Annotated in this window: 44 protein-coding genes (1 of these 44 running past the window's edge); 31 read left to right on the forward strand and 13 right to left on the reverse strand. The window is 60.5% G+C overall.

The annotated features are described in order from the left end of the window. Positions 1 to 267: 267 nt before the first annotated feature. The gene (locus ACILSR_RS06710; RefSeq protein WP_395748968.1) at positions 268 to 1,518 is read right to left on the reverse strand and encodes an MFS transporter; all 1,251 of its coding nucleotides are present in this window, start codon (positions 1,516 to 1,518) and stop codon (positions 268 to 270) included. A gap of 106 nt (positions 1,519 to 1,624) precedes the next feature. Between ACILSR_RS06710 and ACILSR_RS06715 the strand changes: the two genes are divergently transcribed. The 20 genes from ACILSR_RS06715 to ACILSR_RS06810 all read left to right on the forward strand — a co-directional run bounded on the left by ACILSR_RS06715 (position 1,625) and on the right by ACILSR_RS06810 (position 26,449). Next, positions 1,625 to 3,163, forward strand: coding sequence for a hypothetical protein (locus ACILSR_RS06715; protein ID WP_395748969.1), 1,539 nt, complete (start codon positions 1,625 to 1,627; stop codon positions 3,161 to 3,163). A gap of 7 nt (positions 3,164 to 3,170) precedes the next feature. Then, positions 3,171 to 3,833, forward strand: coding sequence for an acyltransferase (locus tag ACILSR_RS06720; RefSeq protein WP_395748970.1), 663 nt, complete (start codon positions 3,171 to 3,173; stop codon positions 3,831 to 3,833). 292 nt (positions 3,834 to 4,125) lie between these two features. Further along, positions 4,126 to 5,679, forward strand: a complete 1,554-nt coding sequence (locus ACILSR_RS06725; protein ID WP_395748971.1) for a hypothetical protein — start codon at positions 4,126 to 4,128, stop codon at positions 5,677 to 5,679. A gap of 7 nt (positions 5,680 to 5,686) precedes the next feature. After that, complete coding sequence (locus tag ACILSR_RS06730) at positions 5,687 to 6,727, forward strand: amidohydrolase family protein (protein WP_395748972.1); 1,041 nt, start codon at positions 5,687 to 5,689, stop codon at positions 6,725 to 6,727. A 78-nt stretch (positions 6,728 to 6,805) separates the two neighbouring features. Continuing rightward, positions 6,806 to 7,660: a sialate O-acetylesterase gene (locus tag ACILSR_RS06735; RefSeq protein ID WP_395748973.1), complete on the forward strand. Its 855-nt coding sequence runs from the start codon at positions 6,806 to 6,808 to the stop codon at positions 7,658 to 7,660. Continuing rightward, positions 7,657 to 8,481 carry an NAD(P)-dependent oxidoreductase gene (locus tag ACILSR_RS06740; protein ID WP_395748974.1) on the forward strand — a complete coding sequence of 275 codons (825 nt, stop codon included), beginning with the start codon at positions 7,657 to 7,659 and terminating at the stop codon, positions 8,479 to 8,481. The genes ACILSR_RS06735 and ACILSR_RS06740 overlap by 4 nt, the downstream gene beginning before the upstream one ends. A gap of 1,005 nt (positions 8,482 to 9,486) precedes the next feature. Beyond that, complete coding sequence (locus ACILSR_RS06745) at positions 9,487 to 10,713, forward strand: MFS transporter (protein ID WP_395748975.1); 1,227 nt, start codon at positions 9,487 to 9,489, stop codon at positions 10,711 to 10,713. A gap of 451 nt (positions 10,714 to 11,164) precedes the next feature. Next, the gene (locus ACILSR_RS06750) at positions 11,165 to 12,532 is read left to right on the forward strand and encodes a DUF1501 domain-containing protein (protein ID WP_395748976.1); all 1,368 of its coding nucleotides are present in this window, start codon (positions 11,165 to 11,167) and stop codon (positions 12,530 to 12,532) included. Between the two features lie 33 nt (positions 12,533 to 12,565). Continuing rightward, positions 12,566 to 13,966, forward strand: a complete 1,401-nt coding sequence (locus tag ACILSR_RS06755; RefSeq protein ID WP_395748977.1) for a hypothetical protein — start codon at positions 12,566 to 12,568, stop codon at positions 13,964 to 13,966. Positions 13,967 to 13,976: 10 nt separating this feature from the next. Next, entirely contained in the window at positions 13,977 to 15,164 is a 1,188-nt protein-coding gene (locus ACILSR_RS06760) for an N-acetylglucosamine-6-phosphate deacetylase (protein WP_395748978.1), read from the forward strand. 38 nt (positions 15,165 to 15,202) lie between these two features. After that, on the forward strand, positions 15,203 to 15,967 hold the full coding sequence (locus ACILSR_RS06765; protein ID WP_395748979.1) for a ThuA domain-containing protein: 765 nt from the start codon (positions 15,203 to 15,205) through the stop codon (positions 15,965 to 15,967). 6 nt (positions 15,968 to 15,973) lie between these two features. After that, positions 15,974 to 17,452, forward strand: coding sequence for a hypothetical protein (locus ACILSR_RS06770; protein ID WP_395748980.1), 1,479 nt, complete (start codon positions 15,974 to 15,976; stop codon positions 17,450 to 17,452). A gap of 8 nt (positions 17,453 to 17,460) precedes the next feature. After that, on the forward strand, positions 17,461 to 18,219 hold the full coding sequence (locus ACILSR_RS06775) for a hypothetical protein (protein WP_395748981.1): 759 nt from the start codon (positions 17,461 to 17,463) through the stop codon (positions 18,217 to 18,219). A gap of 17 nt (positions 18,220 to 18,236) precedes the next feature. Beyond that, complete coding sequence (locus tag ACILSR_RS06780) at positions 18,237 to 19,007, forward strand: ThuA domain-containing protein (protein ID WP_395748982.1); 771 nt, start codon at positions 18,237 to 18,239, stop codon at positions 19,005 to 19,007. Between the two features lies 1 nt (position 19,008). After that, positions 19,009 to 21,885, forward strand: coding sequence for a DUF1553 domain-containing protein (locus ACILSR_RS06785; RefSeq protein ID WP_395748983.1), 2,877 nt, complete (start codon positions 19,009 to 19,011; stop codon positions 21,883 to 21,885). Further along, positions 21,882 to 23,285, forward strand: coding sequence for a DUF1501 domain-containing protein (locus tag ACILSR_RS06790; protein ID WP_395748984.1), 1,404 nt, complete (start codon positions 21,882 to 21,884; stop codon positions 23,283 to 23,285). Before ACILSR_RS06785 ends, ACILSR_RS06790 begins: the two co-directional genes overlap by 4 nt. Further along, positions 23,285 to 24,349, forward strand: coding sequence for a hypothetical protein (locus ACILSR_RS06795; RefSeq protein WP_395748985.1), 1,065 nt, complete (start codon positions 23,285 to 23,287; stop codon positions 24,347 to 24,349). The genes ACILSR_RS06790 and ACILSR_RS06795 overlap by 1 nt, the downstream gene beginning before the upstream one ends. Continuing rightward, positions 24,237 to 25,046, forward strand: coding sequence for an SDR family NAD(P)-dependent oxidoreductase (locus tag ACILSR_RS06800; protein WP_395748986.1), 810 nt, complete (start codon positions 24,237 to 24,239; stop codon positions 25,044 to 25,046). The genes ACILSR_RS06795 and ACILSR_RS06800 overlap by 113 nt, the downstream gene beginning before the upstream one ends. 44 nt (positions 25,047 to 25,090) lie before the next feature. Next, on the forward strand, positions 25,091 to 25,951 hold the full coding sequence (locus ACILSR_RS06805; protein ID WP_395748987.1) for a fumarylacetoacetate hydrolase family protein: 861 nt from the start codon (positions 25,091 to 25,093) through the stop codon (positions 25,949 to 25,951). A 45-nt stretch (positions 25,952 to 25,996) separates the two neighbouring features. Further along, positions 25,997 to 26,449, forward strand: a complete 453-nt coding sequence (locus ACILSR_RS06810) for a hypothetical protein (protein WP_395748988.1) — start codon at positions 25,997 to 25,999, stop codon at positions 26,447 to 26,449. Here ACILSR_RS06810 and ACILSR_RS06815 read toward each other — a convergent pair. Both ACILSR_RS06815 and ACILSR_RS06820 read right to left on the reverse strand, forming a co-directional pair. Continuing rightward, entirely contained in the window at positions 26,446 to 27,678 is a 1,233-nt protein-coding gene (locus ACILSR_RS06815) for an SGNH/GDSL hydrolase family protein (protein ID WP_395748989.1), read from the reverse strand. The genes ACILSR_RS06810 and ACILSR_RS06815 overlap by 4 nt on opposite strands. Before the next feature lie 152 nt (positions 27,679 to 27,830). Next, positions 27,831 to 31,781: a LamG-like jellyroll fold domain-containing protein gene (locus ACILSR_RS06820; RefSeq protein WP_395748990.1), complete on the reverse strand. Its 3,951-nt coding sequence runs from the start codon at positions 31,779 to 31,781 to the stop codon at positions 27,831 to 27,833. Between the two features lie 46 nt (positions 31,782 to 31,827). Between ACILSR_RS06820 and ACILSR_RS06825 the strand changes: the two genes are divergently transcribed. Further along, positions 31,828 to 32,142 carry a hypothetical protein gene (locus tag ACILSR_RS06825; protein WP_395748991.1) on the forward strand — a complete coding sequence of 105 codons (315 nt, stop codon included), beginning with the start codon at positions 31,828 to 31,830 and terminating at the stop codon, positions 32,140 to 32,142. Beyond that, positions 32,142 to 32,546, forward strand: coding sequence for a type II toxin-antitoxin system VapC family toxin (locus ACILSR_RS06830; RefSeq protein WP_395748992.1), 405 nt, complete (start codon positions 32,142 to 32,144; stop codon positions 32,544 to 32,546). The genes ACILSR_RS06825 and ACILSR_RS06830 overlap by 1 nt, the downstream gene beginning before the upstream one ends. 20 nt (positions 32,547 to 32,566) lie before the next feature. Here ACILSR_RS06830 and ACILSR_RS06835 read toward each other — a convergent pair whose 3' ends face one another. From ACILSR_RS06835 to ACILSR_RS06855, 5 genes are all read right to left on the reverse strand, one after another. Then, complete coding sequence (locus tag ACILSR_RS06835) at positions 32,567 to 35,914, reverse strand: PVC-type heme-binding CxxCH protein (protein WP_395748993.1); 3,348 nt, start codon at positions 35,912 to 35,914, stop codon at positions 32,567 to 32,569. A gap of 6 nt (positions 35,915 to 35,920) precedes the next feature. Then, the gene (locus ACILSR_RS06840) at positions 35,921 to 36,883 is read right to left on the reverse strand and encodes a PmoA family protein (protein ID WP_395748994.1); all 963 of its coding nucleotides are present in this window, start codon (positions 36,881 to 36,883) and stop codon (positions 35,921 to 35,923) included. A 22-nt stretch (positions 36,884 to 36,905) separates the two neighbouring features. After that, on the reverse strand, positions 36,906 to 38,180 hold the full coding sequence (locus tag ACILSR_RS06845) for an amidohydrolase family protein (RefSeq protein WP_395748995.1): 1,275 nt from the start codon (positions 38,178 to 38,180) through the stop codon (positions 36,906 to 36,908). 115 nt (positions 38,181 to 38,295) lie between these two features. After that, the gene (locus ACILSR_RS06850; RefSeq protein WP_395748996.1) at positions 38,296 to 39,018 is read right to left on the reverse strand and encodes a helix-turn-helix domain-containing protein; all 723 of its coding nucleotides are present in this window, start codon (positions 39,016 to 39,018) and stop codon (positions 38,296 to 38,298) included. Positions 39,019 to 39,109: 91 nt separating this feature from the next. Beyond that, positions 39,110 to 39,472 carry a hypothetical protein gene (locus tag ACILSR_RS06855; RefSeq protein ID WP_395748997.1) on the reverse strand — a complete coding sequence of 121 codons (363 nt, stop codon included), beginning with the start codon at positions 39,470 to 39,472 and terminating at the stop codon, positions 39,110 to 39,112. 245 nt (positions 39,473 to 39,717) lie between these two features. Here ACILSR_RS06855 and ACILSR_RS06860 point away from each other — a divergent pair, with 245 nt between their 5' ends. Beyond that, positions 39,718 to 40,104: an RNA recognition motif domain-containing protein gene (locus ACILSR_RS06860; protein WP_395748998.1), complete on the forward strand. Its 387-nt coding sequence runs from the start codon at positions 39,718 to 39,720 to the stop codon at positions 40,102 to 40,104. Between the two features lie 328 nt (positions 40,105 to 40,432). On the opposite strand, the gene ACILSR_RS06865 is transcribed toward ACILSR_RS06860, so the two are convergent. The 4 genes from ACILSR_RS06865 to ACILSR_RS06880 form a co-directional block, all read right to left on the reverse strand. Then, positions 40,433 to 42,931 (reverse strand): tetratricopeptide repeat protein, encoded by a 2,499-nt coding sequence (locus ACILSR_RS06865; RefSeq protein ID WP_395748999.1) that lies wholly within the window; start codon positions 42,929 to 42,931, stop codon positions 40,433 to 40,435. A gap of 13 nt (positions 42,932 to 42,944) precedes the next feature. After that, positions 42,945 to 43,391 (reverse strand): ExbD/TolR family protein, encoded by a 447-nt coding sequence (locus ACILSR_RS06870; RefSeq protein WP_395749000.1) that lies wholly within the window; start codon positions 43,389 to 43,391, stop codon positions 42,945 to 42,947. Between the two features lie 20 nt (positions 43,392 to 43,411). Beyond that, on the reverse strand, positions 43,412 to 44,230 hold the full coding sequence (locus ACILSR_RS06875) for a MotA/TolQ/ExbB proton channel family protein (RefSeq protein ID WP_395749001.1): 819 nt from the start codon (positions 44,228 to 44,230) through the stop codon (positions 43,412 to 43,414). 66 nt (positions 44,231 to 44,296) lie between these two features. Next, the gene (locus ACILSR_RS06880) at positions 44,297 to 45,742 is read right to left on the reverse strand and encodes a DUF1501 domain-containing protein (protein WP_395749002.1); all 1,446 of its coding nucleotides are present in this window, start codon (positions 45,740 to 45,742) and stop codon (positions 44,297 to 44,299) included. 140 nt (positions 45,743 to 45,882) lie between these two features. Here ACILSR_RS06880 and ACILSR_RS06885 point away from each other — a divergent pair, with 140 nt between their 5' ends. From ACILSR_RS06885 to ACILSR_RS06920, 8 genes are all read left to right on the forward strand, one after another. Next, on the forward strand, positions 45,883 to 48,930 hold the full coding sequence (locus tag ACILSR_RS06885; protein WP_395749003.1) for a DUF1592 domain-containing protein: 3,048 nt from the start codon (positions 45,883 to 45,885) through the stop codon (positions 48,928 to 48,930). Positions 48,931 to 48,944: 14 nt separating this feature from the next. After that, complete coding sequence (locus ACILSR_RS06890; protein ID WP_395749004.1) at positions 48,945 to 50,264, forward strand: DUF1552 domain-containing protein; 1,320 nt, start codon at positions 48,945 to 48,947, stop codon at positions 50,262 to 50,264. Positions 50,265 to 50,327: 63 nt separating this feature from the next. Further along, positions 50,328 to 51,398, forward strand: a complete 1,071-nt coding sequence (locus tag ACILSR_RS06895) for an exo-alpha-sialidase (RefSeq protein WP_395749005.1) — start codon at positions 50,328 to 50,330, stop codon at positions 51,396 to 51,398. Between the two features lie 40 nt (positions 51,399 to 51,438). Next, positions 51,439 to 51,942: an RNA polymerase sigma factor gene (locus ACILSR_RS06900; protein ID WP_395749006.1), complete on the forward strand. Its 504-nt coding sequence runs from the start codon at positions 51,439 to 51,441 to the stop codon at positions 51,940 to 51,942. After that, positions 51,939 to 52,331 carry a hypothetical protein gene (locus ACILSR_RS06905; RefSeq protein WP_395749007.1) on the forward strand — a complete coding sequence of 131 codons (393 nt, stop codon included), beginning with the start codon at positions 51,939 to 51,941 and terminating at the stop codon, positions 52,329 to 52,331. Before ACILSR_RS06900 ends, ACILSR_RS06905 begins: the two co-directional genes overlap by 4 nt. Then, positions 52,285 to 53,844 carry a hypothetical protein gene (locus tag ACILSR_RS06910; protein ID WP_395749008.1) on the forward strand — a complete coding sequence of 520 codons (1,560 nt, stop codon included), beginning with the start codon at positions 52,285 to 52,287 and terminating at the stop codon, positions 53,842 to 53,844. Before ACILSR_RS06905 ends, ACILSR_RS06910 begins: the two co-directional genes overlap by 47 nt. After that, positions 53,841 to 55,358: a hypothetical protein gene (locus tag ACILSR_RS06915; RefSeq protein WP_395749009.1), complete on the forward strand. Its 1,518-nt coding sequence runs from the start codon at positions 53,841 to 53,843 to the stop codon at positions 55,356 to 55,358. The genes ACILSR_RS06910 and ACILSR_RS06915 overlap by 4 nt, the downstream gene beginning before the upstream one ends. Positions 55,359 to 55,660: 302 nt before the next feature. Next, a complete protein-coding gene (locus ACILSR_RS06920; RefSeq protein ID WP_395749010.1) occupies positions 55,661 to 56,902 on the forward strand; it encodes a hypothetical protein in 1,242 nt (413 codons plus the stop codon). A gap of 6 nt (positions 56,903 to 56,908) precedes the next feature. Here ACILSR_RS06920 and ACILSR_RS06925 read toward each other — a convergent pair whose 3' ends face one another. Then, a protein-coding gene (locus ACILSR_RS06925) for a PSD1 and planctomycete cytochrome C domain-containing protein (protein WP_395749011.1) crosses the window boundary here: on the reverse strand, positions 56,909 to 57,671 show its end. The gene runs 2,225 nt beyond the window's last position; 763 of the gene's 2,988 nt are visible here — the last part of the coding sequence; its start codon lies beyond the right edge, outside the window — the gene reads right to left on this strand; it ends in the stop codon at positions 56,909 to 56,911.

The following is a 57,671-nucleotide window of genomic DNA, read 5'->3' on the forward strand; positions in this document are numbered from 1 at the left end:
GAGGCAGCGAGAAGCACAAACCCTTGATGGATAAAATATTGGAGTGGCAAAAACGAACTTCGCCGAAGCAGCCTCCCGACCAATTGCCCTCTCCAGACACAGATCTCAAAAACGCTGCTTAACTTCGGTATCCGGGTTCATTCTTCACTTCGCGACCGCAGTCCAAATGGGGCTGGGTTTTTGCGAGGGTTCGTGGGGCAATCGAGGCGGGTGGGCTTCGGAGGAAGGTTTCCGGAGCGGCATCGGAGTGCCGCGGTCCTGGCGGGATCAGTCGCGGCGGGCGGGTTTGACGATGATGAGGAGGACGCCGCAGAGGAGGACGCCGAGGGCGGAGGACATGAGGATGTAGCTGAGATCGACGTGACGCTCTTTGAGCCAGCCGCCGAGATAGGCGGCGATGCCGCCGACGATGCAGGAGCAGAGATTGAGAAAACCGTAAGCGGTGGCGCGATGGCGGGCCTCAATGACCTGACAGAGGATGGGCATCATGTTTGAGTCTGAGCAGCCGCGGGCGAAGCCGAAGGCGATCAAACAAACGGAGACGATCGAGAGGGTGTCTGTGTTGGCACTGAGGAAGACGAAAGGCGAGCAGAGGGTGAGGGCGATCATGGGGACGAAGACGCGTCCGCGAAGATTGACACGGCTCCAGCGGTCCGCCCAGGCGCCGCCGACGACAACGCCGGCCAGGCATGCGGTCTGCATGTAAACCGAGAAGGTGAAGCCGGCCTTGGTCTGGGTGAGGTCAAAATGCTCGCGGAGGTAGCTGGGCATCCAGGAGACGAAAGCCCAGCCAGCGAAGCCGAGCAGGCTCCAGTGAAGGGCGAGGAGCCAGAGACGGGCATTGCCCGCGAGAGTGGCGACGATTTGGAGCGGAGGCTCGGTGGTGAGGCCGTCGGCGGATTTTTCGGTGCGCTGACGCGGGGCGTCCCGCAGCAAGGCGAAGAGGAGGAGCGCGTAGGCGACGCCGAAGGAGCCGAAGACTTTAAAGCCGGAAGACCAGCCGTGATGGTCAGCCATCCAGCCGCCCATGCCCCCGAGCGCCATGCCTGCGTAAATGCCGGTCATGTGAAGGCCGGTGGCGAGCGAGCGTGTGCTGCCGCGATGGTAGTCCATGATGAGGGCAAGGGCGGCGGGGATGTAGCAGGCTTCGCTGATGCCCATGAGCACACGTGTGGCTGCAAGCTGCCAATAGGTCTGCACATAGGCCGTGGCCCAGGTAACGGCCGACCAGACGATGAGACTGATGAGAATGACGCGGCTGCGGCTGAAACGGTCCGCGCACCACCCGCCCACAGGGCTGAGCAAACCATACACGAAGAGGAAGACCATGGTGAGGGCACCAAAATGATCATCGCCCATGGGGATGGCGGCCTTGATGGAGTCGCGCATGGTGGTGAGCATGACGCGGTCGAGGTAGTTCAGGCAGCCGACGACCCAGAGCAGGGCGACCACGAGCCAGGCCCCCTGATACGGACGCGAATCTTCGGGAATGGAAGGGGGGCTTGCGTCGGAGGGCATGGGCTGTGACAACGGCTGAGGGGCCTGCGCTCTTCCCGCTTTTGTGCTGGTATGGTGAGATGACCAAGAAAGCGCGGGCCGCTGCTGACGTTCACAGCAGGAACCTATGAGGCGCTTATTTCGCAACTTCGTTTTTCTGGCAGCGTTCAGCGGGCTGACGGGCGTGCGCGCTGCTGAAGCGAGGCTGCAGGCGGCGGCGCTGGAGTTTGCTATTACACCGACGACGGGAGGCGGCACATCGAGCAAGGTGGGGGCGCTGGTGCAGAAGGTGGAGGGGCCGCTGAAGACGACGGTGACTCTGTTTCAGGCAGGGGAGGCGCGGGTGTGCCTCATAGCGACGCACATGAACTCGCCGAAGGGGGCAAATGTGAGCCCGCTGATACGGCGCACGGCGGCGGAAGCGCTAAAGCTGCCGATGGAGCGTGTGCTGCTGATGGTCTCGCACAATCACACGGATCTCAATTTGGTGAGCAATCACATCGAGGCGTATGCGACGATAACGATGCATCCGCACGATGTGCCTCCGGCGAAGCTGGTGCCTGCGGGTGAAGATTTTATCCGGCAGCTGGAGGCGACGGCGAAGCAACTGCCTGCGCTGCTGCAGCCTGTGACGGTTTCGTGGGCGGAGGGGACGGAAGGGCGCATCAGCTACAACCGCAAGGGGCGACGTGCGGATGGGAGCAGCTATTTGATACGAGAGGAGGATCGCGATCTGCTGGGCGTGGATTTCAACGGGGACATGGACCGGCAGGCGCCCATCGTGGTGCTGAAGAATGAGAAAGGCGAGGTGGTGACTGCGATCACGCATTTCACCGCGCATCCGTGCACGTGCTTTCATCCGGAGAAGCCGATCATCTTTGGCGACTGGCCGCAGGTGGCGTGTGAGCATGTGGCCACGCATCTTTCTCCGACGAAGCCGATTGCGGTGAGCTTTTTGCAAGGCTGCGCTGGGGATGTGAACTCGAAGGGGATGTTTCGCGGAGATGTGGAGCTTTCAAAAAAATACGGGCGCATGCTGGCGGACAGCTACATTGCGGCGCTGGAGGGGCTGAAGGTGTCGAAGCGGGGCGGGATGGACTTTGCGGTGGAGAAGGTGGGCATTCCGCTGGCACCGCTGCCGTCTGAGGAGGTGCTGAAGGGGGAGATCGCGGAGATGGAGGATTTTATCCGACGTGCGAATGCGGGAGATGAGAATACGCTGGCATGCATCGGGCATAATTTTCCGCGGGAACTGACGCCGGCGTATCGCGGCAAATTGATCGAGATGATTTTGCCCTGGAGTCAGTGGGCGCTGGAGATGCGGCGGCAGGGCAAGGCGGAGAGTGTGGCGAAGTTTCTCGAAGTGGAGATCCAGGTGCTGAGGCTGGGGGATGTGGGATTTGTGTGCATGCCGTTTGAGCCGTTTCAGGGGATTGGACGGCAGATCCGTGCGGGATCGCCGCTGCCGATTTCGATTCCCTGCGGCTACACGAATCTTTCATATGGCTACCTGACAGATGGGGCGAACACGAATGCGGGGGATGGGGAGTATATGAGCGCGCATTATCGGTACAGCAAATTTCGTGCGCCGTATGCGAAGCCAGCGGGAGATGTGATCGCGGTGCAGGGACTGAAAACATTGGGACGATTTGCTAAGCCGGACTGACACACTTATGAGCATTCCCACGGAACCTTTTCATGAAGTCGGAGAGCAAGCGCAGATCGATGCGGATGTGATTCTGGGGTATCGCTATCCGGGGGATTCGCAGCCGACGCGGATTGGTGACTATGCGATTATTCGCAGCGGGAGCATTATTTATGCGAACACGACCATCGGGCATCGGTTTCAATGCGGGCATCAGGTGCTGATCCGTGGGGAGATTACCATTGGGAATCGCTGCGTGGTGCATCACAAATGCACGCTGGAGGGACGGCTGAAAATTGGCAACGGGGTGAAGATCATGGCGCATGTGTATGTGCCGAGCCGGACGACGATTGGTGACATGGTTTTCATCGGGCCGGGGACGACGTTTCTAAATGCGAAGTATCCGATGCGGCAGGATGGGGTGCAGGGGGCGACGATTGAGGATGGTGTGACGATCGGTGGCGGGGTGACGATTTGTCCGGGCGTGAGGATTGGGCGAGGGGCTTTTATTGGTGCGGGGACGCTGGTGAACAAGGACGTGCCGCCGGATACGCTGGCGTATGGCGTGCCGGTGAAGTTTCAGCCGATGCCGGAGGTGCTCGCGGGTGGGAATCTGCCGGAGCAACTGCTGCCGCAGACGGATTTGTTTGGGGCGCAGAGGGATGATAGCTGGAGGGATGAGGTGTGCTGAGGGGGGCACTGATTTATGAAGACCAGATTTAACAACGCAGAGATTAGAAGACCGCAGAGATGAATGGAACGAACCCATTTGATGGCTGTAGAGAGGGCTGCCGGAGCCGGATTCCGGCTTCCTCCTTTGCTATCCGTCCTTCGCTAAAGCTACGGAGGACAGGAGAAGCTACGGAGGACGCGAAAGCCGGTACTACAATACGGCGCTGGGTGGAAGGGAGCCTTTGGTCCGTGAGAGAGGTATGCAATCCAAACTTGGTGCGAGTGTGAGTCTTGATTTAACCTTTATGAAAATGAAACGCTTTCTTTCTATCTCCTGCCTCGTTGCGTGTGCAGCGGCTTCCCATGCGGCGGAATTTTTTGATGAGACGAAGGCGGTGAGTGTGTTTGCTTTTGACACGGTTTCGATTCCGTATTCGCAGAATCTGCGGCTGGAGATGCGGACGCCGGAGAAGCCTGCGGGGAATCCGGTGTTGCCAAGAGGCGCGGCGGGGACGCCGGATGCGCAGGGGGTGCAGTTTTATGGATCGATCATCAAGGAGAACGGGAAGTATCGGCTGTGGTATGTGGCGTTTGATGATGACAAGGACAACAAGGTGGCTTCATCGCGCTGGCGTGCGGCGTATGCGGAGAGCATGGATGGGGTGAACTGGACGAAGCCGAACCTGGGGCTGGTGGAATACAAGGGGAACAAGAACAACAACCTGCTGGCGATGGGCGGCGGGCCGTGGGGATTTGTGAATGTGAAGGTGCTGAAGGATGAGGCGGACCCGGATCCGGCGCGGCGGTACAAGATGACCACCCATGTGTATTTCCGAGGGCAGCGAAGGCTGGGGACGCTGCTGCCGTTTGTGAGCGCGGATGGGCTGACGTGGAAACCTGTGTTGGACGTGAAGTCGGTGAAGGCGGAGCTGAAGAAGGAAGATGTGCTGCTGCCTGCGATTCATTTTGAGCCAAGCGGCGGGCTGTACCAGTGGGACGGAATGTTTTATGCCTGCGGACAGAATGCGCTGAATGCGACGCGGCCGTATCAGGGACGGGTGACGCGGATGTATCGCTCAGCGGACTTTGTGCACTGGATGCCGACGCAGAATGTGGGCTTTGTGCGCGAGCCGCAGCATGAGGTGCTGGGGGCGGGGCGCAGCCTGGAAGGGGAGCAGACGCACGAGGGGATCAGCGTGTGGAACCGGCGCAATGTGCTGCTGGGCGTGGTGGGCCTGTGGCATGGCGCGAAGGAGTGGCCGGACATCACGATCGATCTCGGCTTTGTGGTGAGCAATGACGGGCTGAATTTTCGTGAACCGGCACATGAGTGGACTTTCATCAAGCGCGGCGAGGATGGCGCGTGGGATCAGGGTGGTGTGCTTCAAGGACAGGGTTTTGAGAACATCGGCGAGGAGACGTTTGTTTATTACGGTGCGTGGGATCCGCGGCACTGGAAGGAAGCGCCGCCGCGCGGGGGCGTGGGGATCGCGAAGCTGCCGAGGGATCGGTTTGGAGAGCTGGTGGTGGAGACGGCAGGGAAGGGGCCGGGGGACTACCAACTGCCGGAGATCACGAGCGAGTTTGTGACGGCGGCGATTCCGGTGAAGGGAGGGGAGCACTTCTTTGTGAATGCGGCGGGGCTGGGGCCGGAGGCGGCGCTCAAGCTTGAACTGCTGAGCGCGACCGAGACGGCGCTGGCAGGATATACCAGCACGGTGAGGCAGAGCGGGTTTCAGACGCCGGTGGTGTGGGACGCGGGGGGCGCGGATTTGCCTGAACGGATCCGGGTGCGGGTGACGTTTGAGGGGAAGCGCAACACGGACATCCGATTTAGCGCGCTGTATTTGAAACCTGCCACGTGATGATTTTATGAACCGCCGTCATTTTCTTACTGCGACTGTTGCTAGCGGTGCGGTGGCTGCTGTGGCAGCGCCGCCGAGCGGCATCATCGACTGCCAGAGTCATCTGTTTTTTCCGGAGGTGATCGAGATGATGCGGAAGCGGAAGGCGGAGCCGCTGGTGTATGACGAGAAGGGCATGGCGATTCTGAAGATGGGGGACTGGCTGCGGAAGGTGCCGCCGTTTTACCTGGATGTGGATGCGAAGCTGGCGACGATGGACAAGAACGGGATCGAGATCACGATGCTGAGCACGAATGATCCGGGGCCGGAGTGGTTTGGCGCGGACGGGCCGGCGGTGGCGCAGCTGATTCATGATTCGCTGGCGGGGGTGATCGCGAAGCATCCGACGAGGTTTCGCGGGCTGTGTGTGCTGCCATTGCAGAATGAGAAGGCGGCGAGCGAGGAGCTGGACCGGTGTGTAAAGAAGCTGGGATTTAAAGGTGTGCTGTTGTACACGAATCTGGCGGGGGCGTGGTGTGATGAGGCTCAGTTTCACTGGCTGTATGCGCGAGCGGAGGAGCTGGGGATGCCGATTCTGTTGCACCCGGCGAAGCCGATGACGACGGAGGTGGTGAAGGGGTATGAGCTGACGAGCACGCTGGGAAACATGTTTGAAAATACCATCGCGATGGCGCGGATCATCGCGAGCGGGCTGCTGGACAAACATCCGAAGCTGAAGCTGGTGTGTCCGCATCTTGGCGGCACGCTGCCATATATCAGCGGGCGGATGGACCATCAGCTCACGGTGCTGAAGCGCGGGCCGCAGAATTTGCAGAGGAAGCCGAGCGAGTACCTGAAAAGCATCTACATGGACATTGTCTCGCCGCTGCCGGAGGCGATGCGGTTTGCGCTGGATTTCAGCGGCGCGGACAAGCTGCTCTTTTCGAGTGATCATCCGTGGGTGGAGCCGAGCGCCATTCTGGACCCGCTGCGGTCGCTGAAACTGCCGGCGGCGGATGAGCAGAAGATTTTATCCGGGAATGCGCGTGAGTTTTTTGGGCTGGCCTGAGGCCGATGACCGACGGCAGGCATGGATGAATTTACCGATCGAGACGCTTCTTTTTACCCCACCCCTATCCATTTTATCATGAGACTTATCCCCTTTTTCATGCTGGCCCTCTGTCCCGTGGCCTTTGCCCAGAAGGTCACCACGCCGCCGCCGACGAAGCCGCCGCTGGAGATGGTGGATGTGACAAAGCTGCCGGAGGGAACGACGGAGCTGGATCTGTTTCTGCTCATGGGGCAGTCGAACATGAAGGGGCGGGGCGTGATGCCGGAGGAGCCGAAGCGAGATCCCCGCATCTTGATGATGCATCTTGGTGATGATCAGTGGTATCTGGCGCGGCATCCCCTGCATCTCACGGGGGACGCGAAGACCTTCAAAGGATATGACAACGCGGGAGTGGGACCCGGGCTGGATTTTGCGGAGACTCTCGCTGGCGCGAACCCCAAGGCCGCCATCGGGCTCATTCCCTGTGCGGTTGGAGGATCGTCGATTCAACGATGGCTGAAGGGCGCGAAGCTGTACGAAGAGAGTGTGCGCCGGGCCAAGGTGGCGCTGCAAAGCACTGCGGCTGTCAAAGGGCGCATCCGCGGGGTGATCTGGCTGCAAGGGGAGGCGAACGCGAGGCCGGACGGACTCCCAGTGCATGCGGAGAGGCTGCGTGCGATGATCGAGTCCCTGCGTAGCGATCTCGCTCTGCCGGATCTGCCGTTCATCGCCTGTACCATTGGGGAGATGGCTGATGAAGAGCGGCTGGCGGACATCCGGGCGATGAATGCGATCCTGCTGGATCTGCCGAAACAGGTGCCGCATACGGCGTGTGTGGATGCGCGTGATTTGAAGACGCACATCGGCGACAAGGTCCACTTTGACAGCGCCGCGCAAAATGAGATCGGCAGGCGCTTTGCTGCGAAATTCATTGAACTGAGCAAACCATGAAGCCTGACATGATCGAGAGCGTGACTGGCATCGTCGGCATGGGGCTGATGGGTTCGGCCGTGATGAAGATGACGGGTGCTGCGCGTGGGTGGGATGTGGATGCGACGCGCTGTGTGAATGCGGTGACAGCGGGTGATGTGTTTGAGAAGTGTGATGTGGTTTTTCTTTGCCTGCCGAATTCGGATATTGTGCGTGAGGTGTTGCGGGGCGCGGATTTGAAGGCGGGGCAGATTGTCATTGATACGACAACGGGTGATCCGAGTGAGATGGCGGCGCTGGGGGCGGAGCTGAAGGAGCGAGGTGTGGAGTATCTGGATGCGACGGTGTCTGGGAGCAGTGAGCAGCTGTTGCAGAAGGATGTGCTGGTGATGGTGGGCGGGGATGCGGAGGTGTTTGAGCGATGCCGCGGGTGGCTGGAGAAGTTTGCGCGAGAGGTGGTGCATGTGGGGCCGTGCGGGAGCGGGGCGAAGATGAAGCTGGTGACGAATCTCGTGCTTGGGCTGAACCGTGCGGCGCTGGCTGAGGGGATTGTGTTTGCGCAGCAGATGGAGCTGGATCTGGCGCAGACGCTGGAAGTGATGCGGAGAAGCATGGCGTACTCGCGGATCATGGACACGAAGGGGGAGAAGATGATCATGCAGGACTTCACGCCGCAGGCGAAGCTGTCGCAGCATTTGAAGGATGTGAGGCTGATGCTGGCGGCGAGCGGGATTCCGCTGCCGCTGAGTGAGACGCACCGGGCGCTGCTGGAGAAGGCGGAGGCGCTGGGATATGGAGAGGCGGACAACAGCGCGGTGATTCAAGCGATTTTAAAACCATGAGTGCCGCGCAATAGGCTGACACAGCCGGAGTTCGTGTGCGGGGTAAGGCATGCGAGGACGCAACGACGGCGTGGCGTAGCGGCGAGGCAGACGCTGCTGGAGAAAGCGACGTGTGAAGAATGCGCTGGGTTTGCTTTCCTGATGGATGCTGCCTGTACCAGGGTAGCCTCGCTAAAGCTCGGCAACCCTTCGCTATGATGCGGAAGGCCGTTGGCCTTCAAGGCGGGAGAATCATTCCATTAGCAAAGCTCAATAGGATCAATGAAGTTAAGTTAGCCAACTGTCGAAAATCTTGTCGCAGCGACGGTATAGCGGAGCAGGGAGGCAGACGCTGCTGGAGGGCGCGGTGTGTGAAGAGGGCGCTGGGTTTGCTTTCCTGATGGATGCTGCCTGTACCAGGGTAGCCTCGCTAAAGCTCGGCAACCCTTCGCTATGATGCGGAAGGCCGTTGGCCTTCAAGGCAGGAGAATCATTCCACCATGCAAAGCTGAATAGAATCAATGGCGTTAGGTTCAGTGTTGGATGGATTTTGAACTCAAAATGTAACTATTCAGGTCCGTAGGGAATCAAGCAGCGACAGCTCAGGGGATTTGGTCCGCCCCCTCACCCTAACCTTTGACTCACTACGTTCGCCCTTCGGGCTGCCTGCGGCAGTCTATCTTCGCTCCGCTCCGATTCCCCGAAGGATGCATTCAGCTATCGAGTTTGGGGCGGGGAGAGGGGATTGGCTTTCGGGACGCTTCAAAACTCAGTCGGAGTTACAACGCGAACCTCCTCTCCCCGCCCCAGACCTCGCAGCTCTGAGCGTCCTTCGGGGAGAGGTTAGGGTGATGGGCCTTCCAAAGCCTGCTTGCGCCGCCATCTTTCGTCCCATGACCACGGACCTGAATAGTTACCTCAAAATTTACAACGCAAATGGCCGCGAATATCCGCGAATTTTTAGGAATGACGAACTCACGCAATTGTGTTGGGATGGCGTAGCTTAATGACATTGAATGTAAATCCATGAGTACTGCGCAACGCTATCTTGTTTTGGTGACGGTGTTTCTGGGGCTCGTCTTTGATGGCGTGGAGCTGGGGCTGATGCCGGTGGCGTCGCTTTCGGTGTCAAAGAGTTTGCTGGGGGCGAGTTTTACAGCGGAGCTGGGAGGCGAGTGGTTTGCGCGGTTTACGGCGGCGCTGATGCTGGGCGCGGCGATCGGTGGTGTGGCGCTGGGAGCGCTGGGGGATCGGGTGGGAAGGACGCGAGCGATGGGTGTGTGCGTTTTGTTTTACTCGGTCTTTGCGGCGATGGGTGCGTATGCGCAGACGCAGGAGCAGATGCTGGTGCTGCGATTTATGGTGGGGCTGGGAGTGGGCGGCCTGTGGCCGAATGGGATCGCGCTGGTGTCGGAGTGCTGGAGCAGTGCATCGCGGCCGCTGGTGTCTGGGGCGATGATGGCGGGGCTGAATGTGGGGATTTTGATGCTCTCGCAGGTGGCGCGGCAGTGGTACATCACGCCGGAGTCGTGGCGGTGGGTGTTTCAGTTTGCGGGTGTGCCTGCGGTGCTGGGAGTTTTTGTGCTGATCGCTTTGCCGGAGTCGCCGAAGTGGCTGGCTTCGCGTGGGGCGGTGAAGGGGCCGGTGACGCCGTTGCGGGAACTGTTTCAACCGGGGCTGATTCGATTCACGGTGGTGGGGATTTTGTTGAGCTCGATCCCGATGATCGGTGCGTGGTCGGCGAGCAAGTGGATGATTCCGTGGGCGGACAAGATCGCTGGTGCGGCGCATGGGGACTACAAGGCGGCGACGCAGGGGTGGTGGGCGCTGGGTGCGACGCTGGGAAGTTTGCTGGGAGGGCAGTGTGCGATCTGGCTGGGGCGGCGGCTGAGCTACTGTGTGATCAGCGCGGCGACGGTGAGCATCACGTATGCGATGTTTCAACTGACGGCACCGCTGCAGGCGGGGTTTCATGCGATCGTGTGTGCGCAGGGGTTTGTGGCGACGCTTTTTTTTGGATGGCTGGCGCTGTATCTGCCGGAGCTGTTTCCGACGCGGGTGCGGGCGACGGGGAGCGGGCTGGCGTACAATTCGGGGCGATTTGGTACTGCGGCGGGGGTGCTGGCGGCGGGGTATCTGTTTACAGCGCTGGGGGGAGATTATGCGAGAGTGGGGGCGATCTGTGCGTCGATCTATGCGCTGGGGATGGTGGTGATCTGGTGGGCGCCGGATACGAAGAGGGAGGATCTTTGAGGAGGCACTGATTTAACAACGCAGAGATTAGAAGACCGCAGAGAAAACATCCTATTGAGACTTGTGCGGCAGGCTGGCGTGAATGGAACGCTTTGGAAAGCTGATGCAAGGAGTTGGGTGCTGCGGGGCACAGACTCAAAGCTGCGGCATGGCCGGGGGACGCATCTGGAAGGCGGGGTGCGCGAAGAGGATGATGGGTTCGCTTTCCTGACTGGCTGCCAGAACCCAAGGGAGCACTCGCAAACGCTCGGCACCCCTGGACTGAATGACGGAAGACCGTTGGCCTTCAAAACAAAGGGGCTGGTCTAAGACAAGGAGGTCTGTCTATTATGCAAACCGCAATGAGCAAGAGACTGGCGAGAAGGAGGGCGGCGATTGCTGTGGTGCGCGAAAGAAACTGGTCTGAGCGCGATTACTTGAGAGCGGTCTGTCAAATCAACGCTGATCCAACATGCTCAAGATCCTTGCCCCGGCTGAATCGCGCAGCGCCTTCTGCGATGGTGTTTCGCGTCGTAATTTCATCAAGATCGGAGGATTGGGGTCGGTGGGACTGTCGCTGCCCAAGCTGCTGGCGCTGGAAGATCAGGCGGGCATCCGCAACTCGCACAAGGCGGTGATTTTGATCTATCTGGTGGGCGGGCCGCCGCATCAGGACATGTTTGATTTGAAGCCGGATGCGCCGCGCGAGATCGCCGGGCCGCACAAGCCGATTGGGACGAATGTGGATGGCATTCAAATCTGCGAGCTCTTTCCGCGGATGGCGAAGATGATGGACAAGTTTACCGTGATCCGCTCGCTGGTGGGTGCGCAGGCGGGGCATGATGCCATCCAATGTTACACAGGATTTCCTAATCGGACCGGGACTGTGCCGCCCGGAGGATGGCCGCAATTTGGCAGTGTGGTGGGAAAGCTGCAGGGGGCGCATGATCTGGCGGTGCCACCGTTTGTGAGCATGTGCTACGAATGCACGCACGGCCCCTACAACGAACCGGGGCCAGGATTGCTCGGCTCTGCGAGCGCAGCCTTCCAGCACACGGGGCCGAGTCGTGGCGACCTGACGCTGCAAGGCATCACGTATGACCGGCTTTCGGATCGCACGAAGCTGCTGCGGAGTTTTGACAACTTCCGGCGCGATGTGGACTCCAGCGGAAAGATGGAAGCCATGGACACCTTTACGCAGCAGGCCATGGGAGTGTTGACATCATCAAAGCTGGCGGACGCGCTCGATCTTTCCAAAGAGGACCCGCGCATCTGTGAACGCTATGGCTCGGGTGACACGGTGAAGCGCATTGACGAAAACGGCGCGCCGCGGGTGCCGCAGAGCTTTCTCGCCGCACGGCGGCTTGTGGAGGCCGGGGCGCGAGTGGTGACCGTGAACTACAGCAAGTGGGACTGGCACGGTGGCGCAAACAACGACATTTTTTCCCGCGAGCGCGAGGATTTCCCCATCTTTGACAAGGGCATCACGGCGCTGGTGGAGGATCTGCACCAACGTGGTCTGGACAAGGACGTCACGGTGCTGGTGTGGGGTGAGTTTGGACGCACGCCGATCATCAGCAAACAGACGGGGCGTGATCACTGGCCGCGTGTGGCGATGGCGCTGCTGGCAGGCGGTGGGATGCCGAACGGCCAGGTCATCGGGTCAACGGACCGCCTGGGTGGCGAGGCAGACAGCCGGCCCGTGACATTTCCGGAGGTCTTTGCCACGCTCTACCGGAACCTGGGCATCGACGTGAACACGACGACGATCACCGATACGAAGGGGCGGCCGCATTACCTCGTGGAAAACGGCGCACAGCCGATTCGCGAACTGATTTGATGAAGTTCGGGCGTTTGTAGCCGTACGATTGGGATGAGATTTTTGACCATCTGCTGTGTCGTATCCGCAGTTTCCGCGCTGCATGCCGCCGAGTTCCGAGCGGGGGCGGCGACGAGCAACATCACGCCGGAGCTGGGAAGCTCGATCAACGGGGGCTTTCAGGATGGGAAGGCGGTGTTCATCCATGATGAGCTGAATGCGCGGTGCCTGGCACTGGATGATGGGAAGACGAAGCTGGTGCTGGTGGTGGCAGACAGCTGTGTGATCGGGCGCGGGATTTTTGATGAGGCGAAGAAGATGGTGAACGAGGCCACCGGGGTGCCGATGGAGAACATGATGATGTCCGCCACGCACTCGCACTCGTGTGGGACGGCGCAGGCGGTGGGGCAGAGCGAGCCGAGCCCGATGTATCAGCGGTTTCTAGCGCGGCGAATGGCCGATGGCATGCGCTGTGCGCTGGACAATCTGGCGCCGGCAAAGATCGCGTGGGGGACGGTGGATGTGCCGCAGCATGTGTACAACCGGCGGTGGAAGATGAAGCCGGGGAGCATCCCACCCACACCGCATGGCGTGACGACGGACCAGGTAAAGACGAATCCGGGAGTGAACAATCCGAACCTGGTGGAGCCCGCGGGGCCGACGGATCCGCAGGTGAGCTTTATCAGCGTGCAGTCGGTGGAGGGGAAACCCATCGCGCTTTATGCGAACTACTCGCTGCACTATGTGGGCGGTGTGGGACCTGGGCATATCTCGGCGGATTACTATGGTGTGTTTGCAAACCGTCTTGGAGAACTGCTGGGTGCGGACAGGCAGGATCCGCCGTTTGTGGGGATCATGTCGAACGGGACGAGCGGGGACATCAACAACATCGACTTCCGCGGAGGGCAGGCGAAGGAGGGGCCGTATGGGAGGATCAAGATCGTGGCAAATGATGTGGCGCAGGCGGTGGCGGGCGCGTGCAAGACGCTGACGTATCGTGACTGGGTGGAGCTGGGTGTGGCGCAGAAAGAGGTGAAGCTGGGGCTGCGGATTCCGACGGTGGAGGAAGTGGAGAAGGCACGGGCGGTGACGAAGCAGTCAAAGCTGTTTCCAAGGATGGAGACGATGGAGCAGGTGTATGCCCGGGAGACGGTGCTGCTGGCGGATTTTCCGAAGGAGGTGTCTGCGCCGCTGCAGGTGATGAAGATCGGGGAGCTGCGAGTTTCGGCGATTCCGGCGGAGGTGTTTGTGGAGATCGGCCTTGATTTGAAGGCGAGGCATCCCAAGACTTTTACCGTGTCGCTGGCGAATGCGTATCATGGGTATCTGCCGACGCCAGAGCAGCATGCGCTGGGCGGGTATGAGACGTGGCGTGCGAGATCGGCGTGTCTGGAAGTGGATGCGTCGACGAAGATCGTCGCTGGGCTGGAGGAACTGTTTGAGAAACTCAAGTAACACCTGCGCCATGAAATCACTCGTCATTCACAACGTCACCGCCATTCTGGAGGACAAACTGCTGCCGAACGCATGTGTGACAGTGCGTGAAGGGCGCATCGCGGAGATCAGCGCCTCCGCAAAGCGGATGCCGAAGGACACGATGGTGGTGGATGGGCAGGGCGGCTACCTTTCGCCGGGGTTTGTGGATGTGCATGTGCATGGCGGCGGCGGTGGTGATTTCATGGATGGCACGGCGGATGCGGCGCGCGTGGCCTGCCAGACGCATTTTCGGCATGGCACGACGACGATTTTTCCCACCACCACCACGGGACAGCCGGAGGAAATTCACGCGATGATCCAGGCGTGCCAGACGGTTGGGAAAGAAACAGAGGGAGGTGGGCTGCCACGCATTCCAGGCATTCATCTGTATGGGCCGTTCTTTGCGGCGGACAAGGTGGGTGCGCATCCTGCGGCGGGGCGCAGGAATCCCACGCCGGAGGAGTTTCGCACGTATTTCAAAACGGGCTTCATTCGAATCGCCACGTGTGCGGCAGAACTGCCGGGGGCGGCGGCATTTTATCAGATGGCGAAGCGGAACGGCTGCTTCATCACCTGCGGGCACTCGAATGCATCGTGGTCGGAGATGGACCGTGCCTTTCGTAGTGGCATGCGGCATGTGGACCATTTTTGGTGTGCCATGAGCGATGTGAGCTCCGTGCGCGGGAGGCTGGGAACGCCGATGCAGGGCAGCATGGAGCAGTATGTGTTGTTCAATCCCGGCATGAGCACGGAGGTGATCGCGGACGGTCAGCATCTTTCGCCGGAGCTGCTGCTGTTTGCGCATCGCATGATCGGGCCGAAGCGGCTGCTGCTGGTGACGGATTCGAGCCGTGCGGTGGACATGCCGGTGGGCAAATACAAGATCGGCAACATTCACACCGGCAACGACATCACGCACGATGGCAAAGTGAGCCGCACGGCCACCGGGCTGGGCAGCAGCTCGGTGGGCATGGACCACATGGTGCGCACGATGAAGACCTGCAGCGGAGCGCCGCTGTGGGAGGTCATTCGAATGGCCAGCCTCACTCCGGCGGAGCGTCTCGGCATCGACGATGAAGTCGGCAGCCTCAAGAAGGGCAAGCGCGCCGATCTCGTGCTGTTCAGCAAAACGCTGCGCGTGAAGAAGGTGTGGTTGGGGGATAACTCACCGCTTTGAATGAGCATGTGCACTCCCCGCTTTAAATTCCATTTTTTATGAAAGCCATTCTTCTCAGTCTTGCCTTTTTCGCCGTGTTCATCGGTGCCGCGTCCGCGGCGAACATCGTCATCATGACGGTGGAAGATCCGAACAACTATGAGTCGCCGAGGACGATGCGGGAGTTTGCGGAGAAGGAGCTGAAGCCGCTGGGGCATAAGGTGACGATTGTGGAGGGGGACAAGCCGCAGATGCATCACTTTGCGGGGCTCATTGAAGCGCTGAAGGATGCGGATCTGCTGGTGCTGTTTTCACGCAGGCGCTTTCCACCGAAGGAGGAGATGGCGGCCATCAAGGCGCATCTGGCGGCGGGCAAGCCGCTGCTGGGGATTCGCACGGCGAATCATGCGTTTTTGCCGAAGCCGAACGAGGTGGTGGATGCGAGCCTGGCACCGTGGCCGGAGTTTACGCATGAGGTGCTGGGTGGAGAGAACACCGGGTATGAAACGAAGGGGCTGCCTTACAGCGTGAGTGTGCCGGCTGGGATCAAGACGCCGCTGCTGGAGGGCGTGAATGTGGCGGAGATCCGGGGGTATCAGTCGATGTACAAGGTGCTGCCGCTGGCGGCGGATGCGACGCCGATTTTGATCGGTACGGCGCAGGAAGGTGCGAGTACGCCGCCGCAGCCGGTGGCGTGGACGCGCACGTATGGGCCGAGCAAGGCACGGGTGTTTTATACGAGTCTGGGTGCGCCGGAAGACATGCGCAGTGCGGATGTGCGGAGGCTGCTGCTGAATGCGGTAGTGTGGACTTTGCAGAAATAAACTGTCATGAAATGGATCTGCTTTTTCTTGCTGACATGGGTTGCCACGGCGCGGGCTGAAATGCTGGCGGGGGTGGCGAGGGTGGACATCACGGACCGCACGGGGCCGGTGAATGATCCGTGCTTTGCGAAGGCGCTGGTGATTCAGCAGGGGGAGACGAAGGCGGTCATTATAACGCTGGATGCGGTGGCAGTGGGAGGCATCGGGCGCATTGGGAATGGCTTTATGGCGACAGTGCGGCGCGGGCTGGAAGAGATGGGCATCGCGCCGGGGAATGTGGTGGTGAATGCGAGCCACTGTCATGGGATCGTTCGCGGGGATCTGGAGCCGCTCATTATTGAAGCGGTGAAGGAGGCGTTGAAAAATATGGTGCCGGTGAAAGCTGGGAGTGGTGTGGGATTGGAGACGCGCATCAGTGAAAACCGGCGGCTGAACATGAAGGACGGAAGCATGGTGGACATGCGGCGGGCGTACTCGATGCCACTGGATGATGCGGTGGCGAGTGTGGGGCCGATTGATCCGCAGGTGGGTGTGCTGAGGCTGGATCGCGCGGATGGGACGCCGCTGGCGGTGCTGTATCAGTTTGCGTGTCATCCAATCATGAACCCGCCGAGCAAGGGGTGCTCCGCGGATTATCCGGGATTTGCTTCGAAGGTGATCGAGGATGCGACGGGAGCGATGGCGTTCTTTGTGCAGGGCTGCGGAGGTGACATCAATCCGGTGCGGTATAAGGAGGTGACGCGTGCGGCGGATGCGGAGCCGCTGGGCACGATGCTGGGGGCGACGGTGCTGGCGGCGGCAAAGAAGATTGAGACGAAGGCCGATGGGGAGCTGCGAGTGAGCAACGAGACGGTCAGCGTGCCGCGAGCGGCAGATTATGAGGCGCGGATTGCACGCATCGAGGCGGAGCAGAAGAAGCTAACTGCGGCACTGAAGCCGACGAACATCAATTTTAAAACGTTCCTACCGCTGCTGATGCAGCACAAGATCTGGCCGGAGACGCCTTCGCATTATTCGCAGAGCTATCTGCACGATGAGGCGCAGGGGCGGAAGGGGATAGCGCAACTGGATGCGGACAACCGGGTGCTGGTGGAGAGTTATCTGTCGAACATCGAGATCATGGAACGGCTGACGAGGCTGAATGCCAATCTGGCGCTGCTGAAAATGCACCTGAAGCAGACGCAGGAGGCGGGCAAGACGACGCTGGATGCCGAGGTGTGCGGCTTGCGCGTGGGGGATTTCAAGCTGGTGACGTTTCCCGGAGAGGTGACGGTGCAGGTGGGGCTGAACATCAAGAAGGCGGCGAAGGATGCGGGTACTTTTGTCTCGGGATATACCAATGGATATATTTGGTACACGCCGACGGTGGAGCAGCGGCTGAACAGCGGTTATGCGCAGGAGGACTGCGACACGCTGGTGGCGCCGGAGTGGCAGAAGATTTTTGAAACGAAGGCGCTGGAAGTTTTGGGCAGCCTCAGCCGATAGATATTTTCATGAAAGCATCTCTCACTTTTTTATTGATCGCGTGGACCTGTGGTGTGCTGGCTGCTGAGGAGCTGCCGAAGACAGTCATGACGACGCGCGGCAAGCTGCTGGTGAACGAAGACTTCACGCCGCCGCTGGCACCCGTGACGGGCAAGCCGGTGGGATTTGCGAGCGGGTTCACGGGCTGGCGGTTCAATGCGGGGCCGGTGGGTGGGAAGTCGGGAAGCTGGAAACTGGAGGATGGGTGCTTTACCGGCGTGGAGAGTCCGACGGCGAATCATCCTGCGACGGCGTCGTTTGGGTTTCAGTTTACGGACGCCATCATTCAGTGCGAGGTGAGGCTGAATGATGTCCCGGATGAGGGGCGCAAGTATCGGTCGCTGTTTGTGAAAGCGACGGATGTGAAGGACTATGTGATTGCGATGAGCATCGGGCCGGGCGGGTTGTTTTTGATTCCGTATGATGCGGAGCGCATCAACCCGGCGACGAAGCAGCGGGAGAAGGGGACGACGAGTCGTGTGGCAGCACAGGTGAAGCTGAACGAATGGCACACGGTGGTGCTGGAGATCAAAGGGGATGAGGTGGTGGGAACGCTGGATGGGAAGAGCACGACTTTGAGCAATCCACTAATCGGTGTGGCGAAACACAGCATCATGCTGGGGGCGAGTACGGAGGCGAGCTTCCGACATCTGCGGGTGTGGGAGGCGCTGCCAAATCCTGAGTGGGCTGCGGCGAAGGCGACACTGCAAACAGCTCCGAAACCCTGAACTGACTTTGAATTTTTATGACACGATTCTTCTTTATTCGCGCTTTGATTTTCGTGGCCGTTATTTGCGGCTGGCAGCTTCAAGCGGCGGAGCCTGCGCATATCGTCATCATGATTGGCGAAGATGAATATCATACCTGGGAGACGCTGCCGGAGTTTGCGGCCAAGGATTTGAAGGAGGTGCCTTATCGCGTGACGGTGGTGCAGGCGGACGCGACGGATAAGAATCAGTTTCCGGGATTTGTGGAGACGATGAAGGATGCGGATCTGCTGCTCATCAGCGTGAGAAGGCGCACGCCGACGACGGAGGTGGTGAATGCGGTGAGGGCGCATCTGGCGGCGGGGAAGCCGCTGGTGGGGATTCGCACGGCGAGCCATTGCTTTGCGCTACGACCGAAAGAGCCGGCGCCGAAGGCGGGGCTGGCCATCTGGCAGGAGTTTGACCATGAGGTGCTGGGCGGCAACTACACGGGGCATTATGGGAAAGATCCGGCGAAGATCACGCTGGTGCCGAGTGCGGAGGGGCATGCGATCTTGAAGGGAGTGACGGTGAGTGAATTGATCGGGCATGGGGGACTGTATAAAAACACGCCGCTGCAAGAAGGGACGACACCGCTGCTGATGGGATCGCTGCCGGGGGCTGAGACAGAGCCTGTGGCGTGGACACATTTCTATGGAGAGAAGAAGGCGCGGGTGTTTTACACCTCGATGGGGCATTGGGATGATTTTAAGCTGCCTGCATTCAGGAGGTTTTTGCTGAATGGAATCGCGTGGGCCTTGGAAAAATGAAATGAGACTGCTGTGTTTCATCGCTGCCATGGGGATGATCCAGTCTTTGCTGGTGGCGGGGGAGTTGCAGTTCAATCGGGATATCCGGCCGATCCTTTCGGATCACTGTTTCACGTGCCATGGGCCGGATGTGAAGGCGAGAAAGGCGAAGCTGAGGCTGGATCTCCCCGGAGGTGAACTGAGGGAGGTGGTGGGGCGGATCACTTCGCATGACGCGGATGAGGTGATGCCGCCGCCGGAGACGAACAAACCGCTGACGGCGGTGCAGATCGAGAAGCTGAAGCGGTGGATGACGGAGGGTGCGAAGTATCAGAAGCACTGGGCGTTTGAGCCGCTGAGCGTGGATGGTGGAGTAGGGTCGATTGATGGGATTGTGGAGAAGGGGCTGAAGGAGCGGGGGATGAATTATGCGCCGGAGGCGGATGCGGAGGTGCTGCTGCGACGTGTGGCGCTGGATCTCACGGGGCTGCCGCCGGAGAAAAACTTTGGGAGCTATGAGGAGGCGGTAGATGAGTTTCTTGCATCACCGCATTTTGGCGAGCACCTGGCGGTGGGCTGGATGGATGCGGCGCGGTATGCGGACACGAACGGCTACTTTGGAGACAAGCCGCGGCAGATGTGGCTGTGGCGTGACTGGGTGATCAACGCCTTCAATGCGAACATGCCGTTTGATCAGTTTACGGTGGAGCAACTGGCGGGTGATCTGCTGCCGAATGCGACGGTGGCGCAGCGAATTGCCACCGGGTTTAACCGCAACCACATGGCGAACAATGAGAGCGGGAGCATTGAGGAGGAGTTTCGCACGGAGTATGTGGTGGACCGGGTGGATACGACGATGACGACGTGGCTGGGGCTGACGGCAGGCTGTGCGCAGTGCCATGATCACAAGTTTGATCCCATCTCACAGCGGGAGTTTTATCAGCTGTTTGCGTTTTTTAACAATGTGCCGGAGCAGGGTGTGATAAGGCAGGAGAATCCGCCGCCGGTGATGGAGGTGCCGACGGAGGAGCAGAAGAGGGAGCTTGTGAAACTGGCAGGTGAAGCGAAGGAGGCGGCGAAGGCGTTTGAGCCGGTGCAGGCGATGCTGAAGCCGAAGATCGCGGAGTGGGAGAAGAGTGCGGGGGAGACATTGCCCGTGCCGCCATCGTCTGTGGTGCTGCATGTGGATTTCAATGGGCAGATGAGTGCCGGGATGAAGGCGGAAGGAACCACGGTGGTGTTTGAGCGTGGCATCCGAGGTGAGGCGGCGAAGTTTGATGCGACGCAGCATGTGGAGGGGCGTGTGAATGGGTTTGATGCGGATCGGGCGTGGAGCATCGGGCTGTGGGTGAATGCAGATGGATCGCTGAGCTGTCCGCTTTCGCTGATCGAGGCGGAAGGGAATCGAAGGGGGCTGGAAGTGATCTGGCAGAAGGGGCGGGTGCAGGTGAATCTGGTGCATCGCTGGGGAGCGAGTGCGATCGAGGTCTCGACGGTGGAGGCACTGAGCCAGAGGGCGTGGCATCAGGTGGTGGTGAGCTATGATGGGACGCAGAAGGCGGCGGGACTGAGGGTGTTTTTTGATGGAGCGCCGACGACGCTGGAGGTGCGGCGAGACACGCTGAATGGGAGCATCGCGAATAATGAGCCGCTGCGGATCGGGCGGCGGGATTCGGGGCTGGGATTTTATGGGAAGATCGATGAACTGCGCATCGTGCCGGGGGCGCTGGATGGCAAGGCGGCGGGGGAGTGGTTTTGGGCGGAGAGGATTCGGGGGATTGTGGAAATAGACGCGGCGAAGCGTGTGAGTGCGGAGCGTGAGATCCTGCTGGACTACTACATTGATCTTTTTGCACAGGCGGCTGCGAAAGCCGTGCGAGGGCGGATGAAGGCTGCGCAGCAAAAAGAGAAAGAGGTAAGAGAGGCTGTGCCGACGGTGCTGGTGATGCAGGAGATGGAGAAGCCGCGCACGGCGCATGTGCTGGAGCGGGGGCAGTATGACAAGCCCCTGGAGGCGGTGGAGGCGGGAGTGCCTGTCGCGGTCGCGCCATGGCCTGCGGATGCGCCGCGGAACCGGCTGGGCTTTGCGCGATGGCTGGTGTCCGCGCAGAATCCGCTGACGCCGCGGGTGGCGGTGAACCGGCTGTGGCAGCTTTGCTTTGGTGAAGGGCTGGTGAGAACGCCGAATGATTTTGGCTCTCAAGGTGAAGCACCGACGCATCCGGAGCTGCTGGATTTTTTGGCGGCCAAGTTTCGTGAGAGCGGGTGGAATGTGAAGGCGATGCTGAAGATGATCGTGATGTCGAAGACGTATCGGCAGAGCTCGGTGATGCGTGATGGGAGTGATCCGCAGAACCGGCTGTTGGGGCGTGGGCCGAGCGGGCGGCTTTCGGCTGAGATGCTGCGGGATCAGGCGCTGTTGCTGTCGGGGCTGCTGGTGCCGAAGATCGGCGGGCCGAGTGTGAAGCCGTTTCAGCCGCCGGGTTTGTGGGAGGCGGTGTCTTACAATGGCGAGGAGACTTATGTGCCGGACACGGGAGATGGGCTGTGGAGGCGGAGTTTGTACACGTATGTGAAGAGGCAGTCGCCGCACCCGATGCTGCTGACGTTTGACGGGCCGACGCGTGAGAAATGCCTGGTGCGGCGGTCCAGCACGAACACGCCGCTGCAGGCGCTGATGCTGTTGAATGATGAGACGTTTCTCAGGGCGGCCGAGGCTTTGGCGAAGAGGTCAGAGGGGAAGGAGGATTGCATCGCGTGGATGTTTCGGACGGCGACGCGGCGGGAGCCGGATGCGGAGGAGCGAGGGCTTCTAAAGGGGCTTTGGCAGAGGCGCGGTTCGTGGGCGGTGGTGGCGCATGCGATTTTGAATCTTGATGAGGTGATCACGAAACGATGAACGATTTTCTCCAGCGCAGACAATTCATCTGCAACTCGGGTTTGAGCCTGGGAGGTGTGGCGCTGGCTGGACTGATGCGAGGGGATGCGGGAGCGGCGGCGCATTTTGCGCCGAAGGCGAAGCGGGTGATTTATCTTTTCATGCACGGCGGGCCGTCGCAGCTGGATCTGCTGGATCACAAGCCGGGGCTGAAGAAGCTGCATGGGCAGGAACTGCCGACCTCGGTGCGGGGTGACCAGCGGCTGACGGGGATGACGAGCGGGCAGAAGTCGCTGCCGATCACGGCGTCGATGTTTAACTTTGCGCGGCATGGTCAGAGTGGTGCGTGGGTGAGTGAGCTGCTGCCGCATACGGGGAAGATTATTGATGAGATTTGTGTGATTCGATCAATGCATACGGAGGCGATCAATCATGATCCGGCGGTGACGTTTTTGCAGACGGGGCATCAGCAGCCGGGGAGGCCGAGTTTTGGGGCGTGGCTGAGCTATGGGCTGGGATGTGAGAGCCGTGATCTGCCAGCGTTTGTTGTGATGGTATCTCGTGGTAGTGCGGCGAGGCCGGCGGACCCGTTGTATGCGCGGCTGTGGGGTTCGGGGTTTCTTCCGTCGAATCATCAGGGCGTGGCGCTGCGGAGCAGTGGCGATCCTGTTTTGTATCTTTCGAATCCGGAGGGCATGGATGCGGCGACGCGGCGGGATGAGCTGGATGTGATCGCGGCGCTGAACCGGAAGCAACTGGCGCAGCAGCATGATCCGGAGATCGCCACGCGGATCGCGCAGTATGAGATGGCGTTTCGCATGCAGAGCAGCATGCCGGAGCTGACGGACATGAGCGGTGAGAGCGCGGCTACGCTGGATGATTACGGGCCGCAGTCGCGGCAGCCGGGGACCTTTGCGGCGAACTGTCTGATGGCGCGGCGCATGGCGGAGCGTGGGGTGAGGTTCATCCAGCTTTATCATCGCGGCTGGGACCAGCATTACAATCTGCCGAGCGATCTGCGGCTGCAATGTGGGGATGTGGATCAGCCTGCGGCGGCTTTGGTGCGGGATCTGAAACAGCGCGGCATGCTGGACGAGACGCTGGTGGTGTGGGGCGGGGAGTTTGGCCGGACGACGTACTTACAGGGCAAGCTGGAAGCGACGAATCATGGGCGGGATCATCACGGGCGCTGCTTTACGATGTGGATGGCGGGAGGGGGAATCAAGCCGGGGGTGCAGTTTGGGGAGACGGATGATTTTTGCTTCAATGTGGTGCGCGATCCGGTGCATGTGCATGATTTGAACGCGACGCTGCTGCATCAGCTGGGGATCGACCACAAGCTGCTGACGTATCGCTTTCAAGGGCGGGATTACCGGCTGACGGATGTGCATGGGAATGTGGTGAAGGGGATTTTAGCGTGATGAAGAATATCAGATGGATGATGATTGTGGTGGTGCTGTGGCATGCGTGCTTGTTGCGTGCGCAAGAGCCGGTGAAGCGTGTGCATCAGGAGGGGAAGATCCGGGTGTTTTATCAGCTCGAAGGGCAGCATGCGGTGGATGGGACGGATGCGAACAAGAACGGCGTGCCGGATCAGGTGGAGGATGTGCTGACGCAGATTGTGGCGGCGCAGGCGATGTTTGTGGAGGTGCTGGGGTTTCCTGATCCGCTGCAAACGGAGAGGTTTCGCACGGCGAGTTTTATTGATGTGAGTTTTCGGCACAAGGATGTGCTGAAGTCCAATGGGGTGGCGTATGATGAGCTGCAGCGGTATAACAGGCCCGGTGATCCGAAGGGAACGCTGAGCATCAGTTTTACGGTGGCGACTTCGGTGAAGGCGGCGACGAATCTGACGCCTGCGCATGAGTTTTTTCACGTGATCCAGAACAGCGTGACCTATTTTAAAAACCGGTGGTATACGGAAGGGACGGCACGGTGGTCTGAGAAGGCGCTGGGGATTGGCGGGCTGGGGCCGGCGAAAATTCTGAGTGCGTGGCCGTTGGCGAAAGAGCAGGCGGATGCGGTGTTTGGGATGGCGTATGAGGCGGCGGATCAGTTCTGGAATCCGCTCGCCGCAAAAGCTGATGATGAAGGTGTGATACCTGAAGTGCCGGCGCTCGCGCGAGTGCGGGGGATGCGCTATACCGATGGGACAGCGGTGCTGAAAGATCTGAAACTGACGGGATGGAAGTTTATCCGCGAAGTGCTGCTGGCGCTGGACAGGGCGGATGATGTGGCGTTTCGCGAGCTGGGGTATGAGAGGTGGTCGGAGGAGCATCAGAGGTCGCCGAAGAACAACGCGTACATCATGAAGTGCGCATCGCCTCGCGCTCGCCATAGAACACAACTCACCAAAACCACCCTGATAAAACATGAGACTTCAAGACCAAGTCATCCTCATCACCGGCAGCACGACCGGCATCGGCGAATTCATGGCGCGGCGCTTTGTCGCGGAAGGCGGCAAAGTCATCCTGCATGGCCGTGATGCGGCGCGAGGCGAGGCTCTGTGCAAGGAACTCGGCACGGACAAGGCGGCGTTTTGCCAGGGAGATCTGGCGGATGCGGCCTACCCGGAAAAGCTGGCAAAGGATGCGATCGCAGCGTTTGGCAAGGTGGATGCACTGGTGAACAATGCGGCGCTGACGAATCGTGCGCGTATTGGCGAAACGGATGCGGCGATGTTTGACCGCATCATTTCGGTGAATGCGCGTGCGCCGATGCTGCTCATTCGTGCGCTGCTGCCGGAGCTGAAGAAGAACCAGGGCGTGGTGCTGAACATTGGCTCGGTGCTGGCGCATTGCGGGCAGGCGAACCTGCTGGCGTATTCGATGTCGAAGGGCGCTCTGATGACGATGACGCGCAATCTGGCGGATGCGCTGGGGACGGATCGCGTGCGGGTGAATCAGCTTAATGTGGGCTGGACGCTGACGGAGAACGAATACCAGGTGAAATTGGGCGACGGACTGGGCGAAGGCTGGCCGGACCGGCTGCCTGCGTATGCGGTGCCGATGGGCCGGCTGCTGATGCCGGAAGACATTGCCGCGGCGGCCGTTTACTGGGTCGGGCGCGAGAGCTTTCCTGTCACCGGTACGGTGGCGGAGCTGGAGCAGTATCCGCTGATTGGCAGGTACACGAATCACGAAGGTGATCCGCTGAAGCAGCAAGATCACGAGAAGAAGTGACGAATGATGAATTGAATTTTAGAACCACGAACTGAACAACCGACATGAAACTGATCCGCTTTGGAAATCCTGGAGAAGAGAAACCCGGCCTGCAGCTTGAGGATGGACGCCGCATTGATGCGAGTGCCTTTGGCAGTGACTATGATGAGAAGTTCTTTGGGGGCGATGGGCTGGAGCGTCTGGCGGCGTGGGCGAAGGCCAATGCGGGCTCTGCGCCGACGGTGAGTGCTGAGACGCGGCTGGGGCCGTGCATTGCGCGGCCGAGCAAGATCATCTGCATCGGGCTGAACTACAGCGACCATGCGAAGGAAAGCGGGATGCCGATTCCGGCGGAGCCGATTGTGTTTTTCAAGGCGACAAGCGCGATCGTGGGGCCGAATGACAATGTGGTGATCCCGCGCAACTCGAAGAAGACGGATTGGGAAGTGGAGCTGGCGTTCGTGATTGGCAAGAAGGCGAGCTATGTGTCTGAAGAGGATGCGATGAGCCATGTGGCTGGCTACTGCGTGCACAATGACTACAGCGAGCGTGAGTGGCAGCTGGAGCGTGGCGGGCAGTGGGTGAAGGGCAAGAGCTGCGACACGTTTGCACCGATCGGTCCGTTTCTGGCGACGAGCGATGAGATTCCTGATCCGCAGAATTTGAAACTGTGGCTGAAGCTGAATGGCAAGACGATTCAGAACAGCAGCACGGCGCAGATGATCTTTGGCGTGAAGACGCTGGTGAGTTATCTGAGCCAGTTCATGAGCCTGCTGCCGGGTGATATTATCACGACGGGGACGCCTCCGGGCGTGGGGCTTGGGTTTAAGCCGGAGCCGCTGTTTATGAAGCCGGGGGATGTGATTGAACTGGGCGTTGATGGCCTCGGTGTGCAGGGGCAGACGGCGGTGGCCTGTGGTGCGTAGCTCAGCGAACGCGGCTTTCTAACCCTCAATCGAGCCCATCCAGCAATGAAGCGCCCTCTTGGAATCACCATTCTGGGTGTGCTCTTCATTCTGGGAGGTGTTTCGGCCTTATACAAAATGGCTCAACAATTGAGCCACGGACGAGTCAATATCAACGCGGCTGTCCTTATGATCCCGGTGGGGATTGGTTTGTTGAGAGGCCGCTGGTCGTCCCGCTTTTGGGCCAAGGTATGGGTGGGTTTTTTCGTGGCGCTGGCATCCGCTGCACTTCTCGCCTACCCGTTTTTTTCAGAAAGCTTCCACGTCAGCTTTGGGCGGGAGGAACTCCATGGACCCATGCGCCATATGGCGGCGGTCGCGCTCCCCCTTCTGCTGATCATACCGGGTGTGTTCGCCTGGAAATACCTTCGCAGTCACAAGATCGACGCCTTCTTTGGTGATGTCAGCCGCCATGCTGCTCCTAAACAGAAGGAAGAGGATAGGAGCAGCGCCAGCTAGGGGCCTGCTGTCACCGGGCTGCACTTCAGCCGCACAAAGCTTTTGCCTGCGGCACTCACGCTGACGGTGACCGTGCCGTCTGGGTTTGTGGTGGTTTGGGCGGGGGGGATGTCGGTCCAGTTGATGAGGTCTGGGGATGATTGTGGCTGAATGGTGCCCCATCCGGTAAAAGAGGCGCGGGGACGGTAGGTGAGGGTGAGGGAACCGGATTGGAATGTGGGCTGTGGCATGGCGGGCTGATCGAGGGCGAATTCGATGCCGTTGGGGATGCCGTTGTGATTGGAGTCGGAGGTGAAGCTGCCGGTTTGACCTGAGGATGCCATCCACTCGGTGAAGGGGATGTTGGGATCGAGACCGAGGACGGTGGAGATGATATAGTCGTCGGTGAGCGGGGTGATGGCGGTGGAGGGGTATTTGGAATTGAAGGCATCGACGACCATCTGGGCGATCTTGGTGTGGGCGCAGGTATTGGGATGGAAGCCGTCTCCGGAGAAGGTGTAGCGGGTGCGGGAGTCAGCATCTGCGACGCGATAGAACTCGATGCCTTTGATGCGGAAGGGCTGGGTGATGATCGCTTTGGTGAAGTCATACACGCCAGGGACGAAGCCGATGTTTTGTGACTGCGCGTAGGCGGCGAGGCTGGCGTTGAGTGCATCCATGGCGGCGGTGACGCGCGCTGTTTTAACGGGGTCGGTGGGGTAGCCAGCCTGAATTTTAGGGGTGCAGCCGACGTGAGGGACGCTGACGAGGACGATGGGAACGGTGGCGTTTTGGGTGCGGACGAAATTGAGGATCCACTGGATATTGCCGAGGGTGGTGTTGGTGACGGAGGCGTCCACGGTGCCGTTGTAGAGATTGGCGTAGTAGCTGTCGGCGTCGTTGCCACCGGCGAAGATGACGACGCGCTGCACATCGGTGCGAAGCTGGCTTTTGAGGGTGTTCGTCCACCAGAAGTTGAAGGCGTTGCTGAGCTGATTGCGGATGTCGGTGGTGGTGGCGCCGGGGAAGGCCCAGTTGAAGCGATGGCCGGTGAGGCGGGGATCGGAGTAGGTGCTCCAGGTGCCGGTGTCGAACCAGGCGGTGCGGTACTGGTGGAGGGTCTCGATCCAGTTTCGCGCCTGCCAGGAGGCGGGATTGTTGGGGTAGAGTGCGGGGAATTCGGCTTCGTATTCCTTGGTGAGGCTGTCGCCGATGACGAGGCATTGCTCCGCCCTGAGCGTGAGGCTCATGAGGAGGAGGATGCATAGAGTGCGCAGCATGAAGTGTTCAGACGTAAAAAACGGCTGAAAGTTCAGTGCGTGGTGAACAAATTGGCTCCGTGTTTTGCTGCGATTGGAGGTTTTGAGACGCTTGCCGGAGCGAACTAAAGTTCTGGACTACTTTATTCCACTTTGAGTACGCCGTTCATCACCATCCAGTGACCGGGGAAGGTGCAGAGGTAGGGGTAGTCGCCTTTCTCCGTTGGGGCGGTGATGTGGATGGTGAAGGTGGCCTGGGGATTGGTCATGTCGGTGTAGGCGAGGACATCGGGGGAGTCGGGGACGTAATGTTTGGCGATGCCCTGGGGATCGGTGATCATGAGGTTGGCGAGGTTGCCGATTTTTTGCAGGGTGCCGGGTTTGGCGAGCATCCAGTTGTGCGGGACGACGTCGGGGTTCTTGAAGACGATGGTGAGTTTTTCGCCGGGTTTGGCGGTGAGCTTTTTCTGCACGTATTGCAGGCCGAGGGCGGCTTCGATGACGAGTTCGCGACCGCCTTCGCCTTTGGCCCAGGGGTTAGGCTTGGCGGATTTCGGGGCTTCCATGCCGATCTGTGCGGCGTGATTGGTCTTGGCGATTTTGGCGTAGCCGGGGAAGTCGGTGAAGGGTTCGGCGAGGGCGTGGGCGGTGAGGAAGATGTCGTGGCCGGTGGTGAGATGAAGATGGATCTGGCTGGCGGTGACGAGCTGGGGGATTTCGAGGAAGAGGGTTTTGCCGCCGTCGAGTTTTTGAACGCTGTGGATTTCAAGCGGGTCATGGCCGGGGGTGTCGGCGTATTTGACGGAGTATTCGGGGGAGCCGTACTGCGCGCCGTAGCGGTAATTCCAGCATTGCGCGAAGCAGGTGGAGGCATCGGCGTCTTTGACGGGCTGATTGAAGCGGAGGAGGACGCCATTGTCGCGGGCTTCGAAGGCGATGGGGACGGGCTTTTCGCCGCCGGTGAAGCGGACGCGCTGGAAGCAGCCGTCCTTGGGAGTGTAGCTGCCCCAGCCCTGCATGCCATTGACGTAGAGGTGGCCGTCGTTGGGATTGAAGCGGGCACATTGCGGGCCGGAGTCGAAGTTGCCGCTGATTTTGAACGCGGCGGCCTGCCAGCGGCCTTTGACGTTCTGGCGCATGGCGAGCCAGGCGCTGCCGCCGCCAGAGGAGAGGTGGACGAAATTGTCGTCGCCTTTGAGCGAGGACCATTTGTCGCCGGAGATGAAGGCCTGGCTGCTGGCGCTGTTGTCCTCGCCGCGTGGCATGTACAGCAGCACGGGTTCGGGGGGCTGGCCGTTTTTGGGACCACCGGCTCCGAAGTGGGCACCGAGGTTGTGGTCGAGCTCGATTTGGAAGATGGAGGACGCGGGAGTCCAGTCGCCTTCCTGGCCGCTGGTGGTGATGAAGCGACCGTCTGGGGAAAGACCGAGGCCGTCGGGATTGCGGAAGCCGGTGCCGAGGACTTCGAGTTTGTCGCGACCGGTAATGCGGCACACGCCTTGATTGCCGGAGGCGAAATACCAGCGGCCTTCTTTGTCGGTTTCGAGGCCGACGATGAAGTCGTGGCCGCCGGGGGAGGTCTGCATGGCATTGGTGACGCACTCGTAGAAGTCGGCTTCGTCATCGCCATTGAGGTCGTGCAGGCAGGTGATCTGATCGCGGCCGAGGACGTAGAGTTTATCTTTTACGACCTTCATGCCGAGGGGCTGATTGAGGCCGGTGGCGAAGCGTTTCCAGCGAATCTTTTCGAGCTTCTCGTCGATGCCTTTCACGAGCCAGACTTCGCCGGTCATGGTGGCGATGGCGGCGGTGCCGTCGCTGAAGAAGTCGTGCGCGGTGATGAAGAAGAGGGTGCCGTATGGGTTGTCGAAGGGAAGTTCGATGGTGTCGGTGGCGAAGGGCTGCTGGGTGCCGAGCTTGCCTTTGGTTTCGATCCACCTGGGCCATTGGGCGGGGCCGCCTTTGGTTAGCGGAGAGAGATCTTTGTCGTCGTTGTTGGTGGTGAATAGGAATGCTTCCTTTTGGAATGAGGTCGAGAAGATCACCTTTTTTCCGTGACGGTAGAAGCCGTTGTAAATGGTGCCTTTCTGAACTGTTCCGGTGGTGAGAAGATTTCTAGCAGGATCTTTGTCCGCTTTGCCATCCATGGCCGCGCCTCCCATGAAGCCGTGACGGTGATCGGTGAGTTTGATGAAGCCACCGGTCCAGGAGACTTCGAATTTCAATGTTTCAGGATTGAAGGCATATGAGCGGTCTCCATCGCGCACGCACACGGCTTTCGGGATCGTCAGGCCTGCGCCTTTGAAGACGCAGCTAAAGACGCTGCCGTGATCGCTCTCCGCATAGCGGCCGTCTTTCCAGGTGACCTGGTCGTTTTGATTGCCCCAGTGGCCCTGCTGGCCGCCATCGAGGCCGGGGAACTGGGGGATGAGTTCGGGCAGGGGCTTCTGCTTCATGAACTGCAGGGCCTGCTTGCCGTAGAAGTCGAAGACGCGCTCGCGGTTCACGAATTCCTGCCAGTGGACGTTGTCTTCGGGATGGAGCGGTTTGCGGTCGGGTTTGAATTCGGCGGGCTTTGGAGCGGGCGGTGGGAGGAGGGCATCCAGGTTGTCGAAGTCCCAGAGGCCGAGCGTGTTGTCCATGCGGAGGCGCGGGCCGTTGGCTTTGCGCGGCTTCATGGCACCGCGTGAGATGCGGGCGTCATCGATGAGTCCATCGCAGTCGAGCGTGCCATCGACGAGTTTGCCGAAGGAGATGCCGCCAGCCTTTGGTGTTCCCGTGAGCGGCTTGACAGGTTTTTCGAGCACCTGTTTGCCATCGATCCAGAGAATCACGTTTTTCTCGTCAATGCTGGCCAGCAGGTCGTGCCACTTGCCATCGCAGATGTTGATCTGGGAGTCGAAGTCGCCGCCGCGGCCGGGCATGAAGAGCGCCAGTGTGCCGTGCTTGGCGTGGGTGTAGAGCTCCCAGTGCGTGGCGGAGGATTTGGCATCGGAAGCGATGAGGATGTTGTAGCGATCTTTGCTGTCCAGCTTGGCGCGGCACTCGATGGTGAGGGGGAGGGAGCGGAAGGCTTCGTTGTCTTGCTGGTAGTAGCTGCCTTTGAGAGCATTGCCGAATTCCTTGCTGAGGGAGGGAACGCTTTCGCCGCTCACGGCAGGTTTGCCGGGAGTGGCAGCAGGTTTGTCGCTCCAGGTGCGGTACTTGGGCTTGGGACCGGGGACGTTGTCATCAAGCTGCGGGATGAGCCAGGAGAGGCCATCGAGGTTGTCGAGCAGGCGGCCTTCGGCGTCTTCGTTGGTGTGATTGAGGATGCCGATGGGGCCGCTGTAGCCGCTGGCGCGGACGATGCGCAGGACTTTCACATCTTCGGTGCCGACGCCGAGCGGGAGGATTTTGCGGCCTTTGGCTTCGCCGTCGATGTCCATGCCGTTGAGGTTGAGACAGAGCAGATGCGGCAGCATGCGAGGGAGGATTTTGGCGAGGCGGTCGAGGTGAGCGTGGCCGTGATGGAGATTGTACACCATGCCGATGTTTTTGATGCCTTTCGCTTTGAGGGCTTCGACGATGGCGATGGCGTTTTCGGGTTCGCCGTACCAAGCGCCGTGATTGTAGAGGGCGACCTGGCAGCCGAGGGGTGCGGCGGCTTCGCAGATCGGCTGGAGGCGCGCGACTTCTTTGGCGATGCGTGCCTGCTGATCGGCGGCGTCTTTGACCTGGATGGCACCGCCGTTGCCATTCACCCAGAGCTGCGGGTGAACGTTGTGGCGTTTGAAGAGTTCGAGGGTTTGTTTTGCCTCGTCATTGAGCGCGGTGGGGAACCACCAGCCCATGAGCTCGATGTGATGCTTTTTGAGGGCGTTCAGTTCTTCGTCCCACTGTGGAATGTGCTCCTTGCGGTAGTCATAGACGAATTTTTTCACGCCCATTTTTTCGAGCATGGCGGCGCGTTCTTCGGGGCCGCGTTTGGCTTTGTCGAAGGGGACGATGCACCAGGCGACGAGATTGGGTTTGTCGAAGAGGTCGGCGGCTCGTATGGCGGCTGCGCTGCTGAGGAGCAGAAGGGGGAGAAAGAGCGAGCGGAGGGTGGGCATGAGAATTGACGTTGGAAAGTGGGATGCAGAGTATTAAAATAAGGCCGTGACAGTCACCAAAGGCATTTATCAAAACGGCAGTGTGTCGCTGCTGACGGCGGTTTCGTGGCAAAACGGCACGACCGTTGAAGTGATGGTGCCTGAGAGCGATGAAATCAGCGCCGATGGCTCGCCGTGGCCGCGCACCGACCAGGAACGTGAGGAATGGGCGAGCATGCTGGAGGAAACACCTGCCGTGTTTGATTCCGAAGAGGCGGCCAATGAGTTTGAGCAGGAAATGGCTGCAGTGCGTCGGGAACACCTCAACAAGCAGGCAGAATCAACCGCACGAGAGGAGCGCATTGCGCGTTCTTTTGACTGATGCGCTACCTTCTCGACAGTGGAATCCTGAGCGACTTTATTCAGGCGCGGCAGCCGGTCATGAGCCGAGTGATCGCCGCAGTGCGTGCGGGACATGTGATTGGCATCGGCGCGCCGGTTCTGGGCGAATTCATCGCCGGTCTGATGAAGAGCAGTGATCCTGCGAGGAACCTGCAAAGGCTGAATCACAAAATCGGACATCTGCGACTGTGGAGTTATGATCGGAGTGCCGCCGAGACTTATGGTGATGTCCAAAATGATCTGCGAACACGGGGCCTGCTGATCCAAGTGATTGACATGCAAACGGCGGCGATTGCCAAGTCGCTTGGTAGTTGGTTGGTGGTCACCAAGGACAGTGATTTTCGGCGCATCCCAGGACTGAGCATCGAGGACTGGTCGCGCTAGAGAATGGCGGCAGGGCAGTTTCATTCGAGCGTGATGTCATAGACCAGGCGCAGTGTTTCGCCTTTGGGGATGGTGAAGGGGGAGGGTTTCTTTTTGGTGTCGGGTGTGCCGGTGGGATTGATGACGAGGGCGCCGTAGTCGCGGGCGTGGCTCCAGCTTGGGCGGGAGGATGCAGCTGCAACGGGGGTGATGCGGATGGCGGCGGTGTCGGTGCCGTAACGCCACCAGGTGGCGGGCTGGCCCCAGCATTGTTTTTCATCGCGCTGACCGTTGCTGTTGGTGATGTGGCCGGTGCCGGTTTTGACGCAGAGGGCGCCGGACAAGCGAACGCCGAGTCCGGCTTCTTCCTGGGCGGCGATGGTGATGTCGTGGTCGGTGCTGCCGAGACGGGTGTCCCAGTGGAGGGCGATGGATTTGTCCTGGAGGGTGAAGGAGTAGGTGGTGGTGTCGCGGCAGATTTCTTCGCCTTTGGCGCTGAGCCAGCGGTTGGTGACGGTGAAGCTGTGGTCGGTGATGTCTTTGAGCTCGACCTGCTCGACGCGGCCTTCGTTGCGCCAGAAGTCGGTGCTATTGATGCCGCCGAAGGCGAGCCAGAGGCCGGGGTGCATGTCGGGGTGATCCTGCGGTTCTTCTTTTGCTGGTGGGAAGCTGCGGGTGAGCTGGACGCCGGAGCGATTGCGCAGGTTCATCCAGAAGGGGCGCTTCACGTCGGGATGGCGGGCGACGTATTCGGCGACGGGCTTGCTGTTGTAGAGGACGCGGAGTTTGGTTTCGTGTTCTTCGATGCAGAAGCCTTTCACGGCGTCACCATTGAAGCGGAGGGGATTGGAATCGGGGACGGGGGTGACTTCGGAGCCGTCTTTTTTATGAGGGCTTTTGTCGGCGGTTTTGTTGTCCTGCTTTTTGTCGGATTTTTTGGACTGCTGCTTGGCGCCTGCTTTTTGGGTGAGCAGCCATGCGGCGATGTCGGCGCTGTTCTGGGCGCTGAGCACGGCGCTGAAGGGAGGCATGGCGGAGATGGGCAGGGTCTCGTGTTTGAGGATGTCTGCGCGCATGATGCGGGCGCGCTGGCCGGTGATGAGGCCGAGTGTCACGGCAAGGCCGCTTTCATCCAGCAGCACACCAGTTTGTGTGCCGGCGGCGGTGGTGATGACGTGGGAGTTGAAGCCCTCAGTGATGACAGTGCTTGGTTCGAGCATGGACTGCAGCAGGTGCTTGGCGTCTGCGCGGTCGCCGATGCCGGTGAGGTCGGGGCCGAACTGGTTGCCGCGGCCGGAGATGTGGTGGCAGAGGATGCAGCCTGCGCCTGCCTGATGCAGCGCGAGAAGGCGGCCGCGCTCGACATCGGCGGTGGGCAGGGCGGCCATGGCGGCCTCCAGTGTGGTGGGGGTGGTGATGGGTTCGCGCGCGGGTGGTGTGCCGGTGATGGGGGCGATGTTGGCGCTGTTCACGCCAAGGCCGCGAAGCTCGATCTTCTGGCCTGCGCCTCTGTTCATTTTGATCCAGTGCTCGGCGAGGTGGCGGGTTTCTTTGTCTGCGTCTGCGAGCAGGGGTTTCACACCTTCTTCGGTGAGTGCGCCGTCTTCGAGCAGGGCAAGGAGGGCTGCGCGACGGACGCCGCCGCGTGAGTCGGTGAGGAGTTGTTTAAGCGCAGCGGTGCCGGCGAGATCGCGCAGGGCACGCCAGGCGCTGTAGAAGGTGAGGCGGTCGGTTTCGTGTGCGGTGACTTCGATCAAGGCGGGGACGTTTTCTGCGCGATGAGATTGCCAGAGGGCTTGCACGGCTTCGAAGCGGGTGCGGGCGTCGTTGGCTTTGGTCAAAGCGATGACGGCGGGAGAAACAGCGTGGCTGAGGATGCGCAGAGATTGAATGCGGAGATTGCCGGGTGTTTGAAGGGCGGACTCGAAGAAGGCGGTTTCACCCAAGCGACCCAAGGCCCATGCGGTCCAGGTTTGCTGGCGGGTGGTGAGCTTGTCGCTTTGAAGGGCTGCGATGAGTTCTGGTTTGGCGGCAGTGCCACGGCGGATGATTTCTTCCTGCGCATTGACGGTTTGCGCGGGAACGGGGCTGGCCAGGGTGGAGATCAATTCGGTGATGGACTGATCTTTGAGGGGCTTGGTGGGAAGAGTATTCTTCGCTGCTTTTTTTGCGGTGATGCGATAGACGCGGCCTTCGCTGGTCATGTTGCCGGAGGAGTCGTATTCCGCGCCGTAGCCGCGGCTCCAGCTCAGGCAGTAGAGGGCGCCGTCGGGGCCGAAGGAGATGTCGGTGGGGCGGAAGAGGGATGTGCCGCCGGAGATGAAGGGCTCCCATTCGCCGCCTTCGCATTGCATGAGTGCGCCGTTCCATTTGGGCTTGAATAGGAAGGTGGTTTTGCGGAGCCAGTCGTTGATGAAAAAGACGCCGTGATGAGTGCCGAGATCGCCGAAGGTGACGCCGGTGCCGCTGCCGTGGAAGACATCGTGGCTGAGGGGGACGGTGGGCAGGTGGTCTTCGCCCGTCCATGAGCTGCTCCAGGGGTGGTTCCAGCCGAAGTGCGCGCCGTAGAAGGGCATGAAGACGCGGTCGCCTTCGTTTTGATCGTTGTCGGTGCCGAGCCAGTTGAAGCCGTCGTCCATGCCGATGTCCCAGGGATTGCGGAAGCCGCGGGAGACGATTTCGAGATTGGCGCCCATGTCATCGCAGCGGAGCACGCCACCCATGAGGCCCCAGTCGTCCTTGGGGTCGTGGTAGGTGTGCTTGTAAGTCGCGGCGGTGAAAGTCTGCGGCTTGGTAGCGGGTGTTTGCGTGGGCTGGCCGAAGAGTTCGCGGAAGGGCTGCGGCGCGATGCGGTCGGGGTTCTTGGGATCGTTGAGGCCTTTGGAGTTGCCCTTGCTCATGTAGAGCTTGCCATCGGGTGCCCAGACGAGGCCGTGGAGACCGTGCTCGAGATTGCCGAGGTCGGTGAAGACTTTGATGTATTCATCGGCGATGTCGTCGCCATCGAGATCGCGCACGACGGTGAGGTCGGGGGAGTTGGCGATCCACAGATCGCGGCCATGCCAGGCGAGGCCCTGGATGGCATTGAAGCCGGTGGCAAAGGTGTGCGTCTTGTCGGCTTTGCCGTCGCCGTTTTCATCGGTGACGATGACGACGCTGTCGCCGGGAGTATCGGGCTTGGGATTGCGATACTGCGGGCCCATTCCGATGCAGAGGCGGCCTTTGGCATCGAAAGCCATGGAGCAGGTCTGACGGACGAGAGGCTCCTGCGCGAAGAGGGTGACTTCGTAGCCGGGGGGAACGGATGGGAGGGCTTTTAGATCCGCGCCGGTGTCCACCATGTCTGCGTGGAGAGAAGAGAAAGCCAGCAGCGGCAGGAGGTACTTCATGGGATGCTACTTGGCGTAGTTTTGCCACTGGGCGTCGATCCATTTGGGATCGGGGGCGCCGTCGAAGACGAGGATGCGGTATTTGGAGATGTAGGGTTTGCCGGGTTCGATGGACCAGTCGCCGTCCTGGGAGGGGGCGATGCAAAGCTGGGGGTTTTTGGGGTTGAGGCGGAGGGGCTGGGGAAAGCGGAAGTTGGAAGGATGGATGAGGATGACCATGCCCGTGGGTGCGCCATCCACCTGACCGCCGATGTGGACCCATTTGCCTTTGGTGGAATCGCCGCTTTTGCGGTCGTGGCCTTCGCTGGTGAGCATGGTGACGGAATCGACGGGATTCCATGCCTGATTGCCACGCACGCCGAGGCCGCCGTAGTGGTAGGTGGGAAGTTTCAGCGCTTTGTCTGTAGCGCAGGTCTGGGTGCTGGTGAGGTCGATGATGTTGGCGGGTTTGCCATCGAGATCCTTTTGCGAGACTTCGACATTCCAGGTTTCATTGAGGACTTTCTGATCGGGGGAGTGGCTGTGATCGAGGTAGAGGTGCTGGCTGATGAAGCCGCCGACGTCAGCGCCGCCCCAGCTTTTTTCGAGTTTGTCGAAGCGGACTTCAGCGAGGATTTGATCGCCACTTTTGTTTTTGCCGTCGCCTTTGCCTTGGTTCCAGAAATCGGGGTGGGAGTCGCCGAATTCCGTTTTCGTCCAAGCGAGCCAGATGCCGCGATGCCAGCGGTGGTCTTCGGGGTGATTGCCGGTGACGAGCTTGCCGCTGGGGGAATAGACGGGGTGGAGATGAGCGCCGTGTTTGAAAACGGGGGCCACGCCTTCGGGAACATCGCCGGCTTCCATTTGGTAGTCGCAGATGGCTTTGCCGCCGGTGGTGAAGTGGAGGACGGAGCCCTGCTTTTCCACCTGGATGTCGGCGGCGAAAGCGGGGACGGTTAAGAAGGCGGCGAGGAGAAGGGTTGGCTTCATGACGATGGAACGTGGCGGTAGCTCACAAACTCGCAGGCTTTACGAGGGTTCCAGCTTTCACTACGCCGCTCTGTAAAACGGCGAGGAGGTTGTCGCGGTTTTCGAGGATGGAGATGTCTGCAAGGACATCGCCCTCGACGACGAGGACGTCGCCTAGCTTGCCGGGTTCGAGGGTGCCGAGTTCTTTTTCGCGGCCCATCATCTTGGCACCGCCAAGCGTGGCGCATTTGATGGTGTCGAGCGGGGAGAAGCCGACGTAGTTGACGAAGAAGGTGAGTTCTTGGGCGTAGGTGCCGTGAGGGGTCCAGGCGAAACCATAGTCGCCGCCGAGGCCCATGGTGCCGCCAGCTTTGAGGACTTTGCGGCAGCTTTCGGCGCCGGCTTCGAGGGTTTCCTGGTGGCCGTCGAGCACGCGCTGGGAGAGGCCGAATTCTTTGCCGCGCTGCACGCTGAAGAGTTCGAAGCCGAGGCCGGGGCACATCGGGACGTTGCGCTTGAGCAGGAGGTCGAGGCATTCGTCGTCCATGAAGGTGCCGTGCTCGATGGCGTCGTAACCGGCTTTGAGGGCATTGCGAATGCCTTCGGTAGCGCGGCAGTGGCCGGTGACTTTGAGGCCGTGATTGTGAGAGGTGGCGACGACGGCGTGCATTTCCTCAAAGGTCATGCAGAGGGTGTGGTGGTCGTTGATGTCGGGAGAAGCGGCGTCTCCCGTGGGGTAAGTTTTCACCCACTCGATACCGTCTTTGACGAGTTTGCGCACGGCGGTGCGGGCCTGCTCGGGCCCGTTGACGATGAAGACGATGCCTTCCATGCCGATGCGGCGGTAGTCGGGGTTCCAGTCCATGAGGCCACCTGCGCCGCAGATCTCGCGGCCACTGGCGCTGAGGCGTGGGCCGGGGATCATGTCCTCCTCGATGGCCTTCTTCATCCAGACGTCGATGTTGTGAAGGCAGCCGCCGCTGCGCGCGGCGGTGTAGCCGCATTCGAGCGCGGTCTTGGCGTTGACGGCGGATTGAAGCGTGACGTATTCGACGGGGAACTTGATGTCGAGATCCTGCAACTCGGAGACATTGAAGTAGGTGAGGTGGATGTGTGCCTCGATGAGGCCGGGCATGATTGTGCCGCCTTTGGCGTCGATGATGCGGGCGTCGGGAGTTGGGGGTGCGTCTGCGGCGGGGCCGGCGTAAGTGATGAGGCCGTCGGTGATGATAAGAGCGGCGTTGGGGATGGCGGGTTTGCCGGTGCCATCGACGAGCTGGCCATTTTTGACGACGGTGGTGCCTGGTTGGAGCTTCATGGTGCCGGGATGCTATCGCTTTGGCTTGCGCGTGGATAGAACAGAAGCGGCAGGGCGTGGAATATTCGCGGCAGCGATGGGACGTTCGATTTTGCCCCTCTGCGGCAGACACGAATTATGAGTGCGTGTACTTCTCCCGGTACGCCCCCGGCGTCATGCACGTAACGCGGCGGAATTCGCGGGTGAGGTGGCTTTGGTCGGAGAAGCCGCAGCGGAGGCTGATGGCGGCGATGGATTCGCGGGTGTCCACGAGGAGGCGGCAGGCGGTTTGGATGCGGAGGCGTTTGAGGTATTGCTGCGGGGGCAGGCTGTATTCGCGGAGGAAGCTGCGTTCGAAGGCACGGGGTGACATGCCGATGGCGCGGGCCATGTCGGTATTGGTGACGGATTCGCCGAGGCGGCGGGTCATGAGGGCGATGACGACGCCGAGGCGGATGTCGCTGCGCTGGTCGATCTGGGTGGCATCCAGCACGCGGGTAATGCCGGCTGTGCCGACGATGCGGCCCTTCGCATTGCAGACGGGGCGTTTGGTGGTGAAGCACCATGAGGCGGTGTGGTCAAAGCGGCCGACGAGTTCGAGGCGTCCCTGAACGATTTGTCCGGCGAGCACGGCTTCATCGCCGGCACGAAAATGGGCTGCGAGGTGAGGGGGCGAGAGGTCGTCATCGGTCTTGCCCAGCACCTCGCTGAGCTGGTGCATGCCGTAGTTGAGGAGGAAGGTGCGGTTGACCCAGAGGTAGCGTCGTTTCGCGTCCTTGATCCAGGCCTGCACGTCGGGAAGGACGTCGAAGAGATCGCGCAGGGCATCGACGGGGGATGTGGCGGCTTGGGCTTTCACAGGCCGAGAAGCTAGCACGCTGAATCATGCGGACATAAAAAAAGCGGAGCCGCTGGTGCAGCTCCGCTTTGAAGGAAAGATGAGATGCCGATTACTGGCGCACTTCCTTGATGTGCTTGTCAGGAGCGGCGTCGAAGGCGGCTTTGCTGGCGGCATCGGCAAAGGCCACCTGGCGGGTGTAGGTCACAGTCTTGGAGGAGTCGGACTTCTTTTTGCTCAGGGGGCACTGGCCGGCGACGGCGGCGAGGATGTTGTTGAGGTAGCCTTTGGGGGCGGCGGTGAACTGGGCTTTGCAGCGGTCGCAGCAGACGGCGACGGTCTTGGAGTAGGTGCTGGTGATAGCGGGATTGGCAGGCTTGCCAGAGATGGGGCAGACGGTGTTCAGGGGCTCGGCTGCGGAAGCAAAACCCGTCAACAGGCTGAGAGAAGCGATGAAGGTGAGGAGGTGTTTCATGGGGCGGAAAGGATGAGAAAGGAGTATTCGAATACGAATCCACGAATTTTGCGCAACAGAAACTTTTTCTTGGGAAAAGAGAGGACCGGGAACACAAGCCTGAAGCCCCCATTTGACACTTATAGGCGCTGAGCCTAGTCTCGTAGCGGTTTGCTCCCCGCAAGGGAAGGCCAGAAGGGAAAGCTGGGTTCACGCCATGACCTGCTCTCTGACACGTGCGACATGGCCCGTCCTCAACTGTCGATATGATGAACCTTTATGTGAGCAATCTTCCTTACACCATGTCGGATGAGGAACTGCAGGGAACGTTTGCGACCTACGGACATGTCTCCAACGCCCGCGTGGTGAAAGATCGGGAGAGCGGTCGTTCGCGCGGCTTTGGCTTTGTGGAGATGCCGGTGGAAGCGGAAGCGCTGACGGCGATCAATGCGCTGAATGCGAAGGATGTGGGAGGCAGGGCACTGCGAGTGGTGGAGGCCCGGCCGAAGGAGGAACGTCCGGCGCGAAGCTTTGGCGGTGGCAATGGTGGTGGTGGGGGAGGTGGCCGCAGCCATGGCGGTGGCAGTGGCGGAGGGGCAGGCGGTGGCAGGCGTGATCAGCGTGATGGGTGGGACCGCTCCAAGAGGAGCTAGACCAATTCTCAAAAATCTTGTCACATTGCCCGGACGGCGGAGCGGCCCCATTGGCAGCGTTAGTCGCTTGCCTGTTATTTTCAAATAGCAGGCGGCGCTCCCGCCTTGCCACTGGGACCGCTGCGCTCGCCGGTCAAAATGACAATCTTTTCGAGAACTGGTCTAGACCAACTCTCAAAGATCTTGTCCCATGGCCCGGACGGCGGAGCGGCCCCAACGGCTGCGATGGTCGCTTGGCCGTAATTTCCCATAGCAGAGGGCGTTTTCGCCTTGGCGGAAGACGACTTGGTGGATGAGAATTTTTGGACGCCAAACAAGTCCAATCATCTCACTTCGGCTGATACTTTGGATAACGCTGCTTCAGCTGATCCATCATTTGTTTCGCCTTGGCGGAGTCTCCGGCTTTTTCGAGGACTTGTGCGGCTTTATAGAGCGCATCGGGGGTGACGTCCGGATCGTCGAAGACCTGGCTGGGTACGGCGTATTTGGCGGCAGCGCTTTTCCATTTAACGATGGCGGCGTCCTTCTGGCCTTCAGCGGCGAGCTTGTCTCCCTGAGCGGCGTAGATGTCGCCTTCGAGGGTGAGAAGCTCGGCCTGGAGCTTGCCGTCTTTGACGACCTGAAGGGCGTCCTGAGCGGCCTGGTCGGCTTCATCGAAGAGGCCTTTGCCAAGCTGGGCGCGGCCTTTGGTCAGCAGCGCACGTGCACGAGCGGCGCTGTCGGGGCTGGACTTGAGGAAGTTGTCCGTGGCCTGAATGCTGGCGTCGTATTTTTGATTGTGGAACTGAGCCATGCCGAGGTAGTTCCAGATGATGGGCTCGGTGTTTTCGGGGTTCTGCGGAGTGACGGCGAGCTCAAGGAAACGGGCGGCGCGTTTGAAGTCATCGCTGCTGTAAAGCTTGAGGCCGAGCCACTTCAAAATATTCGGGGGAACCTGGCCGTCGGGCTTGGACTGCAGGTAGCTGTCGATGGTCTTGGCGAGATTGTCGGCGTTCTGGCGGGCGTAGTCGCAGAGGATGATGAGCTGGCTGGATTTTTCGAGGTAACCTTTGCTGTCGAGTTCGATGGAGCGACGCAGGGCGGGGACGGCCTTGTCGTAGATCTTCTGGTCAAAGTTGCCACGGCCGATGCCGTAGTAGGCCTGGGGAGCGGCGGTGGTGGTGGGGAATTTTTTGAGGAGGGTTTCGAAAGCATTGACGGTTTCCTTGGGGTCCTTCTGCTCCATGGCGATGAAGCCGAGCTGCAGCCAGGAAAGCTCGCAGGCGTCTGATTTGGGGAACTCCTTGGTGACGTGTTCGAAGTCGGCCTTGGCCTTGGGCAGGTCCCGGGCATCCCGGTTGGCGAGGCCGCGACGGGCGTAGGCCTTGGGGGTGAGCTCGTGGTTGGGGTTTTCGTTGATGAAACGGGTGAGGGTGCCGACGGCCTCCTGATGGCGTCCGGCTTCGCCCTGAGCCCAGCCCATGTTAAAGAGGGTGCCGGGACGCAGTTTTTCGGGAAGCTTTTCGAGGTTGACCTCATTGTAGCTGAGAGCAGCCTGCTGGTAGTCGCCTTTGTTGAAGTAAAAATCCGCGCGGATCAGGCGTGCCAGAGCCAGGTATTCATGGTCGGGGTGCTTCTTGGCGTGGCGGGCAATGAAGGCGGTGGAAAACTCACCCAGGTCTTTGTCATTAAGCAGGTAGAAGCAGTAAAGCTTCCAGTAACCAGCGTCGAAGGCCTCCTCGGTGTCAGGATGGTACTGCTCGATCATCAGGTAAACTTCGACAGCACGGGCATAACTTTTGCGAATGCGGTAGGCGTGACCGACGAGCAGCAGCACCTTGGCGCGGGCTTCGTCCTGCGGCAGGATCTCGGTGTTCTTGTTGTAGTAATCAATGACGCCGTCGTAGTCGCCCTTGGCATAGAGGGCCTGAATGATGCCGACGAGGGAGATGCTGCGGTTCTGCGGGGTCGTCTCGGGCATGCGCAGCGCCTTTTCAAACATGGCGATGGATTCGTCCGGCTTCTTGAGCTCCGCATAGAGCACGGCGGCGCGGATGCTGGCCTCCGCGATGATGGCGCGGTCGGTGCTGGTCTTGACGAGTTCATCGAAGATGGGCAGGGCTTCGGCGCGCTTGTCCTGACCGAGGTAGATGCTGCCGAGGGTGAGCAGGGCAGTCTCGCGGAACTGGTTGTCCGTTTTGACCGCAATGACGGCGGTCAGGGCGGCGGCCTGCTTCTCCTTGTCTCCGAGCATGCCGTAGGCGCGGCTTTTGTGGTAGGCGGAAGCGATGCGGACGGGAGTGCTTTTGGTCTTGGACTCGCAGAAGGCGAAGTATTTGGCGGAGTCCGCAAATTTGGAGTCATTGAAGAGCATGGCTCCGAGGCGGTAGGCGGCGGAGGGCGCGCCTTCGCTGGTGGGGTAGCGGTTCACGACCTCCTCGTAATAACCGCCCGCCTTGGTGAGCTGGTTTTGATTTTTGTAGCACTCGCCGATGCGGAAGAGGGCATCCGCGACCTGCCTGCCGCTGGGGTATTGCTGCAGGTATTTGGCATAGGACTGCGCAGCCATGGCCCACTCACTGCGGTCATAGGCGAGGGTGGCGAAGTCGAACATGTCATCGTCCGGCCCCTTGGTCTTTGGGGGCAGGGCCTTTGGCGCGGCCACGTCTGTGACTGGCTGGGCCTTGGGCGGCTGGCCCACGGGGACGGCCTTTGGCACGGGCGCGTCATCCGGCACTGGGAGTGCGCGCGGCGGAGCGGGCTGCTGAGCGAGTGAGGAGAGGGTGACCAGGCAGAAAAAGGCTGGCAGCAGACGGGGCGCATGACTGCGCGTGGTGGTTGGGAACATCGCGGCGGTCATCTCACTTGGGCGTGGCAGCAGGTTGGTCGGCAGCTTCAGGTTTGCGCGTGGCGAATGCGATGTTCCAGATGCCCGCCTTCTGGCAGGTGTCCAGCACACGGATGACGTGCTGGTAATTGACGATTTCATCGCCGCGCAGGATCACGGCCTGGTCCTTGTAGAGGGAGACGATGTTTTGAAGCTTTGCCAGGAGTTCGTCGGTGTTGTACTTCTGGCCGTTAACGAGGATCTCGCCGTCTTTTTTGATGTTGATGATGATCTCGCCGACGTTGCGGGATTCCTTCTCCTTGCCCTCCTCGGCAGCAGGCACGCTGACATCCATGACCTGCTCCTCCTTGGCATACTGGAAGGTCACGGCAAAGAAAATGACGAGGAGGAACAGCACGTCCACCAGCGGGGCGAGCTGCATGGGCGAGGGTTCGATGGAGTGCTGTTTGCGGAAGTTCATCGCTGAGGAGGGCGTTCCGTTTAATTGCTCCCGACAGCACGTGCGGCGCGCTTGTACTGCACGGCGAGGAGGGCCATGAGGTGGGTGGTGGCGGCCTCCATTTCGGAGATGAGGCGGTTCGTTTTGCCACGGAAGATAGCGTAAAACATGAGGGCGGGAATGCCGATGACGAGACCGGAGGCGGTGCAGAGCAGCGCCTCGGACACGCCCTGGGCGAGGCCGAGCTGATTGGAACCACCGACGCCTTTTCCGGAGATTTCATGGAAGGTGGTGATCATGCCAAGGGTGGTGCCGAGCAGGCCGAGCATGGGGGCGATGGCGCCGACGTCTCCGAGGTAGGCGATGCGGGCGAGGAGGAGGCTGGACTGGCGATTGCCTTCAGCCTCAGTGACTTCCTTGACCTCTTCAAAGCTGGCGGTGGGATTGCGGGTGGCGAAGTCGAGGGTCTTGGAGGTGATGCGGGCGATGCACTCGTTGCGGCGGTTGCAGACGGCGAGCAGGCCGAGGTAGTCCTGCTTGCGGATGAGGGCGTCGGCGGAATTCATGAAGGCATCGCTGACGACGGTGCCCTGACGCACGGTGAAACCGAAGAGGACGATCATGAAAAAGGCGATCATGGAAAGTATGATCAGTGGATAGGCCATGACGCCGGTGCGCTTCACAAAGCCCTGAAAGGTCAGCACATCGCCATAGGGATTGTCTTCGGCCGAGGGGGCAGGGTGGGTCACCGTGGCACCAGGAGGAGCAGGCGAGGGCTGCTGAGCCTGGGCTGGGTTGAGGTTCATCGTGAAGATGAGCGCCACCAGCACGGCCAGGGCGAAGAGGATTTTTCGGTGCATGAGGCGGCGACTGTAAACGTATGCGCCAGCCTTGCAAGGGGCCGGTGGCTGGCTTTCCCGGACCGGTCAGGCCAGCAATTCCCGCACCACCTTGCACTCGTTTACACCGGTGAGGCGGAAATCGAGGCCGGCGTACTTATAGGTGAACTTTTCGTGATCGAAGCCCAGGATGTGCAGGATGGTGGCGTGCAGGTCGTGGACATGCACGGGGTCTTCCTGCGCGGCGAAGCCGAATTCGTCCGTGGAACCGTGGGTGTAGCCGCCGCGAACACCGCCGCCGGCGAGCCACATGGTGAAGCCGTAATGGTTGTGGTCGCGGCCGTGCTGCTTGCCGGCATTGGCGCCGGGCGTGGGGAGTTCCACGGCCGGAGTGCGGCCGAATTCGCCACCCCACATCATGAGGGTCTCGTCCCAGAGGCCGCGCTGCTTCAGGTCGCTCATGAAGGCGGCCATGGCACCGTCGGTCTGGTTGCCAAGTTTCCGGTGCTCGAGGATTTCGTCGTGGTTGTCCCAAGGCTGGCCGGCACCGGTCCAGAGCTGGATGAAGCGGACCCCGCGCTCCAGCAGACGCCGGGCGATGAGGCACTGACGTCCGAAGGCGTGATCTCCGTACATTTTGCGGACGGATTCCGGCTCCTTCATGATGTCAAAGGCGTCCGTGGCCTCCATCTGCATGCGGTAGGCCAGCTCGTAGCTCTGCACGCGTGCCTCGAGCTGCTGGTCGCGGTCCTGGGCCACCAGATTGCGCTGGTTCAGCTCCTGCAGGAGGTCCAGCTGGCGGCGCTGCTGCTTGAGGTCGAGGGAGCCGTTCTTGATGAACTCCACGAGTTTTTCCACCCGGGTGTCTTCGGTATTGATGTAAGCGCCCTGGTAGGCGCTGGGGAGGAAGGCGGACTGCCAGTTCTTGGTGCGGCGGGTGGGCATGCCGCCGGGGCACATGGCGATGTAGCCGGGGAGGTTCTGGTTTTCACTGCCGAGGCCATAGGTGACCCACGAGCCCATGGTGGGGCGGTTTAGGCGGCCTTCGCCGCTGTTCATGAGGCCGAGGGATGGCTCATGGTTTGGCACGTCGGCGTGCATGGAGCGGATGACGCACATGTCGTCCGCAAAGGCGCCGGTTTTTTCAAAGATCTCGCTGACTTCGAGGCCGCACTGGCCGCGCTTGGTGAATTTGAAAGGGGACTTGAAGCCGGCGCCGGTGGGGCGCTCGGTTTTGAGAACATTAGGCAGCGGCTTGCCGTCGAATTTGTCCAGCATGGGCTTGGGATCGAAGGTGTCCACATGGGACGGCCCGCCATTCATGAAGAAATGCACGACGCGCTTGGCCTTGGGCTCGAAATGAGGGCGCTTTAGCGCCATGGGGTCCATGGTCGCGGCGGAGGCCTGCTGACCGGTAAACAAGGATCCGGCGGCCATCGAACCAAAGCCCATGCCAACGCGCTGAAGCAGCTCGCGACGCGTCAGAAACGCATGCTCCAGATTGGGGGCATGATGTGAAAAGATAGAACTCATGGGGGTAAAAGAGATACGTGCCGGCAGGGGATGTTTTCGCGTGATTCTTGGGGCGGAAGCTATAGCACAGAAAAGCGCAAAAAAGGAGCCAAAGCTGCTGATTAAAAACCAGCAGACGCCCGTATCACTGGTACCCCCTCATGTTTCCGAATTCACGCCATCTTGCTTTGGCCGGCTTTGTCGTCGGCACGTTTTCGCTTTCTGCGGCTCCCGCATGGAAAGATGCCGAAGTCGTTCTCAAAGCGAAATGCTACGAGTGCCACAACCCCAAGAAGACCAAAGGAGATGTGGACTTGCAGCAGTTTGCGGCGGACCCGCAGCTTTCCAAGCACTTTGAGGTGTGGCTGAAGGTGAAGGACACCATCGAAAACGGTGACATGCCGCCGCCGAAGGCGCACCAGATGAGCGATCAGGAGCACACGGCCCTGCTGGGCTGGGTGAACGGGGAGCTGGATGCTCTGGCTGCGGCGCAGTCAGGAGATCCCGGCCCGGTGACGATGCGCCGGCTGACGAATGCGGAGTATGACTACACGGTGCGGGACCTGACCGGACACGACTACGGCTTTGCCAAAGAATTTCAAACGGACGGCGGTGGCGGGGAAGGCTTCAGCAACACGGGCGATGTTTTGTTCATGAGTCCGGCGGCGCTGGACAAGTACTTCGGCGCGGCGCGCAAGGCGGCCGACCATGCGACGATCATGCCAGGGACGGGCATTGTGTTCAATACGCAGCGCATCGGCCTGCGCGGGCCGGAGCAGGTGAAGGCGCAGGCGCAGCAGGCGCTGTATGTTTGGTATCAGCAGAAGGCGGCACCGCATCTGCCGAAGGACTTTGATGACATGCGCGAGGCGGACTACATGGTCGCCTGCTGGAAGCACAAGCACTTTCAGACTCCGCTGGAGCAGCTCGCCAAGGAAGGCGGGCTGCAGCTGCCCTTCCTGCAAAACTGGAACAATCTGGTGAATGCCACGGAGCCGAAGTCGCGCTTTCTTGATTTGACCCGTGTGGCCTGGCGCGAGCTGCCGGGGCCGGATGCTACCAAGCCCGGGCAGGTGCCGCAGGCCGTGATCGATGGTGCCAAGGCCATCCAGGCCCAGCTCCTCTCCTGGAACAACCCCAAAAAGCCCGGCAGCGGCGTGCAGCGCCAGCAGCAGGATGCGGACGGCATCCGCGCTTATAACATGGTGCTCGACGTGAAAGGCCAGAAGAAGGTGCACCTCTGCATCGGCGATGATGGTGATGGCAACAAGGGGGACATCGCACTTATCACTAAGCTGGATGTCAAGACCACCAAAGGCCCTTTGCTCTACATGGACTGGCTGAACAAGCAGATTGGTGAGGATCAGAAGGCTCTGGGAGCCACACCGCCCCCCGCGAATGCGGAGGCGCTGAAGCAGCGCATCGCCGAGCTGGAGAATGTGAAGAGCGCCTTTGGCAAGCACCCGCAGGGCCGGAAGATCGAGCCGGGTGTGCTGGCCATCGCGGCTCCTTTGGTCTTTACACTGCCGCTGCCAGAAACCGTCACATCGATCCATGCTGAAGCGCGGCTGGATCTGCAGAACCCGGATATCAATGAAGCCACCATTCAGTGGAAGCTCACCGCCGGGCCGCCGCCAGATGTGACCAAGATCCTCCCGGGCTTCCTCACCGTGTGGAAAACGCAGACCGATGCCTCGCGCAACACCATGCGGGACTTCAGTGTGATGAAGCAGGCTTTTCCAGACATGTATGAGCGCCGGCTGGAGGAAGTGGCCAGCAATCTCTACCGCTGGAAACCGGGCATCACGGTCTATTATTTCAGCGACGACCAGCTCGGCCAGCTTCTAGGGGCCAAGGATCGTGACTACCTCGCGGCGATGAAGAAGGATTTTGGCTATACCGCCAATCCCAAGCTCAACCCGCAGCAGCAGAAGGAGTTTGATGCTGCGATGCTTGGGCACCTGCGTCAGTTCGCCGGCCGTGCCTGGCGGCGTCCTATCTCGCCGGAAGAAGGCCAGAAGCTCGATGCGCTGTACTTTGAAGGCCGCAAGAAAGAGCTGGACCGCGAATCGGCGGCACGTGAGGTCGTGGTGCGTGTGCTGGTTTCTCCGTATTTCCTCTTCAAGGCGGAGACTCTGCCCATGGCCAACGCCGCTCCGGGCGATGTGAAGCTCAATGCCTTTGAGCTTGCCTCCCGCCTCAGCTATTTCATCTGGGCCTCGCAGCCTGACTGGGAGCTGCGCAAAGCGGCTGAAGATGGCAGTCTGCTGAAGCCCGAGGTCCTGGCCGCGCAAACCAAACGGATGCTGCGTGATCCAAAAGCTAACGCCATGGCCAAAGAATTCGCGGGGCAGTGGCTGAAGTTTGCGGGCTTTGATGCGCAGAGCAGCGTGGATGAGAAGAAGTATCCTGAGTTCACCTCCGAGATCCGCAATGACATGCAACGCGAGACCACGGAGTTCTTCTCCCACCTGGTGCGGGATGACCGCAATGTGGGAGACATCATCGGGGGGGACTACTCCTACCTGAACGAGAGGCTCGCCAAATTCTACGGGGTTCCCGGTGTGACCGGCGGTGACTTCCGCGAAGTCAAAGTGGCGCAGCAGCACCGCGGCGGTCTGCTCGGCATGGGGGCTGTTTTAACGAAGACTTCCCGCCCGAACCGCACCAGCCCGGTCGTCCGTGGAGACTACCTTTACCAGGTGGTGCTGGGCTTCAGCTCGCCGCCTCCGCCGCCGAATGTGCCGAAGCTGCCTGACAGCGCCGTGAAGCCCGCCTCTCTGCGTGAAGCCCTCATGATTCACCGCACCGACGCCGCCTGCGCCGTGTGTCATGAGCGAATCGACCCTCTTGGTTTTGCGCTCGAAAGTTTTGATCCCATCGGCCGCTTCCGAACCGCGGACGAAACTGGGGGCAAGATCGACGACACAGGGGAGCTGAAAGATGGGACCAAATTCCAGGGGCTCGCCGGACTGCGCGATTATCTGAAAAAGAACGAGTCCAATTTTAACGCGCAGTTCTGCCGCAAGCTCCTCGGCTATGCGCTGGGCCGCCAGACCATGCCGAGCGACAAGGCGCTGTTGGCGAAGATGCAGGCCACGCTGAAGCAGAATGGCGGAAAATTTTCTGCAGCCGTGCTCGAAGTCATCAACAGCCGCCAGTTTCTCAACCGCCGGAGTGAGGCGGTCATTGCCACTACCAATCAATAACCCTGTTTGCTCATATGAACCTTTCTCGTCGCAAATTTCTCCGTGGCACCGGAATCGCCCTCGGCCTGCCGTGGTTTGAATCGATCAGCTCGTTTGGAGCGGATGCGGTCAAAAACAATACCGCACCGCGCCGCCTGGCTGTGTGCTTTACGGGCAATGGTGTGAATCCGCACCACTGGGGCGCAACGCAGGGGGCGGCGGGCATGGAGTTCATGAAGACGCTCTCTCCGCTGGAGCCGCTTAAGAAGCATGTGAGCGTGTTCAAGGGGCTGTGGAATCCGACGACAGTGGAAGGTGAGGGCGGGCACTATCCGAAAATGAATGTGCTCTGCGGTCTCAAGGTGAAGAAGACCACCACGGATGTCGAAGTGGGCACCACCATGGACCAGCTTGTCGCGGCGCAGACGGGCAAGTTCACGCCGATGCCGAGTGTGGTGCTGGGCACCGAGCGGCCCAGCTACAGCACGGACTCGGGGTTCACTTCCATTTACTCCGCCTATATTTCCTGGAGCACACCGACGACACCGGCGCCGAAGGAAATTTTTCCGCAGCAGGCGTTTGATCAGCTCTTTGACGACGGCAGCAAGCGCAAGCGCGACAAGAGCATCCTCGACATGGTGATGGAAGATGCGGGTGCGCTGAAGCCCAAGCTCAGCCAGCGCGACAAACAGAAGCTGGATGAATACCTGACATCAGTGCGCGAGATCGAGCAGCGCGTGGAACTGGCGGAAAAGATCAGCAAGGCGGAAACCAATGGCGCAGGCTGGCAGCCCACGGTGAAGGTGCCGACGCTGGCGCGTCCGGGTGCAGGCATTCCCACCAGTGCGGAAGATCATCTGCGCCTCATGTTTGACATCATGCTTCTGGCCTTCCAGATGGACCGCACGCGTGTGGCGACTTTCATGATGAACAACGACCTCTCCAACATGCGCTTCCCCAGCCTGGAAGGCATCAGCGGGGGCATTCATGAGCTTTCCCACCACGCCAATGACGAGCACCGCCTGGACATGTATCAGCGCGTGAATCAGCACCAGGTGAAGCTCTGGGGCGAGTTCCTTGCCAAGATGCAGGCCACGAATGAAGGCGAGCGCACCCTGCTGGAAAACAGCATGATCATGCTCACGAGCAGCCTGTTTGACGGCAATGCGCATGATTCGCGCCAGCTCCCAGTGGTCCTCGCCGGCAACGGCGGTGGCACCATTCAAGGCGGCCGCTTCCACGACCTGAGCGCTGATCCGAACCGGAAGATGTGCCGTCTGCATATCGCCCTCATGGATCGCATGGGGCTGCATGTGGGGCACTTCGGGGATGCGGAGAATGCGCTGGCGATTTAGACCGGGTATAGAAACTTCTGCTGGGCGGCGTGGTTCAAAACAGCGGGAATCCCACTCGCTGCCATGAACACATTCTCTCGACTCGCCCTCGTGGCGCTGTGTGGCCTTGCGCCTGCATCGGCGCAGGATTTTTTCCCGGAGCTGTTCAATCCCCTGGTGCCGTTTCCGCCTGCGGCGCCGGTTCAGCAAAATGTGCGGCCGGAAAACGGCCCTTGGAACAATGATGTGATCGTCTATCGCGTCCGTAGCGAGGGCGGGTTTGAAAAGCTCAGTTCCTTTGAGCGTGCCGGAGTTCCCACGCTCGCCCGCATGGCAGATGGACGGCTGATTGCGGCGCACCAGCATTTCCCGGAGAATGATCCCGCGTCCTTTGATAAAGTGGCGATCCACTTTTCCTCCGATGAAGGCAAGACCTGGACACCGGCCGTGGTGATGAAGCTCAATGGTCTGCCCACAGGCATGCGCTTCCCGTTTGACCCCACGCTGGTACCGCTGCCGGACGGGCGCGTGCGCATGTATTTCACCTCGCTGCAAGGCCGGCGCTTTGACGAAGATCTGCCACGCATCCATTCGGCGATTTCGAAGGATGGTATCGAGTATGAGTTTGAGCCCGGCGTGCGCTTCAGCATCGAAGGCCGTTCGGTCATCGACTGCGCCGTGGCGTTGCATCAGGGTGTGTTTCATCTTTTTTCGCCTGACAACGGCGAGCAGCCCAAGAGCAGGGGGCGTCCCAGTCAGGGGCCGGAGATGAGACCGACGGATGGGGTCGGTTACCACGCCACGAGCACCGATGGCCTCAATTTCACGCGCGCTGAAGATGTGAAGGTCGAGGGCCGCCGCCGCTGGCTGGGCAATGCGCAGTCTGATGGCAAAGTGATCACCTTTTTTGGCAGTGGCGAAGGCGTCTTCACCGCCAAGAGCGCTGATGGCAGAGACTGGCAGGTTTCCACGCGCTTCCCTGTCATGGGAGCCGATCCTGGAGCCGTGGCTGCAAAAGACGACGGATGGATCCTCGCGGTGACTGGCCCTCCGCGAAATCAGCCGCAGCCGTCTCTCGCGATGGATGCTCGTTGGCTGGGAGAATGGGACGGCGAATTGGTGTTCTTTGATCGGCTCAGGAATTTCGACAAATAAAAACACCCGGGTCGCGCGTCGTTTGTCAAACTGACTGCGAATGCCGCCCACCGAAGCCACCCTCACCCGACTCCATGCTGACTACGCCATCAGCGCGTATCGCTTCGCATGGTCGGTGACGAAGGATGAATCACTGGCTCAGGAAGTGGTGCAGGAATTGTTTCTCAAGCTCGCGCGAGATGCGGGTGTGATCGCCCAGGCGCAGTCGGAGAGAGCGGTGATCTTCACGCTGACGCGAAATCTGGCGCTGGATGCGCTGCGGCGGCGCACCTCGCGGGAGGATGCGATGCAGCGCTTTGCCGATGAGCTGCCGGGCTGGTTCGCGCCGTCTGGGGATGCCGAGGCGGAGGAGCCGCGCACGCAGATCACTGCGGCTCTGGCGGCTCTGCCGGAGGAGCAGCGCAGTGTGATTCACCTGCACGTGTGGGAGGAGCTGGGCTTTCGTGAGATTGGCGAACTGCTCGGGCTGCCGACACAGACGGTGGCGAGCCGTTACCGCTATGGATTGGAAAAACTGCGTGCGCAAAAACATATCCTGGTATGAAGAAAGACATCGAATCCACTCTCCGCGCCCAGAGCTGGCGCGATCCGCCACCAGAGTTTCTGGAGCGTGTTTTGAAAACGGCGATGGAAGAGTCGCAGCGGAATTGTGAAAGGCTCCGAGACTCTGTCGTGCCGAAGCGTGCGCCGCGTCTGCTGGCCCTGCTCACTTTCATTCCTCGTCCGCTGCGGCTTCCGCTGGCTGCGTGCTGGCTGCTGGCGTTCTTTTTCCGGGCGACGACGCCTGAGGCGATTCCGCAGTCCACGCTGGACAGTTACGCGAAGCTGCCGCCGCTGACACCCGCGCAGCTTCTGGCCAATCGCAAGCAAATCGAACAGCTCGCCAATGAACTCCGCCACCCGCAGCACCATGGCCCCCAGCCGCCTCTCTAGTGTACGGATCTTCCGATGGGTGGCGCCGCTGGTGTGGAACCGGCGTGTGGGCTGGACGCTCGTCTGTCTCATCTCGTTGGGCACGCTTTATTACCAATGGGAGAACAGACGCAGCGCACTTGAGCTGAAGGCGGCCCATGCGCGAATGGTGGAGCGCATTGGGACCGACGACTGGGTGGCCTTTGCTGCACCGGGAGTGCCAGATGAGCAGAATCTCTTCGCTCTGCCGGTCATGGAACAATGGCTGCACCGTGACAAGGAGCGCGTCCGCTACGTCATCCCGCAGGGAGTGTTTTTGCCGCCTGGGTTTGTGAAGCCGAAAATGATCGAGAACGAAGCAGACAAGATCTCACGTGTGGATTTCAGCGCCTGGGCGACGGGACGCGATTTGAAAGGGGAGAGGCCTGAGATGGTCATGAACCGAGAACTTGGCGATGGCAACGGCCTGCTGCCGAAGATCGCCGAGGGGCTTTCTCGGCCGTTCTCGGTGTGGAAGCCGGGGCAGCGTGAAGGGTTTGCCAAGGCAGGTGACAATCCTTATGACGCCAGCCAGCCTCATCTGGGAAATGTGAATGACACGATGCGTGACCTGGGCCTTCACCTGCGCGTGGCAGCTGCGGCGGGTGATGTGGAGAAGGCTCGCAGCTCAGCTCTCATCCTGCTGCGCTTGTTTCCAGAGTCCGCCGCCACTTCGCATTATTGGATGGTCGGCTCGCTGGTCAGTATTGCCGCACACGGTCTGGCATTTGATGCGATGCAGGATGCGCTGAGCTATCCGGCATGGGACGAGAGCGGGCTGCGAAGGCTGCAACTGCAACTGGGCAGGATCAACGATCTTGAAGTCATGGACCGAGGCATGAGCTTGGAAGTTCTGACAGGATTTGGCGCGGGCATCTACATCCGCGAAAGGTGCCGCCAAGGGTGGGATGCCACTGACGCGCTCTACTTTGGCCCTGATGACGATTCTTGGCGCAAGCAATGGGTTCGCACCGCAACCCGGCTGGCTTATGTTTACGGCCCTACCGGCTGGCATGATGCGAACACCGCCTTCTTTGCGGAGACCTACCTCGACATGCTCGGGCCAAAGGGAGAGTCTGCATGGCTGGATGGCAGGGCGCGCGGCGAGGCGCTCAAAAAACGGCGCGATGAGGAATACCGCCATCTCGACTGGAACATGCGGCGCAAAATCGGGGCGGTTTCGCTGCCGAATGTTGGCAACCTGTTTGATGCTGCTGCCGAGGTGCTTTTCCACCGGCGCTGCCTGATCATTGCGTGCGAGCTGGAGAAGCACCGGGCGAAGCAGGGTGTGTTTCCTCCTTCGCTTGATGTGGTGAAGGATGGACTCCGGCCCTTTGCTGTGAATGATCCCGCACGCCCGAAGCAGTTGCCGAGCTACCGCCTTGAGAAGGAGGGCTATGTGCTTTGGTCCCCGGGACCTGATGGTCGGGATGATGGCGGAAAGAGCGAGCAAGACTTTGTGTGGCGCATGAAATTCAATCCTGATCTCCCGTGAACTCCTGGTATTCCGTCCGATTGGCACGCTGGATTTGGTCGCTGCTTTGGACCCGCCGCGCTGCGTGGGCACTGGTCTGTCTTGTATCGCTCATCACGCTATATTATCAGTGGGAGAACTGGCGCAGTGCACGTGAGCTGGCGGGGGTGCGTCAGCGCATGGTGGAGCGGCTGGGCACGGATGATCCACTGGCTCTGATGCCGCCCAAGGTGGCTGATGAGGAAAATTACTTTGCCAATCCCGTGCTCGAAAGCTGGCTGCGTGTGACCGATCCGAAGATGGGACAGATGCAATACACGGCGCCTTCACACGCGCTGCTGCCTCCTGGCTTCATTCAGCCTGAGATTCTCGATTCCGCAGACGGGGAAATCGAAAGGCTGGTTCTGGATGCGTGGATGAAGAAACGTGGAGGGCAGGGCGACGAAACCGCTGCGACGGTGCTGGCCCGCGAGCTGGGAGATGGCAACGGCCTGCTGCCCAAGCTCGCTGAGGGACTCAACAAACCCTTCTCCATCATAAAGCCCGGCCCGCGTGAGGCCCTGGAAGCGGCAGGTGACAATCCATGGGGTGCGGTGATTCCCAACTTCTCCGGGCTAAGCGATTTTCAGCGCCAGCTAGGCCTGCACCTGCGCAGCGCCGCGCTGGCCGGAGACACGGCGAAGACGGCGAGCACGGCGCTGATCATGCTGCGTGTCAGCGAAGGCACGGCTCGCGGCGGCATGATCGGCTGCCTGGTTCCGCTGGCACTGCATGAGACAAGCTTTGATGCATTGCATGCGGCGCTGAGTCATCCGGCATGGACACCGGAGTCACTGGGCCGCCTGCAGGTGCGGCTGGGCCAGTTTGATGATCTGCAGCAGTATCAACTGGCTCACGGCCAGGAGATTCTTGGCATGTTTTTCCAGCTGGCTTACTGGCGCAGTCACCGTGCCGAAATGGGTGAACTCTTCGCCTCGCGGTCCACGAAGCCCTGGGTGTGGGAGAGGCTCGTGGAAAACTTCCTTAATTGCGGTCTGGCTCAAGGGCCGATCGGCTGGCACGATGCCAACGTGGCCTTCTACGCTGACTGCATGCTCGAGCAGCTCGGTCCGGCGGGACCCGAGGCCTGGCTGACGGCCGCGCCGCGGTGTGAAAAGGTGCTCATGCGCAGCAGGGAGGCAAACTCCTGGCCCAATCCACGTCGCTTTCTCGGTGCCATCGCCATTCCGAATGTCGGAACCATTGCAGAAGCCGCGGCGGAGAACCTTTTTCGCCGGCGCTGCCTCATCATCGCCTGCGCCTTGGAGAAGCACCGCCTGAAGCATGGCGGCTTTCCCGCCTCGCTCGAGGCCGTGAAGGAGGATCTGAAGCTCTACACGATCACCGATCCGGCACGGCCCAGCATGGAGATGGGTTATCGCCTTGAATCCGGCGGCTATCTTTTGTGGTCTGCCGGCCCCGATGCGCGCGACGACGGCGGACAGGCTGAGAAAGACTGGCTCTGGCGGATGAGACTTGCCCCGGAACGGCAGTGAACTCCTGGCGCACTTTTGGTTGGCATCATCCTGCGCGCTGAAGGCCTGCCTGACTTCTCACGCACTAATCACATGTCCACCGGCATTCCCATCATGGGCTGCGCCGTTGTGCAGTCGGGACAGAATGCTCGTGGGAACACGACGTGCTCGTGTAGCACCTGAAGGCGGATCGCAACATCGGGCGTCCTGCCGTGTTAGAGCCTGCCATAAATCCTGCTCATGCAGGTCTCGCAATGAAGTGGGAATCCTTCCCCTGTCAGGAGAGACATTGCGTGAACAGACCCTCCGAGCACTAAAACACGATGAATGCCAAACTTCTTGCCACCCTCGTCACCGCTGCGGCGGCATCGCTTTGCGCTCAATCCGTCAGTTCGCGTCCGGGCTCCACGGCGGAGCAGATCAATCAGATGTGGAGTCGTGGCCAGGCGCAGGGCGACGCGCCGGTGAAGCTGCAAAGCTTTCCGCTGCGGCTCGATGACATCGGCTACATCATCCCGCTGGGGAACATGCAAAGCGGCCACACGACGCCGAGCGACCACCTGTATCTCGTGCCAAAGGGCGCGGTGAACCAGGGACGTGGCAGCATGGGCGGCGGTCGCCCGCCCGGACAGGGCACCGGCGTGGACACGCGTGACTTCAGCCAGCTCTATGATGTCGTCGCTGTCGCCGACGGTTACATCGTCATGCTGCAGTGGCGGCCGAATCCGCAGGGAGGTCAGGCAAAGTATGATCCCAGTGTGTTTGACCGCGCTGTCGATTTGAAGGTCTTCATCGAACACTCGGCGCATGTGTGGAGCTACGTCGATCATCTCATCGAAGTCGATGCCGCCATCATGAAGCAGGTGCCCGGTGGCGTGCAGCCCGGCCAGCCGGTCAATGTGCGCATCCCGGTGAAAGCGGGGCAGGTCATCGGCAAGATTGGAAACCAGACCTTCGACTTTGCGCTGATCGACACAAGCACGATGCGTAAAGGCTTCATCAAGCCCGCTCAGTTCCTGCAGCGCGACCCGCAGAAGCCGCATGTGGTCGATCCCTTCGACTACATCGACGAGCCGTTGCGCGGCGAGTTGATCAAGAAAGACGCGCGCAAGGTTCCGCCCTACGGCGGCCGCATCGACTATGACATCGACGGCAAACTGATCGGCAACTGGTATGAGCAGGGCACCGGCGGCTACGCGGGGCTCAATCGCCGCATCGACTACTGGGTCGGCCATCTTTCCATTGTGTATCACCACCTGGATCCGAAGATCATCGTGTTCTCCATAGGCCGCTACGATGGCCGCGCCGCTCAGTTTTGGGTGAAGGGCAACAATCCTGATCCCGCAACTATCGGCGAGCAGGCCGGCGTCGTGAAATATGAACTCATCCACGGCCAGCTCGGCAGTTCTGGCCAGCCGCAAATGCGTCCGGGCGGTGAACAAGTGCAAGGCACCGCGCTGGTTCAAGTGCTGGCTGACGGAAAACTGAAGTTCGAGGCTTTTCCCGGGATCTCAGGAGAGCAGGTGCAGGGCTTCACCGAGAAGGCCAAACTTTTCGAGCGGTGAGGAACTTCACTCCTTCGAAATCGTCTCGTCAAGATTGAGCAGCACACGCGCGATCAAAGTATGTGAGTCGATGTCTCCAGGCTTGGGCTGGTGGCGTTTGAGCATGGCCACGAGCACGGCGGTTTCTTTGGCCGTGGGCTGGCGTCCGGTGCAGAGCTGGAAACCGTGGGCGATGCGGGAGGCATCATCGGCGCCGCCTTCTTTCCACATGCGCTCACCGAGGGCTTTGGCGGCGGCCATGCTGAGGGTTTCGTTCAGCGTCATGAGTGCCTGCAGCGGAGTGTTGCTCTTGGAGCGGCGGATGCAGGAGCTTTCGCCATTGGGCACGTCGAAGGTGGTCAAAAACGGGTAGGGCGTGCTGCGGCGGCGGAAGACATAGACGCTGCGGCGGTACTGGTTTGCATCTTCATCGACCTTCCAGGGGAAGGGTGCGTAGCTGGCGGGCTTTTCAAACAGGTAGGCAGGCGCGGGCGGCATGACGGGGCGGCCGCCGATGGAGGGATTGAGCAGGCCGCTGGCGGCGAGCTGGATGTCCCGCACGACCTCTCCCTCCACACGGAAACGCGGGCCGCGTGCGAGCAGGCGGTTGTAGGGATCCTTTTCCAGCAACTGTGGCGTCACCTTGCTGGACTGCTGATAGGTCTCGCTGCTGGTGATGAGACGGAGGAGATACTTGGTGCTCCAGCCATGCTCCATGAAATCGACGGCGAGCCAGTCGAGCAATGCGGGATGGCTGGGCGGAGCGCCCTGTGTGCCGAAGTCTTCGGCA

Source organism: Prosthecobacter sp. (assembly GCF_044222565.1).
GTDB lineage: Bacteria > Verrucomicrobiota > Verrucomicrobiia > Verrucomicrobiales > Verrucomicrobiaceae > Prosthecobacter.

Excerpts from the sequence above, each read along its gene's own strand:
- ACILSR_RS06880 (WP_395749002.1), bottom strand. The coding sequence starts at position 45,742 with ATGAGTTCTATCTTTTCACATCATGCCCCCAATCTGGAGCATGCGTTT.
- ACILSR_RS06780 (WP_395748982.1), top strand. The coding sequence starts at position 18,237 with ATGACACGATTCTTCTTTATTCGCGCTTTGATTTTCGTGGCCGTTATT.
- ACILSR_RS06750 (WP_395748976.1), top strand. The coding sequence starts at position 11,165 with ATGCTCAAGATCCTTGCCCCGGCTGAATCGCGCAGCGCCTTCTGCGAT.
- ACILSR_RS06870 (WP_395749000.1), bottom strand. The coding sequence starts at position 43,391 with ATGAACTTCCGCAAACAGCACTCCATCGAACCCTCGCCCATGCAGCTC.
- ACILSR_RS06800 (WP_395748986.1), top strand. The coding sequence starts at position 24,237 with ATGAGACTTCAAGACCAAGTCATCCTCATCACCGGCAGCACGACCGGC.
- ACILSR_RS06735 (WP_395748973.1), top strand. The coding sequence starts at position 6,806 with ATGAGACTTATCCCCTTTTTCATGCTGGCCCTCTGTCCCGTGGCCTTT.
- ACILSR_RS06905 (WP_395749007.1), top strand. The coding sequence starts at position 51,939 with ATGAAGAAAGACATCGAATCCACTCTCCGCGCCCAGAGCTGGCGCGAT.
- ACILSR_RS06760 (WP_395748978.1), top strand. The coding sequence starts at position 13,977 with ATGAAATCACTCGTCATTCACAACGTCACCGCCATTCTGGAGGACAAA.
- ACILSR_RS06720 (WP_395748970.1), top strand. The coding sequence starts at position 3,171 with ATGAGCATTCCCACGGAACCTTTTCATGAAGTCGGAGAGCAAGCGCAG.
- ACILSR_RS06835 (WP_395748993.1), bottom strand. The coding sequence starts at position 35,914 with ATGAAGTACCTCCTGCCGCTGCTGGCTTTCTCTTCTCTCCACGCAGAC.
- ACILSR_RS06830 (WP_395748992.1), top strand. The coding sequence starts at position 32,142 with ATGCGCTACCTTCTCGACAGTGGAATCCTGAGCGACTTTATTCAGGCG.
- ACILSR_RS06805 (WP_395748987.1), top strand. The coding sequence starts at position 25,091 with ATGAAACTGATCCGCTTTGGAAATCCTGGAGAAGAGAAACCCGGCCTG.
- ACILSR_RS06840 (WP_395748994.1), bottom strand. The coding sequence starts at position 36,883 with ATGAAGCCAACCCTTCTCCTCGCCGCCTTCTTAACCGTCCCCGCTTTC.
- ACILSR_RS06725 (WP_395748971.1), top strand. The coding sequence starts at position 4,126 with ATGAAACGCTTTCTTTCTATCTCCTGCCTCGTTGCGTGTGCAGCGGCT.
- ACILSR_RS06920 (WP_395749010.1), top strand. The coding sequence starts at position 55,661 with ATGAATGCCAAACTTCTTGCCACCCTCGTCACCGCTGCGGCGGCATCG.
- ACILSR_RS06770 (WP_395748980.1), top strand. The coding sequence starts at position 15,974 with ATGAAATGGATCTGCTTTTTCTTGCTGACATGGGTTGCCACGGCGCGG.
- ACILSR_RS06790 (WP_395748984.1), top strand. The coding sequence starts at position 21,882 with ATGAACGATTTTCTCCAGCGCAGACAATTCATCTGCAACTCGGGTTTG.
- ACILSR_RS06730 (WP_395748972.1), top strand. The coding sequence starts at position 5,687 with ATGAACCGCCGTCATTTTCTTACTGCGACTGTTGCTAGCGGTGCGGTG.
- ACILSR_RS06820 (WP_395748990.1), bottom strand. The coding sequence starts at position 31,781 with ATGCCCACCCTCCGCTCGCTCTTTCTCCCCCTTCTGCTCCTCAGCAGC.
- ACILSR_RS06810 (WP_395748988.1), top strand. The coding sequence starts at position 25,997 with ATGAAGCGCCCTCTTGGAATCACCATTCTGGGTGTGCTCTTCATTCTG.
- ACILSR_RS06900 (WP_395749006.1), top strand. The coding sequence starts at position 51,439 with ATGCCGCCCACCGAAGCCACCCTCACCCGACTCCATGCTGACTACGCC.
- ACILSR_RS06785 (WP_395748983.1), top strand. The coding sequence starts at position 19,009 with ATGAGACTGCTGTGTTTCATCGCTGCCATGGGGATGATCCAGTCTTTG.
- ACILSR_RS06895 (WP_395749005.1), top strand. The coding sequence starts at position 50,328 with ATGAACACATTCTCTCGACTCGCCCTCGTGGCGCTGTGTGGCCTTGCG.
- ACILSR_RS06875 (WP_395749001.1), bottom strand. The coding sequence starts at position 44,230 with ATGCACCGAAAAATCCTCTTCGCCCTGGCCGTGCTGGTGGCGCTCATC.
- ACILSR_RS06860 (WP_395748998.1), top strand. The coding sequence starts at position 39,718 with ATGATGAACCTTTATGTGAGCAATCTTCCTTACACCATGTCGGATGAG.
- ACILSR_RS06815 (WP_395748989.1), bottom strand. The coding sequence starts at position 27,678 with ATGAGCCTCACGCTCAGGGCGGAGCAATGCCTCGTCATCGGCGACAGC.
- ACILSR_RS06745 (WP_395748975.1), top strand. The coding sequence starts at position 9,487 with ATGAGTACTGCGCAACGCTATCTTGTTTTGGTGACGGTGTTTCTGGGG.
- ACILSR_RS06855 (WP_395748997.1), bottom strand. The coding sequence starts at position 39,472 with ATGAAACACCTCCTCACCTTCATCGCTTCTCTCAGCCTGTTGACGGGT.
- ACILSR_RS06865 (WP_395748999.1), bottom strand. The coding sequence starts at position 42,931 with ATGTTCCCAACCACCACGCGCAGTCATGCGCCCCGTCTGCTGCCAGCC.
- ACILSR_RS06775 (WP_395748981.1), top strand. The coding sequence starts at position 17,461 with ATGAAAGCATCTCTCACTTTTTTATTGATCGCGTGGACCTGTGGTGTG.
- ACILSR_RS06755 (WP_395748977.1), top strand. The coding sequence starts at position 12,566 with ATGAGATTTTTGACCATCTGCTGTGTCGTATCCGCAGTTTCCGCGCTG.
- ACILSR_RS06795 (WP_395748985.1), top strand. The coding sequence starts at position 23,285 with ATGAAGAATATCAGATGGATGATGATTGTGGTGGTGCTGTGGCATGCG.
- ACILSR_RS06710 (WP_395748968.1), bottom strand. The coding sequence starts at position 1,518 with ATGCCCTCCGACGCAAGCCCCCCTTCCATTCCCGAAGATTCGCGTCCG.
- ACILSR_RS06845 (WP_395748995.1), bottom strand. The coding sequence starts at position 38,180 with ATGAAGCTCCAACCAGGCACCACCGTCGTCAAAAATGGCCAGCTCGTC.
- ACILSR_RS06890 (WP_395749004.1), top strand. The coding sequence starts at position 48,945 with ATGAACCTTTCTCGTCGCAAATTTCTCCGTGGCACCGGAATCGCCCTC.
- ACILSR_RS06715 (WP_395748969.1), top strand. The coding sequence starts at position 1,625 with ATGAGGCGCTTATTTCGCAACTTCGTTTTTCTGGCAGCGTTCAGCGGG.
- ACILSR_RS06765 (WP_395748979.1), top strand. The coding sequence starts at position 15,203 with ATGAAAGCCATTCTTCTCAGTCTTGCCTTTTTCGCCGTGTTCATCGGT.
- ACILSR_RS06740 (WP_395748974.1), top strand. The coding sequence starts at position 7,657 with ATGAAGCCTGACATGATCGAGAGCGTGACTGGCATCGTCGGCATGGGG.
- ACILSR_RS06885 (WP_395749003.1), top strand. The coding sequence starts at position 45,883 with ATGTTTCCGAATTCACGCCATCTTGCTTTGGCCGGCTTTGTCGTCGGC.
- ACILSR_RS06910 (WP_395749008.1), top strand. The coding sequence starts at position 52,285 with ATGAACTCCGCCACCCGCAGCACCATGGCCCCCAGCCGCCTCTCTAGT.